The organism is Pseudomonas sp. AC112 (assembly GCF_979253545.1).
This window is the reverse complement of record NZ_CEEDCM010000001.1, coordinates 6,029,643-6,085,625: the sequence shown is the minus strand read 5'-3', so window position 1 is coordinate 6,085,625 and position 55,983 is coordinate 6,029,643. Positions and strand designations below refer to the sequence as shown.

52 protein-coding genes and 1 pseudogene (2 of these 53 running past the window's edge) are annotated in these 55,983 nt (G+C 61.0%); 25 read left to right on the top strand and 28 right to left on the bottom strand.

From position 1 onward, the window contains the following. Positions 1-4,162, bottom strand: partial view of a dermonecrotic toxin domain-containing protein gene (locus AC0IYN_RS28165; protein ID WP_471844327.1) — the 5' portion only. 590 nt of this gene lie to the left of the window's left edge; the window shows 4,162 of its 4,752 coding nt (coding positions 1-4,162); its start codon is at positions 4,160-4,162; the stop codon falls past the left edge of the window. 374 nt (positions 4,163-4,536) lie between these two features. Between AC0IYN_RS28165 and AC0IYN_RS28160 the strand changes: the two genes are divergently transcribed. The 3 genes from AC0IYN_RS28160 to AC0IYN_RS28150 all read left to right on the top strand — a co-directional run bounded on the left by AC0IYN_RS28160 (position 4,537) and on the right by AC0IYN_RS28150 (position 7,038). Further along, positions 4,537-4,941, top strand: a complete 405-nt coding sequence (locus AC0IYN_RS28160) for a TraR/DksA family transcriptional regulator (RefSeq protein WP_010564800.1) — start codon at positions 4,537-4,539, stop codon at positions 4,939-4,941. A 95-nt stretch (positions 4,942-5,036) separates the two neighbouring features. Next, positions 5,037-6,719 (top strand): methyl-accepting chemotaxis protein, encoded by a 1,683-nt coding sequence (locus tag AC0IYN_RS28155; RefSeq protein WP_457248904.1) that lies wholly within the window; start codon positions 5,037-5,039, stop codon positions 6,717-6,719. Positions 6,720-6,834: 115 nt separating this feature from the next. Next, positions 6,835-7,038: a hypothetical protein gene (locus AC0IYN_RS28150; RefSeq protein WP_406599674.1), complete on the top strand. Its 204-nt coding sequence runs from the start codon at positions 6,835-6,837 to the stop codon at positions 7,036-7,038. A gap of 7 nt (positions 7,039-7,045) precedes the next feature. Here AC0IYN_RS28150 and AC0IYN_RS28145 read toward each other — a convergent pair whose 3' ends face one another. The 3 genes from AC0IYN_RS28145 to AC0IYN_RS28135 form a co-directional block, all read right to left on the bottom strand. Continuing rightward, a complete protein-coding gene (locus AC0IYN_RS28145) occupies positions 7,046-7,282 on the bottom strand; it encodes a DUF2789 domain-containing protein (RefSeq protein WP_406599673.1) in 237 nt (78 codons plus the stop codon). A gap of 68 nt (positions 7,283-7,350) precedes the next feature. Next, positions 7,351-7,581, bottom strand: a complete 231-nt coding sequence (locus AC0IYN_RS28140; RefSeq protein ID WP_058425726.1) for a hypothetical protein — start codon at positions 7,579-7,581, stop codon at positions 7,351-7,353. A 110-nt stretch (positions 7,582-7,691) separates the two neighbouring features. Beyond that, complete coding sequence (locus AC0IYN_RS28135; protein WP_457240075.1) at positions 7,692-7,967, bottom strand: hypothetical protein; 276 nt, start codon at positions 7,965-7,967, stop codon at positions 7,692-7,694. A gap of 418 nt (positions 7,968-8,385) precedes the next feature. Here AC0IYN_RS28135 and AC0IYN_RS28130 point away from each other — a divergent pair, with 418 nt between their 5' ends. Beyond that, positions 8,386-8,835 (top strand): hypothetical protein, encoded by a 450-nt coding sequence (locus AC0IYN_RS28130; RefSeq protein ID WP_177409513.1) that lies wholly within the window; start codon positions 8,386-8,388, stop codon positions 8,833-8,835. Between the two features lie 133 nt (positions 8,836-8,968). Further along, complete coding sequence (locus tag AC0IYN_RS28125) at positions 8,969-9,985, top strand: ABC transporter substrate-binding protein (RefSeq protein ID WP_099493436.1); 1,017 nt, start codon at positions 8,969-8,971, stop codon at positions 9,983-9,985. A gap of 188 nt (positions 9,986-10,173) precedes the next feature. Here the strand turns inward: AC0IYN_RS28125 and AC0IYN_RS28120 are convergent, their stop codons facing one another. After that, a complete protein-coding gene (locus AC0IYN_RS28120; RefSeq protein ID WP_471844323.1) occupies positions 10,174-12,300 on the bottom strand; it encodes a TonB-dependent receptor in 2,127 nt (708 codons plus the stop codon). Between the two features lie 95 nt (positions 12,301-12,395). Next, on the bottom strand, positions 12,396-12,785 hold the full coding sequence (locus tag AC0IYN_RS28115) for a DUF2946 family protein (RefSeq protein WP_457240077.1): 390 nt from the start codon (positions 12,783-12,785) through the stop codon (positions 12,396-12,398). A gap of 93 nt (positions 12,786-12,878) precedes the next feature. On the opposite strand from AC0IYN_RS28115, the gene AC0IYN_RS28110 reads away from it, so the two are divergent. Beyond that, on the top strand, positions 12,879-13,316 hold the full coding sequence (locus AC0IYN_RS28110; protein WP_025858765.1) for a DUF3995 domain-containing protein: 438 nt from the start codon (positions 12,879-12,881) through the stop codon (positions 13,314-13,316). A gap of 37 nt (positions 13,317-13,353) precedes the next feature. Here the strand turns inward: AC0IYN_RS28110 and AC0IYN_RS28105 are convergent, their stop codons facing one another. Both AC0IYN_RS28105 and AC0IYN_RS28100 read right to left on the bottom strand, forming a co-directional pair. Beyond that, positions 13,354-13,764: a DUF6896 domain-containing protein gene (locus AC0IYN_RS28105; RefSeq protein WP_406599669.1), complete on the bottom strand. Its 411-nt coding sequence runs from the start codon at positions 13,762-13,764 to the stop codon at positions 13,354-13,356. Continuing rightward, complete coding sequence (locus tag AC0IYN_RS28100) at positions 13,761-18,386, bottom strand: RHS repeat-associated core domain-containing protein (protein WP_471844320.1); 4,626 nt, start codon at positions 18,384-18,386, stop codon at positions 13,761-13,763. Before AC0IYN_RS28100 ends, AC0IYN_RS28105 begins: the two co-directional genes overlap by 4 nt. Positions 18,387-18,639: 253 nt before the next feature. Between AC0IYN_RS28100 and AC0IYN_RS28095 the strand changes: the two genes are divergently transcribed. Further along, positions 18,640-21,144: a TonB-dependent siderophore receptor gene (locus tag AC0IYN_RS28095; RefSeq protein ID WP_471844318.1), complete on the top strand. Its 2,505-nt coding sequence runs from the start codon at positions 18,640-18,642 to the stop codon at positions 21,142-21,144. 58 nt (positions 21,145-21,202) lie between these two features. On the opposite strand, the gene AC0IYN_RS28090 is transcribed toward AC0IYN_RS28095, so the two are convergent. Both AC0IYN_RS28090 and pdxR read right to left on the bottom strand, forming a co-directional pair. Then, the gene (locus AC0IYN_RS28090) at positions 21,203-21,784 is read right to left on the bottom strand and encodes an LOG family protein (RefSeq protein WP_406597478.1); all 582 of its coding nucleotides are present in this window, start codon (positions 21,782-21,784) and stop codon (positions 21,203-21,205) included. Between the two features lie 80 nt (positions 21,785-21,864). Continuing rightward, on the bottom strand, positions 21,865-23,250 hold the full coding sequence (gene pdxR, locus AC0IYN_RS28085; RefSeq protein WP_471844316.1) for a MocR-like pyridoxine biosynthesis transcription factor PdxR: 1,386 nt from the start codon (positions 23,248-23,250) through the stop codon (positions 21,865-21,867). Between the two features lie 184 nt (positions 23,251-23,434). Between pdxR and AC0IYN_RS28080 the strand changes: the two genes are divergently transcribed. Both AC0IYN_RS28080 and AC0IYN_RS28075 read left to right on the top strand, forming a co-directional pair. Further along, positions 23,435-23,875, top strand: coding sequence for a carboxymuconolactone decarboxylase family protein (locus AC0IYN_RS28080; RefSeq protein WP_099493947.1), 441 nt, complete (start codon positions 23,435-23,437; stop codon positions 23,873-23,875). A gap of 91 nt (positions 23,876-23,966) precedes the next feature. Beyond that, positions 23,967-24,296 carry a hypothetical protein gene (locus AC0IYN_RS28075; RefSeq protein ID WP_078050907.1) on the top strand — a complete coding sequence of 110 codons (330 nt, stop codon included), beginning with the start codon at positions 23,967-23,969 and terminating at the stop codon, positions 24,294-24,296. Between the two features lie 3 nt (positions 24,297-24,299). Here AC0IYN_RS28075 and AC0IYN_RS28070 read toward each other — a convergent pair whose 3' ends face one another. After that, positions 24,300-25,199: a LysR family transcriptional regulator gene (locus tag AC0IYN_RS28070; RefSeq protein ID WP_406597476.1), complete on the bottom strand. Its 900-nt coding sequence runs from the start codon at positions 25,197-25,199 to the stop codon at positions 24,300-24,302. Positions 25,200-25,308: 109 nt separating this feature from the next. Between AC0IYN_RS28070 and AC0IYN_RS28065 the strand changes: the two genes are divergently transcribed. From AC0IYN_RS28065 to AC0IYN_RS28045, 5 genes are all read left to right on the top strand, one after another. Next, positions 25,309-26,352: an AbrB family transcriptional regulator gene (locus AC0IYN_RS28065; protein ID WP_471844313.1), complete on the top strand. Its 1,044-nt coding sequence runs from the start codon at positions 25,309-25,311 to the stop codon at positions 26,350-26,352. A 66-nt stretch (positions 26,353-26,418) separates the two neighbouring features. After that, the gene (locus AC0IYN_RS28060) at positions 26,419-27,114 is read left to right on the top strand and encodes a fumarylacetoacetate hydrolase family protein (RefSeq protein WP_471844311.1); all 696 of its coding nucleotides are present in this window, start codon (positions 26,419-26,421) and stop codon (positions 27,112-27,114) included. A gap of 36 nt (positions 27,115-27,150) precedes the next feature. Next, entirely contained in the window at positions 27,151-28,059 is a 909-nt protein-coding gene (locus tag AC0IYN_RS28055; protein WP_406597473.1) for a helix-turn-helix transcriptional regulator, read from the top strand. 74 nt (positions 28,060-28,133) lie between these two features. Further along, positions 28,134-28,580, top strand: a complete 447-nt coding sequence (locus AC0IYN_RS28050; RefSeq protein ID WP_471844308.1) for a GNAT family N-acetyltransferase — start codon at positions 28,134-28,136, stop codon at positions 28,578-28,580. A 4-nt stretch (positions 28,581-28,584) separates the two neighbouring features. Continuing rightward, complete coding sequence (locus AC0IYN_RS28045; protein ID WP_457238683.1) at positions 28,585-28,845, top strand: hypothetical protein; 261 nt, start codon at positions 28,585-28,587, stop codon at positions 28,843-28,845. Between the two features lie 258 nt (positions 28,846-29,103). Here AC0IYN_RS28045 and AC0IYN_RS28040 read toward each other — a convergent pair whose 3' ends face one another. Next, entirely contained in the window at positions 29,104-30,048 is a 945-nt protein-coding gene (locus tag AC0IYN_RS28040; protein WP_458375096.1) for a sensor domain-containing diguanylate cyclase, read from the bottom strand. A gap of 247 nt (positions 30,049-30,295) precedes the next feature. Between AC0IYN_RS28040 and AC0IYN_RS28035 the strand changes: the two genes are divergently transcribed. Next, positions 30,296-30,544, top strand: a complete 249-nt coding sequence (locus tag AC0IYN_RS28035) for a DUF1652 domain-containing protein (protein ID WP_078048059.1) — start codon at positions 30,296-30,298, stop codon at positions 30,542-30,544. Here AC0IYN_RS28035 and AC0IYN_RS28030 read toward each other — a convergent pair. Further along, entirely contained in the window at positions 30,541-30,681 is a 141-nt protein-coding gene (locus tag AC0IYN_RS28030; RefSeq protein ID WP_177409459.1) for a hypothetical protein, read from the bottom strand. The two genes, AC0IYN_RS28035 and AC0IYN_RS28030, sit on opposite strands and share 4 nt — an antisense overlap. 213 nt (positions 30,682-30,894) lie before the next feature. Between AC0IYN_RS28030 and AC0IYN_RS28025 the strand changes: the two genes are divergently transcribed. The 5 genes and pseudogenes from AC0IYN_RS28025 to AC0IYN_RS28005 form a co-directional block, all read left to right on the top strand. Beyond that, on the top strand, positions 30,895-31,206 hold the full coding sequence (locus AC0IYN_RS28025; protein ID WP_406597469.1) for a YXWGXW repeat-containing protein: 312 nt from the start codon (positions 30,895-30,897) through the stop codon (positions 31,204-31,206). Between the two features lie 15 nt (positions 31,207-31,221). Continuing rightward, entirely contained in the window at positions 31,222-31,800 is a 579-nt protein-coding gene (locus AC0IYN_RS28020; protein ID WP_099493940.1) for an RNA polymerase sigma factor, read from the top strand. Then, complete coding sequence (locus tag AC0IYN_RS28015; protein ID WP_406597468.1) at positions 31,797-32,228, top strand: hypothetical protein; 432 nt, start codon at positions 31,797-31,799, stop codon at positions 32,226-32,228. The genes AC0IYN_RS28020 and AC0IYN_RS28015 overlap by 4 nt, the downstream gene beginning before the upstream one ends. Next, positions 32,225-32,692, top strand: coding sequence for a periplasmic heavy metal sensor (locus AC0IYN_RS28010; protein WP_471844304.1), 468 nt, complete (start codon positions 32,225-32,227; stop codon positions 32,690-32,692). Before AC0IYN_RS28015 ends, AC0IYN_RS28010 begins: the two co-directional genes overlap by 4 nt. Before the next feature lie 9 nt (positions 32,693-32,701). Beyond that, positions 32,702-32,962, top strand: a pseudogene (locus tag AC0IYN_RS28005) (restriction endonuclease); the annotation flags it as partial. A gap of 112 nt (positions 32,963-33,074) precedes the next feature. Here the strand turns inward: AC0IYN_RS28005 and AC0IYN_RS28000 are convergent. Then, positions 33,075-33,437 carry an NUDIX hydrolase gene (locus AC0IYN_RS28000; RefSeq protein WP_078048065.1) on the bottom strand — a complete coding sequence of 121 codons (363 nt, stop codon included), beginning with the start codon at positions 33,435-33,437 and terminating at the stop codon, positions 33,075-33,077. A gap of 126 nt (positions 33,438-33,563) precedes the next feature. On the opposite strand from AC0IYN_RS28000, the gene AC0IYN_RS27995 reads away from it, so the two are divergent. Beyond that, a complete protein-coding gene (locus AC0IYN_RS27995) occupies positions 33,564-34,544 on the top strand; it encodes a Gfo/Idh/MocA family protein (RefSeq protein ID WP_406597466.1) in 981 nt (326 codons plus the stop codon). Positions 34,545-34,581: 37 nt separating this feature from the next. Beyond that, on the top strand, positions 34,582-35,211 hold the full coding sequence (locus AC0IYN_RS27990; RefSeq protein ID WP_458375098.1) for a ribonuclease T2 family protein: 630 nt from the start codon (positions 34,582-34,584) through the stop codon (positions 35,209-35,211). Here the strand turns inward: AC0IYN_RS27990 and AC0IYN_RS27985 are convergent. Continuing rightward, on the bottom strand, positions 35,208-35,645 hold the full coding sequence (locus AC0IYN_RS27985) for an Rrf2 family transcriptional regulator (RefSeq protein ID WP_471844301.1): 438 nt from the start codon (positions 35,643-35,645) through the stop codon (positions 35,208-35,210). The two genes, AC0IYN_RS27990 and AC0IYN_RS27985, sit on opposite strands and share 4 nt — an antisense overlap. Positions 35,646-35,789: 144 nt before the next feature. On the opposite strand from AC0IYN_RS27985, the gene AC0IYN_RS27980 reads away from it, so the two are divergent. Beyond that, positions 35,790-36,662, top strand: a complete 873-nt coding sequence (locus AC0IYN_RS27980; protein ID WP_471844299.1) for an NAD(P)/FAD-dependent oxidoreductase — start codon at positions 35,790-35,792, stop codon at positions 36,660-36,662. A 187-nt stretch (positions 36,663-36,849) separates the two neighbouring features. After that, a complete protein-coding gene (locus AC0IYN_RS27975) occupies positions 36,850-38,538 on the top strand; it encodes a phospholipase D-like domain-containing protein (protein ID WP_471844297.1) in 1,689 nt (562 codons plus the stop codon). Here the strand turns inward: AC0IYN_RS27975 and AC0IYN_RS27970 are convergent. Both AC0IYN_RS27970 and AC0IYN_RS27965 read right to left on the bottom strand, forming a co-directional pair. Beyond that, positions 38,531-39,124, bottom strand: a complete 594-nt coding sequence (locus AC0IYN_RS27970) for a TetR/AcrR family transcriptional regulator (RefSeq protein ID WP_471844295.1) — start codon at positions 39,122-39,124, stop codon at positions 38,531-38,533. The genes AC0IYN_RS27975 and AC0IYN_RS27970 overlap by 8 nt on opposite strands. A gap of 64 nt (positions 39,125-39,188) precedes the next feature. Beyond that, entirely contained in the window at positions 39,189-40,031 is an 843-nt protein-coding gene (locus tag AC0IYN_RS27965) for an alpha/beta fold hydrolase (protein ID WP_406597461.1), read from the bottom strand. Between the two features lie 330 nt (positions 40,032-40,361). Here AC0IYN_RS27965 and AC0IYN_RS27960 point away from each other — a divergent pair, with 330 nt between their 5' ends. Beyond that, positions 40,362-40,949, top strand: a complete 588-nt coding sequence (locus AC0IYN_RS27960; protein ID WP_406597460.1) for a LysE family translocator — start codon at positions 40,362-40,364, stop codon at positions 40,947-40,949. On the opposite strand, the gene AC0IYN_RS27955 is transcribed toward AC0IYN_RS27960, so the two are convergent. The 11 genes from AC0IYN_RS27955 to gloB form a co-directional block, all read right to left on the bottom strand. Next, a complete protein-coding gene (locus AC0IYN_RS27955; RefSeq protein ID WP_457238676.1) occupies positions 40,891-41,784 on the bottom strand; it encodes an AraC family transcriptional regulator in 894 nt (297 codons plus the stop codon). The genes AC0IYN_RS27960 and AC0IYN_RS27955 overlap by 59 nt on opposite strands. A gap of 133 nt (positions 41,785-41,917) precedes the next feature. Beyond that, positions 41,918-44,380: a TonB-dependent siderophore receptor gene (locus tag AC0IYN_RS27950; RefSeq protein ID WP_457238675.1), complete on the bottom strand. Its 2,463-nt coding sequence runs from the start codon at positions 44,378-44,380 to the stop codon at positions 41,918-41,920. Positions 44,381-44,477: 97 nt separating this feature from the next. Continuing rightward, the gene (locus tag AC0IYN_RS27945; RefSeq protein ID WP_458375104.1) at positions 44,478-45,428 is read right to left on the bottom strand and encodes a FecR domain-containing protein; all 951 of its coding nucleotides are present in this window, start codon (positions 45,426-45,428) and stop codon (positions 44,478-44,480) included. Then, positions 45,425-45,946: a sigma-70 family RNA polymerase sigma factor gene (locus AC0IYN_RS27940; RefSeq protein WP_471844291.1), complete on the bottom strand. Its 522-nt coding sequence runs from the start codon at positions 45,944-45,946 to the stop codon at positions 45,425-45,427. Before AC0IYN_RS27940 ends, AC0IYN_RS27945 begins: the two co-directional genes overlap by 4 nt. A 184-nt stretch (positions 45,947-46,130) precedes the next feature. Further along, complete coding sequence (locus tag AC0IYN_RS27935; protein WP_457247841.1) at positions 46,131-47,732, bottom strand: ABC transporter ATP-binding protein; 1,602 nt, start codon at positions 47,730-47,732, stop codon at positions 46,131-46,133. A 1-nt stretch (position 47,733) separates the two neighbouring features. Then, positions 47,734-48,753 carry an ABC transporter permease gene (locus AC0IYN_RS27930; RefSeq protein ID WP_012723835.1) on the bottom strand — a complete coding sequence of 340 codons (1,020 nt, stop codon included), beginning with the start codon at positions 48,751-48,753 and terminating at the stop codon, positions 47,734-47,736. Position 48,754: 1 nt separating this feature from the next. Then, positions 48,755-49,831, bottom strand: coding sequence for a microcin C ABC transporter permease YejB (locus tag AC0IYN_RS27925; protein ID WP_078048081.1), 1,077 nt, complete (start codon positions 49,829-49,831; stop codon positions 48,755-48,757). After that, positions 49,832-51,670 (bottom strand): extracellular solute-binding protein, encoded by a 1,839-nt coding sequence (locus tag AC0IYN_RS27920; RefSeq protein WP_471844287.1) that lies wholly within the window; start codon positions 51,668-51,670, stop codon positions 49,832-49,834. Further along, positions 51,667-53,496, bottom strand: a complete 1,830-nt coding sequence (locus AC0IYN_RS27915; protein WP_406597453.1) for an extracellular solute-binding protein — start codon at positions 53,494-53,496, stop codon at positions 51,667-51,669. Before AC0IYN_RS27915 ends, AC0IYN_RS27920 begins: the two co-directional genes overlap by 4 nt. Positions 53,497-53,790: 294 nt before the next feature. Then, entirely contained in the window at positions 53,791-55,206 is a 1,416-nt protein-coding gene (locus AC0IYN_RS27910) for a transglycosylase SLT domain-containing protein (protein WP_457238673.1), read from the bottom strand. Between the two features lie 98 nt (positions 55,207-55,304). After that, a protein-coding gene (gene gloB / locus AC0IYN_RS27905) for a hydroxyacylglutathione hydrolase (RefSeq protein ID WP_214497622.1) crosses the window boundary here: on the bottom strand, positions 55,305-55,983 show its 3' portion. The gene runs 89 nt beyond the window's last position; 679 of the gene's 768 nt are visible here — the last part of the coding sequence; the start codon falls outside the window, past its right edge; the stop codon is at positions 55,305-55,307.

Below are 55,983 nucleotides of genomic sequence, written 5' to 3'. Positions count from 1 at the left end.
TGGCTTCAAGTCCCTTGAGCTGCTTGCGGGCCTTGCCCTTGACCACCGGCAGGGCGCGAGTGTCCGGTGGCATTTCCGGGTGGGAAGGGCCACGCTCCTCACGCACCTCATCCCAGCGGTTCTCATGTTGTGAGTAAGTGGCAAGCAGGCGGTCATCCTCCTCGGCCCGCAGCTCTACCACATCAATGGGCAGGGTGGTGCCTGCCGGCTTCAGATCGCCGATCAGTACCCCTTGCCGGCGCGTCTTGATGACTTTCTTCTGGGGCCTGCCGGTCGCCGACATCGGTTTCTTCGGTGGCTGCTTGATCGGCGTTGCTTCGGGCTTTATCTCGGCGGCCAGCTTCAGCAGCACGTCCTGGTACAGCTCCTCAAGGATGGTGCGGGTCTGGGGGAAGTACGTCATGTCGAGGTCGTCAGCATGCACGATGGCCAGGCCCTGCACGGCATCCAACGCCTGGCCATAGTGCTGGAGCAAGCTGTCCAGCACGGCCAGGCGGTCTTCGGGTGTGAAGTTGAAGGTGTTGAGTTCGCTGTGGGTGTGCACCTGGCGGTTGAGTGGGGTGAAGAGCTCGTCGAGTTCCTTGACAAAGCTCCCCAGCTCGCGGTTTTTATGGCTCAGGTACTTCAAGTTCTGCAACTGGGAATACTTCGCCGCCAGCGCGGTGAGCTCCGAGGGACGACCTTGTGTCAGGCGGGTGTAGCGCTCGGCGCCCGAGGGGCCGAGGTTGAATAGTTCAAGCAGTGAGCGGTCCTTGAGTTCCAGTGCGAGGTTCTGTCGCGAGCCTATCTCGCTGACCGCTTGGACAAATTGATTGAACCGGGGCGGGTCAATCAAGGAGGCGGCGAATGCCTGTCTGGCTGTTCCGATGAAGTCAGGGTTGGCGCCGTAGAGGGCCTTACGGTCCATGTCTGCGATAACGACCACTTTGCGCGCACTGATCACGGTATTTTCCAGTAGATTGCCGGTAAGCTCCGCCGACAATGCAATGCCCAGTTCGGCGCGTTCCTGACGTGTCTCCAGCACTCGGGTGTAGCCCTGGAGCTGCGCCTGCAGCTCGGTGTTATAACGCTGGCGGCTGGACTGGGCTTTTTCGGCGTAGCGAGGGTCGTTACCCGCCAGGTTCATCACGCCTTCGGCCACATCGACTCGGTTTTGCAGCACTTGCTGTTCACTGGGAACCGTCACCATTGCGCCATCGCGCAATTCCTGCCGGGGCATGAGGTAGTGCTCCAATGCCTTGTTGAGGTGGGCTTTGCGCTGGTCCTTGCGCAGGCGCTCCGTAGCGATACGCCGGGGTGGCATGCCGCCGCACAGGCGCAAGGCCAGGTCCAGCGACCAACCGCCTTTGCCGTCCGACTTCAAGTAGGGACCGTTGCGGCTGGCGTCGAACGGATCGACGATAACCACGCCGCTCCCGCTTTCCAGGCGTACCCGATACCAGCGCGAGTCGATCACTGCGTACCAGTCGTCCATGAGCTTATACAAGCCCTTGCGTGACCCGGTCAGGATCTGCGAGGGCAACGTCTCTGGAGTGGGCAACTCAAATCGTTTCAGGCGTTGCTGTTGGCTTGGCGTCAAACGCTCGCGAGCACTGGAAAAGCTGAAGTCGAACACCGTGTTCGACGGCTCCGGCCATACGCCCTCCAGCAACACCGGACCTTGCTTGATCACGGGGGCGGGCGGCTCGGGCCATTGTTCGGCAATGCGCGGGGCCAACGAGCGTAGCGCCTGTTGTCGGGTACCGGATGGCAGCGGGTGCGGCGCAGGTGTCACCGACGGCACCAGTTGGAACATCAGCATCCCGACATTGAGCAGCAGGTCGGCGATTGCCAGCTCCCGCGCCACCGGGTCCGGGCTTTCCAGTGCAGGGATGTCCTTGGCGGCACTGGCCATCAAGCCCAGCAACCAGCCGGCGAGCATGAAGGGGCCGCGCGCCAGGGGCAGCAGCAACGTGTTGAAGAGCAAGCCGGCGCCCTCCAGGAATACCCGCCAACGGCTCTCGGCGTTGGATACCGAGTCGCGGTCAGCCTGGTCCACCAGCGCACGAGCATTGCTGCCGTACAGGTATTGCATCAGTTGGCCGTTGGATAGGAACTGCAGCAACTCATCACTCGCGCCATCCTGGGCCACTGCTGCCGGTGCAGGCACTTCGGGTAATTCGAATTCATCGCCCCTGCCGAAACGTACGTAGTGAGGCTGTTGGAAGCCGCCGTTGTCGTAGATGGGGCGTGCGCCATCGGACAGCCAGGTCAGCACGCTGTTCTGCAGCTCACCAGGGGTGGCGATGGCTTCGAGCAACTGCCGGCGGCTGGAAAATTGCTGCAGCGAATCTGCATACAGAGGCCGGTAGAGAATATGCGGGCCGCTCTCACCGCTTTGCGACTCGATGATGTACATGTTGGCAACGATATCCGCTAGGGCCTGTGGTTTTCGTACCAGCGCCAGATGTCGAATGACCACCGGTTGTGCGTCCACATGGCGCTCATCCACGTGGTCGGCTACCACTGCCGCTACGTAGGCTGCGCCTTGGGCGGTGAACCCGTTTTGCTGTTGAATGCTCTGCTCCAGTGCCTGCATAGGCAGTTGGACGATGGTCTGTTCGGCGAAGTGTTGTTGGCGTTGGTGCACCGCGTCGCTGTCGCCCAGCAGTTTGGACTTGAGCAGGTCAGGGTAGGCTTTGCCGATGTTCACTTGCTGGATCAACCCGCCGCTGCCAGTGATATAGCGGGGTGTCAGCCAGTCAGGCAGCGGCAGCGCGTTGCGGTGAGCGACGCTGAGTTCCCCGCGTGGCTGGCCTTGGAGGTTCTTGATGGCCAGCTCTGTCAGGCTCATGTGCACCTTTTCCACGAAACCGGCGCCGCCTGGGTAACCGGCCGCCACGCTAAATGTCAGCACCAAGTCGTCGGGCTGCAACTGCGTAGGGGTTGGTTGCTCGGGATTCGCCTCATTCAAGCGGATTCCATCCAATTGCAACTGTTCCAGCAGCGCTGTGCGGGCGAAGGTATGGATGTCCGGAATATCGCTGAGGAATGTCAGTCCCTGGCTGCGTTTTTTTGCGCTGGCCAATTTCAGGCTGTAGTTGCGGTAGCGCGTGCGATCCGCCGCCGAGGCATTCCTCAGCCATGCAGGCACCTTGGCGCGCAAGGTGGTCAGGGCTGCCGCCGAGGGGGTAAAGCTACTGCGTAACTCGGTGGTGAGGTCGGTGATGTCACGGTAGAGCGCTTGCAGGGTCCCGAGGTCTTGGTGGGCCGGCAGTTTGAGGCGGCCGAGACGGTCCAATTGCTGATTGAGCAGGGCGGCCGCCTGGGTGTCGAACAGGTTTCCGTCCGGTTCAATGCTCTGGAGGTTGATCTGCTCAACCACGATGTCCTGGGTCACCCGCTGAGACCATGCCTGCAGGGCTGCGTCCATCGATGTAAAACGCTCACAAGTGCCTGCCGGCCGGCACAGCAGCACGCGGGACTGGCCATTGATTGAATGCTGCAACAGCAGGTCAACGCCCAGCACGGCCTGTTCCTGGCCTGCTCCTTTTAAGATGGCTTGTGGGCAGTAGGCATGTACGGCGGCGTTGCCAAACCGGGTCTTTCGATGATCGCGGTCGGGGTAGCTGATAATTTGTTCCAGCATGCCTCGCTCGTTCTCGTCGAGGCTGGCCTGGCTGGTGGCGCTGATGCAGAGGGCGTCCCTCAGCACTTCGCCCAGCCAACCCCATCGGTTGATGCCGGTGTCGGTGAACTCGTCCCAGTAGTGCGCCAGTTTATTTTGCAGCGCGATGGGCAAGGTCCAGGCAAGGGAGCTGATGAAACCTGCGATCACCGACAAATCCAGCGGGTAACCGTGCGCCCGTCTGAGGGGGGCAGGAGGGAAATCGCTGAGAAAGCAGGCACGCCCATGGCGATTGCTGAAATCCGGTGGTGTTCCGTTTGCGAGGAAGGTCATCACCAGTTGCATCAGTGGGCGATAGGTCCAGCCGCCGTCGGCTGATGGCGTGGCAAGCAGTGTACGGCTCAGGCTGATAGATAATGATGGATAAGACCGGTTGATCAATCCTGCCAGTAGTAGCATGGCCACATGGGAGAGGTCAGGACGCGCGGCGAATTGAGCGCTGACGGCATCAATCAAGGGAGTGATGGTGGAAGGTGCAGGGTCAGAGAGGGTCATGGAGGGTCCTTTTCCAGTGCTCGAATAAAGAGGTCACTAGCTAAAACCCATCGGCCCGGTGCCTGGCGTTATGTATTGCTCAGGGGGCCGATTAACCGTTTGTCTCCTATAAGGCTCCACAACACTGAATTTCTTGCTATAAACGCACTCCGATAACCATTCGCCAAGCCCGTCCTGGTGCCTTTTGGGGTTATTTGGGAAAAAATGCCTGTCATTTCAGTTGCTGCGCCCTCAAGTCGGCCTTAGACTGCCGCCCCTCGTAAATTGAGTGCCGGGTGGCGCTTGGAATGGACGGCGCCTTTCCGAGACCTGCAGAGGTCGGCCGGAACGCTCCCTTATTCGCCTTAATGCACGTATTTTTTATAGAGAAATCAATGACAAAGGAAAAGTTGCTGGCCATGCCGGCGGATGACTACATGAATGCCGAACAGCACGCTTTTTTCGAGCAGTTGCTGCAAGACATGAAAGTGGAACACCACGAGCGCATTGAACAGAACCGTATCGCCATTGAAAGCCTGGACACCCCGGCCGACCCGGCTGACGCCGCTTCCGTTGAAGAAGAGCGTACCTGGCTGGTCAACGCAATCGACCGCGACCAGCGCATGCTGCCGCAGCTTGAGCGTGCACTGGAACGCATCAAGGAAGATTCCTTTGGCTGGTGCGACGACAGCGGCGAGCCTATCGGCCTCAAGCGCCTGCTGATCAGCCCGACCACCAAGTACTGCATCGAAGCGCAAGAGCGCCACGAGCAGATCGACAAGCACCAGCGCCAAGCCTGATGCGGTGAAGCTGGGGGATCGCCACGCGGTTCCCCAGGGAAAGACCCGTTACACCCCGTCTATTGATCTGCTGCAAGCTACCCCACTAAAGGCCCATGGATAATGGCCCGATAGTGGCGTTTAATGCAGGAACAATAATGACAAGCAGTGGGGTAACGACGATGGCTGGAGACGGATCTCTGATGGGCGCAGCAGTGCCACCGCAACCCGTGGTGCGCGGGTTGCCCGGCTGGCTCACGCCGTTCTTGCAGAGCACCGCCCTGGTGCTGGTACTGCTGGGCCTGGCGTTTGCCAGCCTGCCACTCTACCTCTGCTTGCCACTGGCGCTGCTGGTGATCTGGCTGCCTCGGTTGAAAAGTCGTACGCCGGTTACTGCCTCCTCCGAAGGCGTCGATGCGATTGGCGAGCTGACGCGCGATCTGTCCTACACCACCAGCCATAACGCATTGTCCGCCGCCGGCGTGGCCTATTCGGTCAAGCAGCTGGCTGCCCGGTTGCAATCACAGTTGAGCGCCGCCAAGCAGATTGTCAGCAGTGCCGAGGTGATGATCGGCACCGAAAAGATCACCTCTCAACTCAGCCGCGAAGCGCTAGGCGCTGCCAGCCAGGCCCACCGGCGCAGCACTGAAGGCCGTGAGGTGCTGGCCCAATCGATCACGCGTATGCACCAGCTCAGCCAGCGCGCCAATGCCAGCCGTGAACTGATCGAAGCCTTGAGTCAGCGCAGTGAGGAAATCCAGCGGGTGACCCTGGTGATCCAGTCCATTGCCAGCCAGACCAATTTGCTGGCGCTCAACGCGGCCATTGAAGCCGCACGGGCCGGTGAACACGGGCGCGGGTTCGCGGTGGTCGCCGATGAAGTGCGCGGGCTTGCCGGGCGAACGGCCACGGCCACTGATGAAGTGGGCGTGATGGTCGCGGATATCCAGCAACGCACTGCCCAGGTGGTGGAACAGATTCGCCAGCTCTCGGCCGACCTGCACACCGGCGTCGAGCAGGTTGAGCACGCTGGCGAGCACCTGCAAAATATCGCCAGCCTGGCGGCGGATGTGGAAGGCCAGGTCAATGAAATCGCCCAGGGCACCGACACCAATCGCACGCAACTCGACAGCCTGTTCCATGCCGTGGAGCAGATGCGCAGCGACCTGGCCGTGAGCGATCAGCAAACCCGTCAACTGGCTGACGCTGCCGTGCAGATGGAAGGCCAGGCCGAAACCATCAGCGAGCGCCTGGCCGAAGTCGGGCTGGATGACTACCACCAGCGTATCTATGACCTGGCGCGTGAAGGCGCAAGCCGGATTGCCGCGCAGTTCGAAGCCGATGTGCAGCAGAACCGCATCAGCCTGGACGACCTGTTCGACCGCAGTTACACACCGATTGCCAATACCAGCCCGAGCAAATACCACACCCGCTTTGACGGCTACACCGACCAGGTGCTGCCGGCGATCCAGGAGGCACTGTTGCCACGGCATGAAGGGTTGGTGTTTGCCATCGCCTGCACGCCCCAGGGCTATGTGCCGACGCACAACAAGGCGTTCTCCCACGCGCTGACCGGTGATGCGCAGGTGGATGCCGTGCAGAACCGCACCAAGCGCAAGTTCGAAGACCGCACCGGGATCCGCTGTGGCAGCCACCAACAGGCCGTACTGCTGCAAACCTATACCCGTGACACCGGCGAACTGATGCACGACCTGTCGGTGCCGATCATGGTCAACGGCCGGCATTGGGGCGGCTTGCGCCTGGGTTATAAACCCGAGGTAGCAAAAGGCGGGCGATAGGGATTATTGCTGTTTATGCAATGGAGCTATTCCGGGGATAGCTTTTTCCAACTGGAGGAAAACCGTAGCATGGCCAACATTGTTAGCCAGCTAACTAATGCTGCGGAGAAGCTCCATGCAAAACAAAGTCGATGTCGCCGTGATGATTGGCAGTGGCGTTCCCGAAACCTTGCGTGCGCTGGGTCAGAAGGTTTGCTGGGTGGTGTTGCTCAACGGTGAGCAGCGCGGCACAGCATTCGCCAGTCGCGATGAAGCGCAGGAGTGCAGGGCTGCCTGGCAGGCGCTGTTGCGCCTGGAACAGTCAGACAGCCTGCATTGACGCCGACTCAGTTCGCTTGATGCAGGCGTTGGTTCAGTTCATCCACGGCAATCGCCCATTCGGCATCGTCGCGAAGCTCTTCCTTGAGAAAACTCGCTTGTTGCGCCGACCAGAACGGTGCATCGATGAGCTTCACGTCTTCAGGCAATGGATGGGCAACGATAAACGCATCGATGGCCTCTGGGGTTGAATCCAGGCCCAATTGTTCAAACAAGGTTTCAAGGGTGGGGATTGGCGCGTCCATTTCGTTCTCCATGCAGGGTGGTCGTTATGCATGGGAGGGTTGCGGCGCAGCAGAGTTCTATCGGATTCTCAGGAATTCAGGGCTCCGGCGTCCACGGCAGTCTTTAACGCCCTGGCGGCGTCCTTGGCGGCGATGGCAGCCGCGTCGACAGTTTTGAACCAGCGGTCTTTTTCCACTTGGTGGGTGGTGACAGTGGTCAGCGGTGGCTTGGCCCGCATCACGATGACTGCTTGAAATTCGCCGTCTACTTCCCTTGCGTCGCCATGGATGAAAAATTCGCCGATATCAAATTCCGTCACGTAGAGCCTTCCCTTGGAGATAACTGCACTGGTGAAACCTGGCCCGGCGGGCACAAACTTCAGTGGACGGGCCAGTATGGCAGTTGTTGCGGGTCGGCGGCGCAGTTAAGTTAGCGGGCTGACGAAACGAATGCTCCGTGAGCGGTTTGCAACATCGTTTCAAGTTTCTTGGCCAACTCGCAGGCCTTGACATGGTCGCTGCGAAAGCCTTTGATCCTGCCGCTGAGCACTTCGCGGATGTGGAAGAAGTTTCTACCGGCCGGTACGACTTGGTAAAGAACCGAATCCGAGTACCCATCAACGCCATTCAGGCGGTAGTATTGAGCTTCGTCCTGACGGGATGAGCGGGTGTGCGAAGACATAGCGCTGTAGGTTGATCGTTGCATGGCCTGCTCCTTTCGGTCGATCCGGGTGATGTGATTGCAACGTTGTGGGTGGTTTTGCACGGTGCTGCTGTTTTAGTATTGTTGTCGGCGGCCAACGCGCAGTTCCAAGGCAGGTGTGTTTATTTGTGTTGGCATGTCGGAAAACTGCATTTTTAATTGGGTTTTTCTCTGAAGTTGGTCAGCCCGTATTCTCGGGCCGTGGAACCTGTGATCTCCTGTGATGCCTGATGACCTTGCACAAGGTCCATCGCGTACGTCTGTACTAGTCTTATGGCGCGACAGCGGGATTTTCTTCAGTTTTTTTCAAACAATGCGTTGTGTGATCGTGCCGTAACGGCCGTTTTTTTGTGCTGCCCGCTCTGGCGGGCTGCGCTCTTTTCGATGTGGGGGCGTTTCCTTGGCAGTCAGTAATCTGGATATGCACGCGTTATTCGTGCTGGGTGATTTGCGCGCAAAGTTGGTCAAACAGTTTCAATCCCGTTTTGTTTACATCACCGAACAGACGCCGGAAGGCATCTACATTGCCGAAATCGACACTGAAGCGGCGATGGTGGTGGATGACAAGCCTCGCCTTGAACTCAAAGTCGGCGACCATTTCCGCGCGGCGGTATTGCCCAGTCGTGAAGGCGGCAAGTTCGAGTTGAAGTTTCGCGACATCAAGTTGACCGTCTATGGCCTGGGCGACTATGCCTTTGTGTCCTCGACCGAAGGCCAGGGCATTGTGTTCAAGGAAGGCCACAGCGTGATGCTGGTGTTCGCCGCCAACGAGCAGTTGCAGGAAGGCCTGACCAAAACCCTGAAAGCCGTGACCGGCAAGGCCGCCAAATGGCGCAAGGGTGAGCTGGTAACGTTCAAGGCCAGCGAGTAATCAGCAAAAACCGTGAACACCCGCTATCTCCCGGAACCTCTACTACAGTTGAGTTGACTTAACTATTCAGAGGCTTCGCGCATACGCAGCAAAGCCGTCCGCCATTGGCTGCGATATCGCGAGGTGCGAAGGCATGAAAGGATTGAGAACACTGTTGGCTGCGTCCCTGACGACACTGGGGCTTTCAGTGGCAACGCTGCCGGTCAACGCCGCCCAGGCACCGATACATTTTGCCGACCTGAATTGGGAAAGCGGCAGCCTGATCACCGAAGTGCTGCGGGTGATTGTCGAGAAGGGCTACGAGCTGCCCACCGACACGCTGCCGGGTACCACTATCACCCTGGAAACCGCCCTGGCGAAGAACGACATCCAGGTGATCGGCGAAGAGTGGGCCGGCCGCAGTCCGGTGTGGGTCAAGGCTGAGGCCGAAGGCAAGGTGGTGGGCCTGGGTGATACGGTCAAGGGTGCAACCGAAGGCTGGTGGGTGCCGGAATACGTGGTCAAGGGTGACCCGGCCAAAGGCATCAAGCCCCTCGCACCCGAGCTCAAGAGCGTGAAGGACCTGGCGCGCTACAAAGACGTGTTCAAGGACCCGGAATCCCCAGGCAAGGGGCGCTTCCTCAACAGCCCGATCGGCTGGACCTCGGAAGTGGTGAACAAACAGAAGCTCAAGGCCTACGGCCTGGATGATAGCTACGTGAACTTCCGCAGCGGCTCGGGCGCGGCACTGGATGCCGAGATCGCCTCATCGATCCGCCGGGGCAAGCCGGTGTTGTTCTACTACTGGTCGCCGACGCCGCTGATGGGGCGCTACAAGTTGATCCAGCTGGAAGAGCCACCGTTTGATGCCGAGGCGTGGAAGACCCTCACGGATGCAGATAACCCTGATCCAAAACCAACACGGTCGCTGGCATCCAAGTTGAGCATCGGCGTTTCTACGCCGTTCCAGAAGGAACACCCGCAGATCGCCCAGTTCTTCGAGAAGGTCGAATTTCCGATTGACCCGCTGAATAAAGCCCTGGCGACCATGAGCGAAAATCACACCGCCCCTCGGGAAGTGGCCCAGGCGTTTCTCAAGGAACATCCCGAGGTGTGGAAGGCGTGGTTGACCGAGGATGTGGCGCAGAAGGTTGAGGCCAGCTTGAAATAAGCGCGAGCCTCACGGCCTGGTGAATGTGGGAGCTGGCGTTGCCTGCGAAAGCGGCCTGATTGGTTGGATCAAAGGCAGATACGTGTAGGAGCTGGCTCGCCGGCGATGCAGGCGACTCGGTACACCAGGCGTACCCAGGTGACGCCATCGCTGGCAAGCCAGCTCCTACATTGGTTTGTGTTTGAATGTCAGAACCGGGTTTGTACCGCCAACTCAAAGGTTCGTGGCGAGCCCAAGTAATAGGCGGGCGATACGTGCGCGAACTCGGCATACACTTCATTCGTCAAGTTGCGCACCCGGCCCGTCACCGAGGCGTGCGAGTCGACCTTATAGCGCAGGAACGTTCCGAACAGCGTGTAGGCCGGCACTGTCTGGGTGTTGGCATTATCTGCGTACACCTCGGCGACATACCGCGCGTCCACACCCCCTTGCCAGTCCTCGGCAAAGTCATACGTCAGCCACAGGTTGCCCACGCGCTTGGGCACGTTAGTGGGCGTGTTGCCCTTGCGCGAGACCACCGCGCCACTGGCGATTTTCTCGTTGAAGTCATCGTACTCGGCATCGACCCAGGCGAAGTTGCCCTCTGCCAGTAGCTTGGGCGTGATGCGCAGCGAGCTGGCCAACTCGATACCCTTGGATGATTGCGCGCCGACCGGAATGCTGTTGGTCGGATCCTGTGGATCGGTGACGGCAAAGTCCTTGCGCTCGATCTTGTACGCGGCAACGGTGGCCGAGCCACGGCCGTCCAGGTAATCGAACTTGCTGCCCACTTCCCACTGTTTGCCGGTCGAGACATCGAACACTTGCGTGGTGGTAGTCGGTTGCTCCGCCGCAGTGCTGTATTGCACATACACATTGGCCGATGGGATGAACTGATAGGTCAGGCCCACGCGGCCAGTCACCGGTTCCCAGCTGCGCTTGAAGTGGCGAGGGTTGGTGGCGGTTATCGCGCGGTGGTTGGTGACGTCCAGGTCAATGGCGTCATAACGCAGGCCGCTCAGCAGCGAGAGTTTGTCAGTGAGGCCCAGACGATTCTCCACGAACAGCGCCTTGGTGGTGACTTCGTTGGTCTTGTCCTTGCCGAACTTCTCTCGGGTTCGCGGGATGTCGTAGAAGTGGCCGGGGTCGAAGTTGTTTGGGTCTACCGTGCTGTTGCCCGGCACATTCAGCGGGGTGTTGGTGGTGCTGTTGACCTTGTACTCGAAACCGCCAGACCAGGTGGTCGACAGGCCAAAAATAGTGTCGTCGTGGCGCAACTCGAACTGGTTGCCGTTCTGCTCGCCCTGATGACGCACCTGGTAAGCCGTCGAGCGGTTCACCGCGCTGTTGTCGGCGTTGTACTGGTAGGTTTCCAGGTTGCGGTAATCGCGTTGGCTGCCCAGGTGGTAGAGGGTGTTTTTCAGCGTGGTGCTGTCGTTGAGCCGGTAGTCGATGATCGAGCGCGCCCAGATCGTGCGCTGTTCGTAGCGACCGTCAGCAACGTTGTAGTTGTTGAAGCGGTTGTGCTTGTCGATCTTCAGCTCGCCCACCTTGGGGTTGAGCACCGGCGTGCCCCAGTAGGGGCTGTCTTCATGCTCATCCTGGTATTCCAGCGCCAGGGTGTGAGACAGGTTGGGCGTGAGGTCGCTGAGCAGGGAAAACGCTAGGCTCCAGGCCTCGCGCTGGTCGCGGTCGATGTAGCTGTGATTGGTGTTGCGGCTTACATCCAGGCGCGCGTAGTGCTGCACATCGGCGCCGGGTTCGGTCAGGGCGTGATTGACGCCAAACGCCATGCCGGCGGTGTCATAGCTGCCATAGGTGAGCTGGCCTTCGGCTGCCTGTTCCTCGCGGGTGGCCAGCTTGGTCACGTAGTTGAGCGAACCGCCCACGGAGCCTGCACCGTTGATCAGCGAGGAGGGGCCGCCCACCAGTTCCACCCGGTCATAGATCCACGCATCCACGGGACGGGCCAGGCCGGTGGCGACGTTGATGCCGTTGAACATCTGGGTGATCTGGCTGCTGGTAAAACCACGGTAGGAGACAAACCCGCCAAACCCCGGTGGGGCGCTGGCGTTGACGCCGGGCAGGGTATTGGCCGCGTCGCGGAAGGTCTTGGCGCCATGGCGCTCGATATCATTGCGATTGGCGATGGCCACCGACGCCGGGGTTTCCCGCACGCTCAAGCCCAACCTTGAGGCCATGCCACTGGATTGGTCCAGGGCCAGGCCGGGTTCGGCGGCTTGTTCGCCATCAATGGTCGTTGGGGCCAACTCAAGGGCCCAGGCGCAGACAGGCAGGCAGCCGAACAGGCCTGCCAACAAAGGTAGATGTTTCATGGTTGAATCCTGAAAAACTTGGCTTGAAAACAACGCACAGCCGCCCGTACTTCCTTGCGGAAACGGTGCTCAGTGCAGGTCAAAACGCGAAGGAATCAGGCGAACGCAGGCGGCGCGCGCGGATTAGCCGCGGGCCAGGTGAAGCGGGCAGGGATGTCAGCAGCCAGGACAATGGCTGGTGGTGGGGCGTGGGGTTGTGGCAATACGGCCACATTCAGGCTGGAACTCAGCGCCGGGCCCATGCCACCGGTGGAACACAGCGGGCAACCAAACGCCTTGGACAGCGTAGGCAAATTCTTTTCAGTGGAGTTGGACGGCTGTGGCGCCTGGGTACGCGGGTCCACCGTACAAAACTGACCGCCGATGCCATTGAGCTGCATCCCGACCATCTGCCCATGACCAATACTGCAGGCGAACACATTGAACAGGACGCAGCTGTAGAGCATCCAGGCAATGAGCGAGCGGTCGGCACGGGCGATTTTCATGGGGCGGCACTTTACCATCAGCCGCCGACGAAATGCCTGCAAAAAATCTCAGGGCGACTATCCTGTTTCGCACCTTTTCAGGGAGAGCCAGCCATGAGCTTTGTTGTCGCACGATGGATTGTCGGGGTTTTTACCTGCATCAGCATGGTCCACCTGTACTGGGCCGCCGGCGGCAAACTCGGCAGCCTCGCCGCCATCCCCCAACTGCCCGGCGAATTCGCCAGCGGCCCAAAACCCGCGTTCAAGCCCTCGGCGCTGGGCACATTCCTGGTGGCAATGGGGCTAGTGGCCATTGCCCTGCTGGTGTGCCTGCGGGCCGGGTTGTACTTCTCGGCGGTCTCCCATGGAGCGTTGCAGTGGGGCATCAGCGCGATTGCGGTGCTGATGTTTGCCAGGGCGATTGGGGATTCGGAGTTGGTGGGGTTTTTCAAGAAGGTCGGTGGTTCGCGGTTTGCGAGGTTGGATACGTATTTTTACTCGCCGTTGTGTTTGGTGTTGGGGGTGGGGTTGTTGGTGGTGGCGTGGGGGTGAGAAGTTGAGGGCCTGATCACTGGATCAGGCCATGCAATCAAGGCTGTATGAAGTACAAGTTGGACATGGATCCAGAGATTTTCTGAGCTTTGCCCTTTTTCAGGTACTCGCTGAAATCACGCTCAAGCGAATCTTTATTGGTATATTTCTTGTATCTGCATGGTACTTCGCACGCGTACATATACAGTCTCCACGGGTCGAATCCATCGACTCTTTCATTCGGACCGTAATCAAAGTCGACACATAGTTCAGATAGATAAACGCTGCATCCAATGCCATGCAACTCGTAGGTTACACCGTCGGTGACAAATCCTCGTCGCGGGATTTTTTTGGAGTGCCACAGCCTGAGAATGTTCTTGGTTCCAAAAGCTTGTTCAAGCAAGTCAGTCGCTTTTTTAACTTGCGTCAAATACTCGGCTATCAAATTTTCTAGGGTCTGATTTTTCATCGTCTTGGCCTATCCAATCTATCGAGCCCAACCGCATTTGATGCTTCTATCACTTCTTCAATGCTGTTGAACGTGGTTTCGTGGCTATATATATCGGTGATTAACTTTAAGGTGACTGGCGTATGTGTTTGTCTTGCTGCCGAGGCACGATGATGCCCGTCTACAATATAGCGTCGTTCGTTGTGTTCGACTATTTCAATGGGTTCGTTGATTTTGTACCCATCGCTTCGCATGCTAAGGGCAATTTTCTCAACCCGTTTGGTTGAGCGTTTGCCCTCGATGGTGTGTGTTCGACTCAAGGTTTCCGCATTAACTCCGTGGATGAGGGGAGGCGATTGAACTCCATCCTCCACATGTGCTTTTTGGGTTGGATTGTCCGCGCCCGGGATTGTCTGTAGTTTGCAGCTGTCCTCCCCGGGACAGGCATTCAGTCCTGATGGATCTACCCAGCCCGTGGGATTGGTAGTGTATTGGTACGCATTGATCCCACCCGCCAACTTCACCGGGTCCGGCGTCAGATAGCGACCTACATCCGGATTGTAGTAGCGATGGCGGTTGTAATGCAGTCCGCTTTCTTGATCGAAATACTGTCCCTGGAAGCGCAGCGGGTTGTCGACTTTTCCTATGTCGAGACGGCTGATTTCGCCATACGCGCGATAATGCGCTGACCAGACGATTTCGCCATCTGGAGCGGTGAGTTCCTGTGGGGTGCCCAGGTGGTCAAGTTGGTAGTGGTAGGGCTTGGTTCCCTTTGGACCAAAACCCTCCAGCAAGGCCAGCGGGCGGAAGCTGTCCGGTTCGTAGAGATAGCTGCGGTGGCGGTCCGCGTGGTGTTCGGCGATGAGTTTGTCGCCTTGCCAGAAGAACTCAGTGGTTACACTGCCGACGGTTTTGCTGATGCGGCGGCCAAATGGGTCGTAGCGATAGCTAGCGGTCTGGCCATTGGGCGCTTTAATGCCGATCAGCCGATGCTGGCAGTCGTAACGGTATTCGGTGACGAGTTGATGGCCTTTGCCGCGTCGTTCGCGGATGAGGTTGCCGAAGGCGTCGTAGTCGTAGTGGTGGTCGCCTTGGATCATCAGGCGGTTGCCGGCGACGATGTCGGGGCCGGTGCGGTTTTGCATGAGCAGGTTGCCGGCGGGGTCGTGGCCGAAGCGCTCTTGCTCGTCTTGGGTGTGGTCGGCGCGGGTGAGGCGGCTTAGGGGGTCGTAGTGGTAGCGGTGATCGCCTTTGCGGGTGTCGAGCAGACGGGTGAGGTTGCCGGATTTGTCGTAGTCGTAGTGGCGGCGGTATAGCGGGCCTTCGGCGTTGTTGATGCTCTGGTTGAACAGGCGTCCTTGGTGGTCGTGTTGGTAGTGGCTGAGCAGTTGGCCTTGTTGGCGTTGCTGTTCGCGGCCGGCAGTAAAGAGGTGCGAGGTGAGTACTGCGCCGTTCAGTTCGACGGTGGCGAGGTGACCGCCTTTGTCGTGATTGAAGGTGAGGCGGTTGTTGTCCGGCAGGCGCAGGTTTTGCAGGTGGCCGCAGGCGTTGTAGCCGTAGCGGAGGGTGCCCCAGCCTTGGTGTTCGGCGGTAAGGCGGTTTTGAGCGTCGTATTCGTAGGCCAGGGCCCAATGACCATCTTCGACGCTTAGGAGATTGCCCTGGCGGTCGTAGGCGTAATCAACCTTGTTGCCGTCGGGCAGGGTTTTTCTTACGAGTCGCCCGGCATAGTCGCGTTCGTAGCGGGTGACCAGCTGACTGCCGTCATCGCCGTGTTCGGTCTTTTCCTGCAGGTTGCCATTGAGGTCGTAGACGTAAGCCGTGCGCTGTCCGTCAAACCCGATTTCCTGCTGGATCAGGCCGTTAGGGTGGTAAGCGAGCTTGTAGGTCTCGCCGACTTCATTCTTGATCTCGGTCAGCAGCAAACGCGCATTGTCGTAGCGGTATTTAACCTGGCTTCCATCAGCGTTGATGCGCCGGCTGATCAGGTGTAGGCCGTCGGCGTATTCGTAGCGCGTGACGTGCCCCAGTTCATCGCGTTCGGAGGTGATTTTTCCGTAGGGGTTGTAGATGTATTCCCTGAACTCGCCGCCTGGCTGCACAACGCGAATCAACCGACCTATGCTGTCCCACTGATACTGGGTCTGCGCGCCATGTTCATCTTCTCGCGCAATCTGTCGCCCCAGATCGTCATAGCGATAACGCTTGATCCCACCATTCGGCAACTGCTCCTCAAGCAACTGCCCACGCTCATTCCACACCAGCCGCTGACAGCTATGATCCGGGTACCAAACCCCAACCAGCTGCCCGTATTTGTTGTAGCTGTAGTCAGTCACATGACCGTCAGGATCGGTCTTGCGCGTTACATCGCCTTGATCATTGCGCTCATACTTCCAAACCGCCTGACCCCGCCGCACAACCCGTACGAACCCGTTGTCATGCTCGTAGGTCGTTGGCTCATCATCCCCCGGAAACAACGCCACCAAGCGCCCAGCTTCGTCGTACTGATACGCCGTGATCGCGCCCAGCGGATCCTGCTCAACCGTCAGCCGCCCGTTGTCATCGTAGGACTTGAAGTGCTCGGCCCCGTCCGGATCCACCCGTTGCACCAGCCGTGCGCGCTGGTCATGCACGTAGACTTCCTGGCTACCATCGGCGTTAAACACCGTGACCTGCCCGTCGTCGTCCCATGCATACCGCGTGTCCATCTGCGAAAAGCTCGCCCAATGCCGGACACACCGCGCCGCCTTGCCAGCCCGTTCCCACTCCCAGTAGAAACTCGCCCCACCGGCCAAGCCGCGTTCAAGAATGACGTGCTGATCGTCGTACCGATAAACCTCGCTTTCGCCGACAGCGTTAGTCGCTGAAATCAGTCGCCCAAGGTCGTCATAGGCGTAGGAAACAACCGTCTGTTCCGTCACCCAAACATACGGACCCTCGTCCACGATGCGTTGAACTTGGTAGTCCACCGCCACAATCCGGCCCGACGCGTAGCGCAACAACAGCGAGCGCCCCACACCGTTATCCAGCCGCTCAATGCGCCCCAGAAAATCCCGGGCAATACGCAGTCGGTTGTCATACGCATCGCTGATCGCTGTCAGCACACCGTCGCGGAAGTGGTAGAAACGTGACGCCTGAGCCAGCACCAGTTCATCGGGCAACGACCCTAAATAGATCGCCGCTTCAGCCAGGCTATTGGTGATTGCGGGGCGGGAAACCGTGGGCAAGGGCAGGGTGGTCGAGCGGTTTTCATGATCGGTCCACACCACCGAATTACCGGAAACACTCAGCCGATGGCCCAGCGAGTGACTCCAACCAAACCCCAGCCCGCAATCCATTTCCACCGCGCTGGTGCGGTACAACCGGGTCCACTCAAACGGCAACATCCCGTCCAGCGCGCCATCGGTGAGGGTCAGCAGTTCTTCGCCCGTGACCATCGACACCGGGCAGCCGTTGGTGGCGGTCTTGTCGGAAGAGGCGGCCGCATCCCCAGCCGGATTCTTCGCAACAGCCGGCACGTCATCCACAGGCTCCTTCTGCTTCAGCACCGCGTTCTGCCGCGCCTTCCAGCGCATCTGCATCGTGCCTTGCTTGAGCCCGCCGACCATCCCGCGTACCGCGACCGCCTTGTAGCGATCCACGGCCTGCATGAACTTCGTCAGGATTGCCAAGAGCCCCTTAACAAAGCCCACCGCCGCATCAAGAATCTGCGCCCCATACTTGACCAGCCGCAGACTCAAATACGCCACACCCGCCGCCGGCAAGGCGATGGTCAACACCACACCAATCACCAGGTCGATCAGCAGCGACACCACAAACCCAGCCGCCACTTTCGCTATTTCGCTGGGTGGCAATGCATCCAACCAGATCATCGCCGTGCGCAACATCAGGTACAGCGCGGCCTCGTCACTGGCCAGCAACATGGCCTGCTCCATGACCTTGGGTGCATCGGTCGCGAGCTGCGCCAATTTGGCTGCTTCGGTGCCCAACTGTTCGACGAACTTCAGCGGGTTTTCAAGAATCGCCTGCACCAGCTTGATGCTGTCCCACACATCGCGAATCGCCGCCCAACTGCCCGCCAACAGGCCGCTGCCAATTGCACTGGCGGTCGAGCGTTCCCACTGGGGTTTAAAGCCAGACCATTGCTCCCGAAGCCACCGCTCCAGGTCCCCGGTCAGACCGGTGTATGAGGCGAACAACGCCTCGACCTGTTCCTCGGACACGCCCCCCTGCACCCGCACTTGATAGCGCCCACCCGCCGCGCAGTGGTGCGAACCCTTACCCTGTTCATCCAGCATGATCACCTTGGAACTGCCGTCATCCAGCCCGATCACCTCGACCGGGATGTTGCCAATCGGCACGTCATACACCGACTCGAACAGGCTCTCGATCTTCAGCTCGCCGCCCACCGCGCACTGGGCCACGGTCGAAAAGTCAGCATCCGCAATGCTCACCGCCCGCTGCGAATTGCCCACCCGCAACACCCGGTCCATCCCCAGCAGCGACGGCATGTCCAGCCCATGGCTGACTGAATCCAGCGCGCGCGAATACCAAGCGTCCATTTGCTGGCGATAAATCACCAGGCTCTGGTGAAAGCCATTCAGTTCATGTTCGATCAGGGCAATGTGGGCAGCGTGGGTCATCCGTGACGTCCGGGCAGAGGGCAAGGCGTCGGAGCATGCCGCAGCAAAAGGCGTCTGGATGAGCGGTTGAGAAAATCAGAAAACGCCGACTACCCAGGGGGAAAAACCGCGAGAAACCCACCCAAAGGGCTACACGAAAAAGCGATAAACCTGATTGCGTCATCGCTTCTCAAATAAAAATCGCTCGCATCCTTGCCCGATTTCCCGACGTGGCCGTCATGGTTAATAGAACCTCCCTTACGCAGGATTTCCCATGTCGCGCCTTGCTCGTCCCTTGCATCCACTGGCTTTGTCAGTGGCGATGGCTTTTGCCGCTGTGCCGTTGCTGACCGTCCAGACCTCCTTTGCCGAAGAAAGCACCAGCAGCGCCGAGCGCAGTTTTTCCGTTCCCGCCGGAGATTTGAGCCAAGCGCTCAATAGCCTGGCCGAGCAGGCAGGCTTGGTGCTGGCCTTCGATGCAAGTCTGACCCGTGGCAAGCGCAGCAAGGGTTTAAAAGGACAATACGCCATCGACGTGGCACTGAATCAGTTGCTCGCCGGCAGCGGTTTGCAAGCCTTGAAGATTTCCGCCGACCGCTATCGCCTGGAAGCCATCCCGGACAACGGCGGTGCCATGGAGCTCCAAGCCACCACCATCAGCGGCGCGTACCAGAGCGAAAGCCCGACCGGGCCGGTGGCCGGCTATGTGGCCACGCGCAGTTTGTCGGGTACCAAGACCGATACCGCGCTGATCGAAACCCCGCAGTCGATTTCCATCGTCACCAAAGACCAGATGCGCGCGCAGAACGCCGAGAGCCTCAACCAGATCCTGCGCTACAGCGCCGCCGTCATCCCGGAAACCCGTGGCGCCACCGCGTCGCGCCTGGACCAGTTAACCATCCGTGGTTTCTCCCCGGCCACCTACCTCGACGGCCTGCGCATGCCATCGAGCCGTGACGCCTTGCCGCAGAAAGACGCCTTCGACCTGGAGCGCGTGGAAGTGCTGCGCGGCCCGGCATCGGTGCTGTACGGGCAGGGCACGCCGAGCGGGGTGATCAACATGGTCAGCAAACGCCCGCTGGACACACCGTTTCATGAAGTGGGCGTGGAATACGGCACCTTCAACAAGAAACGCACGACCTTCGACCTGAGTGGCCCATTGGATGATCAGGGCGTGTATTCCTACCGCGTGGCCGGGCTTTTCGACGATGCAGACGGCCAGGTGGAGCACACCGAGACGCGCCGTCAGTCGCTGTCCAGCGCGTTCACCTGGCGCCCGGACGACGCGACCTCGCTGACCCTGCTCGGGCATTTCCAGAAGGACCCCAAAGGCGCGTCCTACGGTTCGGTGCCGGCCTGGGGCTCGGTGCTGCACAGCCCGACCGGGCGCAGCATCGATGTGGATTTCTACGACGGCGAAAAGAACTTCGAGAAAAGTGACCGCGAGTACTACAGCATCGGCTGGGCATTCGAGCATCACTTCGATGACGTGTGGACCGTGCGCCAGAATGCGCGTTACCTGCGCAGCGAAGGCCAGTACCGCAGCCTCTACAGCAACTACCTGATGGCGGACTATCGCACCATTCGCCGCTCGACCATCGCCAGCGATGTCGACCTGGATGCCTACACCCTCGACAATCAGGTGCAGGCCAAATTCGATACTGGCCCGTTGCAGCACACCTTACTGATGGGGCTCGACTACCAGAACACCAGCACCGATACCCTGTCCGGCTCGGGCGTGTACACCGCCGGCCCGACCCTGGATATTTTCAATCCGGTCTACGGCGCGGCCGTTCCGGTGCCGGCCTACACCACCGACGGCACCTCGCGCAGCGAGCAGACCGGCGTGTACCTGCAAGAACAGATGAAATGGGACAAATGGGTCCTGTTGCTGGGCGGGCGTTATGACTGGGCCAGCACCGACAGCAGCACCAAGACGATTCGCACCGGCGCCAAATCCGAGTCGTCCCTGGACAGCAAGGCGTTTACCGGCCGTATCGGCCTGGTCTATCTGTTTGATAATGGCCTGGCACCGTATGCCAGCTACGCCGAGTCGTTCAACCCGCAGTCGGGTACGGGCTATGGTGGTTCGGTGTTCAAGCCCACCGAAGGCAAGCAGTATGAAATCGGTATCAAATACCAGCCGCCGGGCAGCAACAGCTTTATCACGGCGGCGATCTTCGACCTGCGCCAGACCAACGTGCTGACCACCGACCCGGACCCGACTCATCTGTGCGGCTCCGGACGCTGCCAGAGCCAGGACGGTGAAGTGCAATCCCGTGGCTTTGAGCTGGAAGGCAAGGCCAGCCTCAATGACAACCTGGACATCACCGCGGCCTACGCCTACTTGGACAACCGCATCAGCAAGTCCAACAACACCGTGCGGTATGCGCCCATCAGTGACATCGGCGTAGGCCCGGCCATCGCGGCCGAAGGCACCACCACCTACGGCGTGCCGCGTCACACCGCCTCGGCGTGGGCCGACTACACCTTCCACGATGGCAACCTCAAGGGCTTCGGTGTCGGTGCGGGGGCTCGGTATGTCGGCTCGTCCTGGGGTGATACGGCCAACACCCTCAAGGTCCCGGGCTACACCTTGTTCGATGCGGCGGTGCACTACGACATCCCGAACATCACCAGCCTGAAGGACAACCTGCGCCTGGCGCTCAATGCCACCAACCTGGCGAATAAAGAGTATGTCGCGTCCTGCTACTCCTATTCGTGGTGCTGGTATGGCTCGCAGCGCACCGTACAGGCAAGCGCCACGTACCAATGGTGAGGTAAAAAAAGGCCTTGGCGAAAGGATTCGGGAGCAGCATCGCCAAGGCCGAAACGGGCTAGCGCTTAGCGGGCTCAATCCATTTGTTGACCACCGGCGCCTGCCACTGCCCAAGGGCATCGAGCAGGGCGCCGGGGTTGTCTTCTACGATCAGCATTTGGCTGTGTTCGGCCTTGATGAAGCCTTCCTGCACGCCGTGCGCGAACAGGCCCTGCAACGGCACGAAAAACTGTGCGGTGTTCAGGCAGGCCACGCCTTTGTGGTGCTCGCCCAATTGCGTCAAGGTCATCGCTTCCAACACTTCTTCGAAGGTGCCGAGGCCACCGGGCAGGGCGATGAAACCATCGGCCAGTTCGCTCATGCGCGCTTTGCGGCTGCGCATGTCTTCGGTGATTTCATAGGCGCTGAGCCCAGGATGCATATGCCCGAGTTCATGCAGCAATCGGGTGATGACGCCGATCACTTCGCCACCCTCGGCCAGTGCGCTGTCGGCAATCACGCCCATCAGGCCCTTGGCACTGCCGCCGTAGACCAGGCGAATACCGCGCCGGGCGATTTCGCCGCCCAGGGCTTTGGCGTCTTCACTGTAGCGAGGGTGGATGCCGAAGTTGGAGCCGCAAAACACCGTGAGACTGCGCATCAGAAATCCTGGCTGGGGGAGGGTGTCGCAGTTTCACGGCTGTTGGCCGACAAGAACAGCGCCAAGAAATCACCTGCTGACTAGGCCACCAAGCATTCCAGGATGCGCCGGCCCAATGCTTCGGCGCTGGCCTGAGAGTCGATGTTGGCAAACCCCAACAGCAGACCGGGACCGGTGTGCTGCACGACAGTCCATTCGCTCAAGGCTTCCGCGAAGAGACCGACGCTTGTCAGTTTCTGCACCAGCAAGCGGTCCGATTGCGGGGTCTTGAACCGCAGGATCAGGTGCATCCCGCCAGGTTGTGCATCAATGGAAATATGCTCGCCCAATACCTTGCGCAACCCGTTGGCGGTGGCTTCGCGGCGCTCGCCGTACAGCTTGCGCATACGTTGGATATGCCGCGCGAAATGCCCTTCGGCGATAAAACTGGCGACGATGGCCTGGGTCAGTTCCGGGCAGTTGCCGAGGAAGCTCTGGCTGACCTGCTCGAAACGACTGACTTGGGAAACGGGCACCACGAGATACGCCAGGCGAATGCCGGGGAACAGCACTTTGCTGAAGGTACCCGCGTAAAGCACCCGGCCCTCGCGGTCCAGGCTCTTGAGGGCAGGTAATGGGCGGCTGACGTAACGGTACTCGCCGTCGTAGTCGTCCTCGATGATCCAGGCCTGTTCACGGCGGGCCCAGTCCAGCAGCTCCAGGCGGCGCGGCAGCGACAGCGACACACACAGCGGGCTTTGATGGGCCGGGGTGACGACCACGGCGCGGGCGGCGCTGAGGTGCTGTACGCAGAGGCCGTCCTGATCCACAGGCACGGGGATGGACTTGATCTGCAAGTGGTCCAGCAGTGGTCGTGTGGGCAGATAACCAGGGTCTTCGACCAGCACCGCGTCGCCGGGTGAGAGCAACGCATGGGTGACCAGGCTCAGCGTGTTGCGGTAGCCCGACGTGACGAAGATCTGCTCCGGCGTGCAGTGGATCCCCCGCGCCACCTGCAAGTAACTGGCGATAGCGGTGCGCAGCGAAGGCAGGCCGTAGACCGGCGGGTTGGACATGTCCGCCAGTTGTGTGGCGCGTACGCAGCGGGCGGCGATTTTCGACCAGATCTTGCGTGGGAAGGCGTCCAGCGCCGGCAGGCCCATCTGGAAGGGGCGCACCTGTGACTGTTGTCGCACCGCGTTGTAGGGCGTGATGACCACGGGCGTAGGTTGTGCGCTCTCGATGCCGTGCGCCACCACCGTGCCCGCCTGGCCGCGAGGTTCAAGGTAACCCTCTGCGGTCAGCAATGCGTAGGTGCTGTCGATCGTGCCGCGCGCCAGCCCCAGTTCCTTGGCCAGCGCCCGTGCTGCCGGGACACGTTGGCCAGGCTTGAGCAGGCCCTCCGCGATGGCGCTGCGAAAGCGCCAGTAAAGCTGGCGGTAGATCGGCTCGGCCGAGGTAGGGTCTGGGGGCGGTAGGGTGTGCATGGGGGTGGATCTCCAGGTCGCGGCTTTCTTCACTGTAGTCGAGCCATGACCTATACAGAAGTGCCATAACGGCACCCGTTGACTAGGCCATCATGGCCCGGTCACCGGGCCCATTCTTGGCTCTTCAGAGGTGAGCCATGGCGCGGCAACATGGTGCCTTCACTCAACCTCGACAGGATTCATCATGACCACTCGCCTCGACTACACCCAAGCATCCCCGGAAGGTTACAAGGCTTTCGGCGGCGTTTATGTCTACCTGCAAAACAGCGGCCTGCCCAAAGCGCTGATCGACCTGGTCTACCTGCGCGTGTCGCAGATAAACGGCTGCGCATTCTGCATCGACATGCACTCGCGTGACCTGCTCAAGCAAGGCCTGGCCGTGGACAAGCTGGTATTGGTGCCGGTGTGGCACGATGCTCGCAATGTGTTCACGCCCCGTGAGCGCATCGCCCTGGCCTTTGCTGAAGCCGTGACCCGCAGCGATGTGTCGGACGCGGATTACGCAGCGGCCGCCGCCGAGTTCAGCGCCAAGGAACTGGCCGACCTCACCTATGGCATCGCGTTGATGAATGCCTTCAACCGCTTGGGTGTCACCTTTCGCACCACGCCTGCTGCGGCCAACTGAAACTTGCGCAATAAGGCAATTTAATGGCCCCTTTGTAACCAAATCCTCGCCAGAATCGCTTTTATTTTCAGGTGGTTAGGTGAGGATGCAAATGCGCTCTGTTGGAATCATGCTGATCGCCTGTTCCCTGGCCGGCGGCGCGGCTGCCGTGCAGGCACGGGAGCTGCGCGAGGGTGACAAGTACATGTGCAGTTGGGGCGCCGGCACTGCCGCCAGGGCTCAGGAACTCAAGTTATCTGGAGTGTCGTTGTACGCGGCGCGGCAGAAGATCCAGACCATGAAATTCAACAAATCGTGGATGCGCATGATGGCCATGGGCATCACCGAACAAACCTACGACAGCCGCTCACGGCTCAAGCCCGAGGCGATTCGCCAGGGGTTCTATCAGGATTGCGTGCGCTACAAGGTCGCACGCAAATAACCCTTAGCGCGACAGCGGCGAGCTGGCATCCTCCTGGAAATACTGCTTTGCCGTTTCAATGAACCGCCGATTGGCCTGGGACAGGTATTCACTGGCGCGCCAGCACAGGTTGAAGTGCATGAACTGCGCCGGCTCGAATGACACCCCGACCAACCCCGGCTCCTGCTCCTGAACCGAACGCAGCAGGGTGGACACGCCCATCCCGCTGCGCGTCGCGGTAATCACCAGTGGCACAAAGTTGCTCTCCAGGGCAATGGTGAAACGCACGCGAGCGTTGCTGCAAAACGCATCCAGCAGATGGCGTTGCAGGAAGGTGTTGTCGAACACCAACATCGGTTCACCCTGCAGGCGTTGCGCCGAAATGGATGGCGCGCGCGCCAGCGGATGCTGTTCGGCCATACACAGCACCATCTCATCGCTGCCCAGCAACACCGATTCCCACTCCGGATCAACCCGGCGCGACTCCAGCAGCGCCACGTCGATGTCTCGCGTAGCCAGGCGTTCGCTGATGTCATCGGCACTGCCTTCCACCACATGCATGGCAATGCCTGGGTAACGCGTGCGAAATTGCATCAGCAGTTCGGGAATATGGCGGATGCCATACATGGGCGGCACGCCGACGCGGATCTCGCCGCTGTGCAGTTGGGTCAGGTCCTGCAATTCTCTTCGGGCGCCGGCCAGTCCTTCCAGGCATGCTTCGGCACGCGCCAGGAACAACTGGCCTTCGGCGGTCACGCTGATCTGCCGTGTGGCGCGGTTGAACAGCGCTACTCCCAATTCGTCTTCCAAGCGGCTCACCGCCATGCTCAGCGCCGGCTGTGCCACGTGCAACGCGTGGGCGGCCTTGGTAAAGCTGCCTTGGCGGGCGATCTCGACGCAGTACTCCAACGCTTTCAGGTTCATACGGGCTCGCATAACAAACTGTGATGACTGGTTTCACAAATGGATATTTTCTGTGATGAAGGCGAGTCTATAACCTGTCGGCATTCTTCTCCACGCCGAGTGCCACACCATGCACAGCTTTCGACCTTATTGGCTTGTCACCCTGATCGTCGGTGCTTTGGGCGGCAGCCTTGCCAGTTGGGCGGGGTGGCCGTTGCCCTGGGTGATCGGCTCGCTGGTGGCGGTGATGCTGACGCGCTGCGCCGGCAGCCTGGTGCCGGAAGTTCCCCATGGTCGCCAAGCCGGGCAACTGATCGTGGCGGTCGCCATTGGCTGTCATTTCACCTTGCCGGTAATGCAGCAGGTGGCGGCCCACCTCGGGCTGATCGTCACGGCCGTGTTGCTGACGCTGGTGCTAGCGCTGTGTTCGGTGCTGGCCCTGCATCGCTGGGGTGTGGCGTTCGGCACGGCGTTTTTTGCCCTGATGCCCGCCAACTCCAGCGAAATGGTACACCTGGGCCGCCAACGCCAGGCAGACACCAGCTTTATCGCCGCCGCCCACAGCATCCGGCTGCTGCTGATCCTTATGACAGTTCCTGCCGTCGCCACCTTTGGCATGCCCGCCGTGGCTGCCCCTGTGCCCTTGCCGGTGATCTGGCCGTGGCTGATCTTCATCCTGGCGATGGGCTGGCTGGCGGCCCTGGGTTTCAAGCAGTGCAAGCTGCCCAACCCGTGGACGTTCGGGCCGTTCCTGATCTGCGCGGTGGGGGTGGGCTGCAATCATCTGTCGATGAGCATGCCGGGCTGGCTCAGTGGCAGCGGGCAGTTGTTGATCGGCTGTGCATTGGGCGTCGCGTTTGACCGAAGTTTCTTTCGCCGCGCACCAGGGCTGCTGGCCAAGGTGATGCTGTTATTGGTTGTGTCGGTGGTCACCACCGCCGTGGTTGCCTGGGCGCTTGGCGCCGGGTTGGGCATGCCCTGGCTGTCGCTGGCCCTGGGCATGATGCCTGGCAGTGCGCCGGAAATGAGCCTGACCGCCGAGGCCCTGGGCCTGGCGGTGACGGCGATGCAAGTGATCCGCATGCTGCTGATCCAGGCGGCCTGCCTGCCACTCTATCGCCTGCTCAACCCGCAGCCGCAGGTGCAAGCACCGGTCAGTGCAAAATCTGCGTAAGCCTGTCCAACTTTGCCCCGGCCACCCTGGCCATACTGGCGCCAGGTAAACGAAGAGGCACAGGCCATGACTGATTACGTATTCACCCCCGCGCCAATCCCATCCCTCGCGGTAGAAGGCAGCGAGGTGCGCTTCCCGCTGCGCCGCGTGTTCTGCGTGGGCCGTAACTACAGCGAACATGCACGCGAGATGGGGCATGACCCGGACCGCGAGCCGCCATTCTTCTTCATGAAACCTGCGGATGCGGTGGTGCCGGCGCAAGGGGTGATTGCCTACCCGCCGTTGACCGCCGACCTGCATCACGAAGTGGAACTGGTGGTGGCCATCGGCAAGGACGGCGTGGATATCAGCCCGGAACAGGCGCTTTCACACGTCTGGGGGTATGGCCTCGGCATCGACCTGACCCGCCGCGACCTGCAAGCCCAGGCGAAAAAACACGCGCGTCCCTGGGAGTGGGCCAAGGCCTTTGACGAATCTGCGCCCACCACGGCACTGCGTCCGGTTAGCGCGGTCGGGCACCCGTCCAGCGGCAAGATCTGGCTCAAGGTCAATGGCGAACAGCGCCAGGTGGGCGACCTGGCCGACCTGATCTGGTCTGTCAGTGACGTGATCAGCCATGCCTCGCGATCCGTCGCGCTCAAGGCCGGTGACCTGATCTTCACCGGTACGCCTGCAGGCGTTGGCGCGTTGCAGCCGGGCGATGGGGTCACCGCCGGCATCGATGGCATCGGCGAGTTGCGTTTCACCCTCGGCCAGGGTTGAGGCTACAGTGGTGCCCAGGCCACCCGAGAGACCGTTATGCCAGGCACCCGCGTCACCACCTATGGCATGGAACAGCGCAGCGACCGCCCCGACTTCTACATCCGCGACAAACGCGGCAGGGCGGCGCTGACCCATCCCCATCGCCATGAATACTTTCAGATCCAGATCAACCTCGGCGGCGACACCGTGCAGCATATCGGTGGCGCAGTGCGGCCGTTTCCGCGCAAGGCCCTGGCGTTTATCCTGCCTCATCGCTTGCATGTGATTCCCCATCCCGAGGATGGCGAGTTCATGTTGATCAACTTCAGCCAGGCGTTTTTCCTGCCGCAGTTGACCTGCGACCCCTTGGACCTGGAAGACATCCCCATCGGCCAGGCGCCTGAGCTGTCGCCGTTTCGTTTCCAGGAACAGTTGGATTTCATCCTCGATGACACGGCGTTCGAGCAGGTGCAAACCTGGCTCACCCACATGCGTCAACTGGATGCCCAGCGTACCTTCGGTGCCCGTGAGCGCCTCAAGGGCTACCTGTTTCAACTGGTTGGCCTGGTCTGCGAACAGTACGCCGAGCCCCTGCAAGCCTTCGCCGCCAACAATGCCACCCGGCGTGGGCGCAAGGATGCACTGGCGCGCGTGCAGGGGTATATCCGCGAGCACCTGCATGAGCCGACGCTCAACCTGACGGACGCGGCCGCCGCCGCATTCCTGTCCCCCAATTACCTTACCCACCTGCTGCGCAAGGAAACCGGCAAACCCTTCTCGCAACTGGTGCTCGACCGTCGCATGCAGTTGGCGCGCACCTTGTTGCTCAACAGTGCGCAGCTGATTGGCGCCATCGCGCACCGCTGCGGTTTTACCGATGAGGCGTACTTTTCCCGGTGTTTCCGCAAGGCCCATGGGGTGGCACCGGGGCAGTTCCGTCGCCAGCAGCATGGCGAGGCGCCGTAGGGCGTTTTACAAATCCACGACATTCACTGTGTTTCTATTTGCATACAATTGCGTCCTTCATCCGGGAGGCCAGTATGCAAACCCTGATCCGCACAGCGACACAGGACGACGTCGACACGCTCTTCGCCATTCGCACCTCGGTGGTGCAAAACCATCTGAATGTCGAGCAAATGGCCGACCTGGGCATCACGCCACAGGTGCTGGCCGACAGCATCCGCGCGGCGCCTTGCGTATGGATCGCAGAAGTGGATGGCCAGCCCGCGGGGTTCAGCATGGTCGACCTGGCCGGGGGCGAGGTGTTCGCGATGTTTGTGTTGCCGACCCACGAGAACCTGGGCCTGGGCCGTCAATTGATGGCGGTGGCCGAGGCCGCGCTGTTTGCGCACCATGAGCGGCTGTTCCTGATCACTGACGGACGCGACGGCATACGGGCCAACGGGTTCTATCAGCGGCTGGGCTGGGCGGTGGTCGGCCAGGTCGAGGGTGGCGACGTGCGTTACGAGAAGAGCAGGGCGCCGTAACGTCATGAACGCGCCCGAGTCGCCGTCCTCCAACAGCTTTCGCTACTTCGTCGTCGGCGTGCTGTGCGTTGCGGTGTTGCTGGGTGTTTATTTTGTCCGGCTCAATGCCGAGGTCGACCGCGAGCGGGACGCGGCCAATGAGCGCCTGGCACTGTGCAGGCAGGTGGAAAGTGTGGCGCGTTCGGTACTGCCGCAAGGCATTGAAGCCGAAGACACGTGCACGCATTTAAAGGGGCGTGTATCAAGAAGTGCGACAACGCAATAACCCTTTTTAATACGTGGAAATATCACCGGTAGTTGCACCAAAAAGTGGCACTTATATACCCGGCTACCTTAAAAAAGGTGTGGTTATTGAATGACTTACGGCGCTTTTAATCCGACGAAAGGATTAAATTAATCTTGTGACGGCTTTTATCACTCGATACTATAGCCGGGCGTTCACCTCCCACGGTTTATGCATTTTTAAATCCCAAGTTTCCATCAGCTACTTGGGATTTTTTTTGCCTGCGATTTGACCTCCGCGTCACACTTCGCCGTCGGCGAATGCTGCACGCATTCGTCCATTGCGTTTGGCCTGGTACAGCAATTTGTCGACCTCTTCGACAAACTCCAGCATCGGCGTATCAGGTTTGACGATGCGCGTGCCGACGCCGAGGCTCAGGGTCAGCCAGTTCGACACCGCCGAATAGCCGTGCTCGATCTGTTGCTGACGGACCAGATGCAGACAGCGTTGCGCCACTTGCCTGGCTGATTGCGCATCGGTTTCCGGCAATAACCACACAAATTCCTCACCGCCGATACGTGCAATGAAATCCCGTGGCCGGTTGGCCGCCTGGGACAGGGTGTTCGCCACGTGCCGCAAGCATTCGTCGCCCTTGATATGGCCGTAGTGGTCGTTGTACTGCTTGAAAAAATCGATATCCAGAATGATCAACGACAGCGGCAACTGGCTGCGCTGGGCGCTGGCCCATTCGCGTTCCAGTACGGTGTCGAACATGCGCCGGTTGGCGATGCCGGTCAGGCCATCCTGGTAGGAGTATTCCTCAAGTTGTTTTTGCAGGCGCACCAGGTGTTCTTCGGTCTTCTTGCGCTCGCTGATATCGAACATGAAGCCGACCAAGGCCTCGACCTCACCGTCGTTGCGCACCACGTGCACCACATCGCGAATCCATACGTAGTCGCCATTCACCGTCAGCGCCCGGTAGTCCGCCTCATGGTCCACCCCGGCGCGCGATTGCGACACGCAGAAGTTCACCACATAGTCGCGGTCGTCGGGGTGCATGCGCTCGACCCAATCGTCCACGCTGACCCAGCTTTGCGGCGTCCAGCCGAGCAGCGTCTCGATCTGCGGGCCGATGTAGCTGAAGGTCATGGTCGGCCAATCGATGCGCCAGGGGATGGCCTTGGTCGATTCCAGCAAGGTCTTGTACACATCGCTGTCGGGCTGGCTCGGAGGGTCGATGCTCATGGTGGGCTGCTCAGGATGATGGCGAAAAGCCAAGAGCCTCTTTCGATCCCGGCGTGGAGTCAAGTGCTCGCGGCAACAGCAGACGAGAGGTTTAAAGGCGGGTTTTCTGGCGTCAGCGATTCGACGTTTCCAGGACGAAATGAGGCCTGGCTAACACTTTTGCATGAATCGCTACATGCCCCGTAAAACCTCATCTACTCTGTCTCCATCACAACTACCGGGTGAGGCCCAGGGAAGGGGACTTATCATGATTTCAATCGTTGAATTCAACCGCATCATGGCCTCGGGTTTCCTGCCGCTGACGTGCGACTGCACGCTCAACAGCGACGGCTCGTTGCGCATCAATATCTTCGAACCAGTGTCTGGCCGGGTCGAGTTGTTACTGACGGGTGTGTCCCCCAACGGTTTGGACAGCATCCGTTCCATCTCAAACCTGATTGGCGAGTTGCGCACCGAGATCAAGGCTGGGCGCCGTGGGTTTGCGGCGGTGGGCTAGCCGTTGACGGTGTGGCTCGGCGCATCGAGGGCGCCGTAGTACCGCCAGCAGCAATGGCGGTGTTCCGGCACGATCACGCAGCCGCTCAGGCTGACAATCAGCAGTGCGGCAACCAGCATGTAAAGTCGGCGGTACATGGTGTTTCCTCTTGGGTTGATCAGCGTTAATCCTTCAACGCCGCCACGTGGGTAAATCCGTCGCCAAGCTTTCAAACATTTCATCAAGCCCCGCCATCCCCTGGGCAATACTGCTCCCGTAAATAATCCGCGCGTTCTGCGACGGATTTTTCGCCACCCGCCGTTCAACCCATCAGCAACCTGCACTGTCGCCTGTTGCATGAAGGAGTTGCCATGAGACCCCTGGCCAAATTGCGTTTTGCCTTGCTTGCTCCGCTGGCCCTCGCCGCGTTTGTCAGCGCCCCTGTGTTTGCCCAGACCGAAATCATCATCCGCCAGGCGCCACCGCCGCAACGCGTGGAAGTGATCCCTGTGGAGCGCCCCGGTTACGCCTGGGACCGCGGGCACTGGCGCTGGGAAGGGCGTGGCTACGCCTGGGAGCCTGGTCATTGGCAACCGGTGATGCGCAACGCGCGCTGGGAGCCCGGCCATTGGGAGGCCCATGGCCCCAATTGGTACTGGCGTGAAGGGCATTGGATCCGCTGACCGAGAATTGCCCGATTGAAAGACACTGATCCGGACGTTGAGCTGCTTGCACGTATCAGCAACAACGAGCCTGCGGCCGTCAACGAAATGGTGACGCGCAAACTGCCGCGTCTGCTGGCGCTCGCCAGCCGGATCCTGGGGGATGCCGATGAGGCCAAGGACGTGGCCCAGGAAAGCTTCCTGCGCATCTGGCGCCACGCGGCCAGTTGGCGCAGTGGCGAGGCGCGCTTCGACACCTGGCTGCACCGGGTTGCGCTCAACCTGTGCCATGACCGCTTGCGCCGACGCAAGGAGCGCCCGTTGAGCGACGACGATACGGCGGCGTTGGTCGACACCACGCCGTCCCTGGACGAACAGTTGGAAGCCGCCGACCGCAGCGCTCGCATGGCCGCCGCGTTGGCGGCGTTGCCCGAGCGCCAGCGTGAAGCGATTGTGTTGCAGTACTACCAGGAGCTGTCGAACATCGACGCCGCGGCCCTGATGAATATCAGCGTCGAGGCACTGGAGAGCCTGCTGTCGCGGGCCCGACGCCAGTTGCGCAGTCAACTTGCCGACACACCCGGGCTTGCCCGCCCAGGAAGGGGAACATCATGACACCTGAACGATTTGCTTATCTGGCCGACGCCTACGGGGCCGATCTACAGCGCTGGCCATTGGCAGAGCAAGGCGCCGCACAGGCGCTGCTCGACAGTGGTAATGCCAGTGCGCGCGAAGCATTGCACGCCGCTGGCTGGCTGGATGCCCAACTGGACAGCCATCAACTGGCCTTTCTCGACCCGGCACTGGCCCGGCAGATTCGCCAGTCTGCGCCGCGTCGCGCGTCGTTCTGGTCGCGTTATGCCGGATGGTTGTCGCCTGCGGGGTTGGTGGGGGTGGGCATTGCCGGCGTCGCCACAGGCATGTTGGTGGCGTCCATGAGCGTGCCGCTGCCGATGGTGTCCGCCGAGGTGTTGCCCAGTGTGTTTGATCAGGGCGATGCGCAGGTCATCTTTTCCGTCAATGCCGAGGACACCGAGCAATGAGCGCTCAATCCCTGAAACCGTGGTTGCTTGTCTCGGTGCTGCTCAATGTGTTTTTGATCGGCGGGGTGGGCGGTGGGTGGTACCACTGGGTGGCGAGTGCCAAGCCGGTGGAGGCGTTGGTCAACCAGCATGGGTTGCGGCAGGCGATGGTCAAGTTGCCCCCGGAACGGCGCAAGGAGTTGCGCACATTGCTGCGGCAGAACCGTGCGGACAGTCAGCCGTTGGTGATGGCGGGGCGGGAAGCGCGGTTGGGGGTAATCAAGCAACTGGAGGCGCCGACGTTGGACCGGGATGTGCTGGTGACGGAGTTGGCCAAGGCGCGGGAGGCGGATATGGCGTTGCGGGCGTTGGTGGATTCAACGTTGGCGCAGTTTGCCGCGACGTTGCCTCGGGAAGAACGGCAGAGGTTGGTGGAGGCGTTGTATTTGCGGGGGCAGGAGGGAGGGAAGAAGCCTCGGTCTTGAGTACAGGCGATGATTGATCCCGCTGTACTGCAACAACTGGCCCCCGATGGCGTGCTGCGTGCCGCCATCAACTTCGGCAACCCGGTGCTGGCGCAACGCGGCGCGGGCGGCGAACCACGGGGGGTCTCCGTGGCGTTGGCCAAGGCCTTGGCTGAAGGGCTGGGTGTCGAGTTGGCGCTGATCACCTTCGAGGCGGCGGGCAAGGTCTTTGCTGCGCTGGCCGAGGATGCCTGGCGCGTGGCGTTCCTGGTCATCGAGCCGGTACCTGAGCCGTACGGTGGCACATGCAGCCGCTGCCGCGTTCGTCAGATCCTTTGTCGAACGGCAGAAAGAGAATGGTGGGGTAAAACGAGGTCTCGAGGCCAGCGGGCAGAGCGCTGAATTACAGGCGACGTAGAAAGGATTTGACGATGTGCCGGGTGGCGTCGGTAGTGTCCAGGTCGTCCATGGCGCCATAGGGATGCCACTGGCAATCGATTATTTCATTGCAAGGTTTTGCATCGGCGAGGTTTACCACCGAGGCTTCGAACACATGGTGCACGGTGTCGCGCGCCTTGAGCTCCTGCAGGTACAGCAAGCCGTCCACGTTCAACCCGGTCTCTTCTTCCAGCTCGCGGGCCGCCGCGCCGACCGGACGCTCGTTGCGTTCGACCTTGCCCCCCGGCAGCGCCCATTTTGATCTGGCCTTGCGCACGAAGAGGATATGCCCTTCGTGTTCGCAAATGACCGTGGCCCTGATTTTCATCGTCTGTGCCCCGCAGCGGGATGAGTGTCATAAAAGTGTAATGCAATTGTCATGCTAAGTGGTTATGGCGCTGACGTGTGGGGATGTGGATACTGCCCGATTGATCAAAACGGACGAGGAGAGCAGATGAGCACCGTACGCTGGGGCATGATCGGCTGTGGCAGTGTCACTGAATTGAAGAGTGGACCCGCTTTCTACAAAGCGCCAGGTTCGGCGTTGGTGGCCGTGATGGGGCGCCGTGAAGAGGCGGTGCGCGATTATGCGGCACGCCACGGCATTGCGCGCTTCTACACCGACGCCCAGGCACTGATCAACGACCCCGAGGTGGACGCGGTGTACATCGCTACGCCGCCGGACAGTCACCTCGAATACAGCCTGATGGTCGCGGCGGCCGGCAAGCATTGCTGCGTCGAGAAGCCCATGTCCCTCAATGCCGAGCAAAGCGCGTTGATGCAGCGCACCTTCGAACGCGCCGGGTTGCATCTGTTTGTCTCCTACTACCGGCGTTCGCTGCCGCGCTTCCAGCAAGTGCGTGATTGGCTGCGGGACGGGCGGATTGGTGAGCTGCGTCATCTGACCTGGACCTTGTGCAAACCACCGGGCGTCGACGATGCCAGCGCCGCCAACTGGCGCACCGACCCGGCCATTGCCGGCGGAGGCTACTTTGCCGATCTGGCCAGCCATGGGTTCGACCTGTTCCAGTACCTGGCCGGCGACATCATCGAAGTCTCGGGCTTTACTGCGCGACAAGCCGGGCGCTATGCGGCCGAGGACGCCGTGACGGCGTGCTGGACCTTCAGTTCGGGCGCACTCGGCATGGGCTGCTGGAATTTCGTCGCAGACCGCCGTGAGGACCGGGTGGAACTGATCGGCAGCCGTGGGCGCATCTGCTTCTCGGTCTTCGAAGACCAGCCCCTGCACCTTGAAGGCGATACCAACGAGGTGCTGGAAGTGCCGTGCCACGCGCACATCCAGTGGCACCACGTGCTGGCGATGAACGCGCATATCCGCGGCGACGCCGAGCACCCGTCACTGGGCATCGAGGCGCTGAAGACCGATCGCATCCTCGACAAGGTGCTACAACGTAACCCCCATCATCCTGGGTAAACGCGATAGGTTTGTTGTCTTTGGAAGGAATGGACGGATGAAATACTGGATGGCGTTGTGGCTGGTACTGGCCGCAAGTGCAGGGGCGGCCCCGCGTACCCAGGGTACGCCGGGGGAGTTTGATTTTTATGTGTTGTCGCTGTCGTGGTCGCCGACCTTTTGCCTGACGCACCCGGACAATGAACAGTGCTCGGGCAAGGGCTACGGTTTTGTGTTGCACGGTTTGTGGCCGCAGTACGCACGGGGAGGGTGGCCGGCCTCATGCGTACCCCAAGCGCAGTTGACTCACGAAGCGATCGAGAAGGGCGCGGCCCTGTTCCCGACCCGGTCGCTGCTCAAGCACGAATGGGCCAAGCACGGCACGTGCACGGGGCTGGAGCCGTTGGCCTACCTGGGAAAAACCGACCAGGCACTGGGCGTGGTGACTATCCCGCAGACGTTGCAGCCATTCAATACGCCGCCGTCGCTGCAGGCCAGTGAGATCGAGGCGTTGTTTCGCGAGAGCAACCCGCGCATGGGCAACCATGGGCTGGCAGTGATCTGCAAAGGCAAGGTGTTGTCGGAGGTGCGGGTGTGCCTGACCAAGGACCTGGCGTTCGCCGGTTGCCCGCGTAGCGTAAAAACCCAGTGCCCCGACGGCGATATCCGCATCCCCGCCCAGCGCTAAGGCAGCATCGCCACGCGATAGCGCTCGTCAAAATCTTCAGCCAATTGCGCCAACGTGACCTCGCCCAGGCGCTTCAACAGCAGCGCCTGGGCTTGCTTGAAGGCGTCCGTCAGCGCGGCGTTCACCGCTTGTTCCACCAGGCATTCCGGGTGGTCAGTGGACAGGCCGATAGCAAATATCGACGGCGTGCCCAAGGCGTTGTGAATCTCCAGCAAGGTGATTTCACTCAACGGCTTGCCCAGGCTCCAGCCACCTTGATGGCCTTTTTCCGAGCGGACGTAGCCCTTTTCCTTGAGCAGCCCGAGCGTGCGCCGGACCACCACCGGGTTGGTGCCCAGCATCTGCGCGATGGTTTCCGACGTGGCGCGCTCTTCATGGCGACCCATATGGATCAGCACATGCAGCATGCGCGAAAGACGGGTGTCGTTTCTCATCAAAGGACCTCGGGTCAATTCAGTACACAGTATCCTTCGCAACCTGAAAAGTTGCGAGACGCTTGACGGCCTATTTTTACGTAACTTATGGTGTGTCGTGAAAGCGTCCGGATAACCGGGTGCACACAGCATGGGGTCATTTTCATGATGTACGACGTAATCATCGTGGGCGGCAGCTACGCCGGCCTGTCCGCTGGCCTGCAATTGGCACGGGCGCGGCGCCAGGTGCTGGTGATCGATGCCGGGCAGCGGCGCAACCGCTTTGCAGGCACATCCCACGGGTTTCTCGGCCAGGACGGGCAGGCGCCAGCGATCATCGCCGCCGAAGGTCGTAGCCAGTTGATGGAATACGCAACGGTCACGTGGGTGCAGGACCGCGTGGTTGAGGCCGACGGCTTCAGCGTGCGCACCGAGCATAACGGTACCTTTGAAGGCAAGCGCTTGATCCTCGCCACGGGTGTAGTCGACGTGCTGCCCGACATCGAAGGCCTGGAAGAACGCTGGGGCAAGCACGTATTCCACTGCCCTTACTGCCATGGTTATGAGCTGGACCAAGGCCGCATCGGGGTACTCGCGACCTCACCGCTGGCCATGCACCACGCGCTGATGCTGCCGGACTGGGGCACCACCACGTTGTTTACCAATGGCGTGTTTACCCCGGATGCCGAACAGCAGGCGCAGTTGGACCGTCGTGGGGTGCGTGTGGAAAGCGGAGTGGTACGGAGGATCTGCGGTGCGCGTGCCGACCTGGAATTGGACGATGGCCGGGTGTTCAGCCTCGACGGTCTCTTCACAATGTCTCGCACGCAGATCAGCCCATTGGCCGCACAACTGGGGTGTGAGTTGGCCGACGGCCCTACTGGCCCTTATCTGTTCACCAATGACATGCGCCAGACCTCCGTGCCCGGTGTGTTTGCCTGTGGTGATGCCTCCCTCGCCGCCGGTTCCGTGGCGCTGGCCGTGGCCGAGGGCGTGCGCGCCGGGGTGGGCGCACATTTTTCCTTGATCAACGGTTGAGCTTGGCCAGGATCGGCACAGAGGCACAGCTGACGCGCAGGGTGCCAACGGCCGCTGTGTTAATCGAGATCGTTGCCAAGGATGGGCGGGTGTTGGGCATTGACGATATCGTCACGCAAGCGCCACTGGCTTGATGCCGCGCAGGCGCTAGACTCTAAGGACCGTCTCCCATTGGAAGGGACATCACTTGAGCGCCGATTTCGAGAGCAAGACAACGTTCCAAGGGTTGACCTTCAAGCTGTACCGAGGAGAGGGCGCTGCACTGCTGGCATTCGACCTGGCCCCCGACCTCGCCACCGTCGATTTTGTCGGCTTCAGCATCGAAGTGCGTTACCCCGGCAGCACGCACTGGGGCGTGCTGCACAACCGGTTGCACTTTGACTACCCGCCCACGCCCGAGCGACCGCGTACTTTTCCGTCCACCGAGGCACCGTTCCAGAAATTCCGCTGGGTCCATGTGCCCAGCGAGATCCTTCCGGGCTATTACCGCTACCGGGTCACCGCCTGCTACATGGGCGCCGACGGCGTGCTGAGCAAGGGTGTGGGCGTAGAGGGGCAGGTCAGCCTCGAAGCGCAAACCCTCAACCAGTTCGTGAATATCGGTTTCACCCGAGGTTTTGCGTCGTCGCAGGCGTACGGCGACCGTTTCGACAATGAAACACGCATCCTGCCGCCGGCTCGCTCTGCGCCCAGCGCCTACCTGGAGTTGGACATGGCGCCGTTCGAACGCAATTACCAATGGCTGGGGTTCGAGGCGCGGCAGTTGATTCTGCAGGTGCTTGATCAAGTGGCCAACGACTCCGAGCTGACCCTTGATGCACTGATCTACGAAAGCAAGGAGCCCGACCTCCTGCGCCGCCTGGAACAGCTCGGCCCACGCCTGCGCGCAATCATCGACGACCATGGCGACCAAGGCGCCGCCGACAGCTGTGAAAGCCTCAGCGCCACGCGCTTGAGCGCAGCAGGGGCACAGGTCAAGCGCTTGCATTTTTCCAGCCAGCAGCACAATAAAGTGCTGATAGTGCGCCGCGCCGGCAAGGCGATCCGCGTGCTGGGCGGCTCCACCAACTTTGCCCTGCGCGGCCTGTATATCCAGGCCAATAACGTGCTGTTGTTCGACGATGAAAGGGTCGCGGGCAAGTTTGCAGAGGCATTCGATGTTTACTGGCAATCGCCCGCGACGTTCCGCCAGCACCCGCTCGCGCAACAGTGGTGGGTGGTGCGCGACGAGCCGGGCTCCAAGGTTTCGTTGTGCTTTGCACCCCATGCCGACAGCGCACTGTCCTTGGACCCCATCGCCACCAGCATCGAAAACGCCACCAGCTCGGTGCTGTATTCCATCGTGTTTCTCAGCCTGATCAACGGCAAAGTGCGCACCGCGCTGGATGAGTTGATGCAGCGCGCGCTGTTCTCCTATGGTGTGGCCCAGCGCACCGGTAAGCTGGCGGTGCGCAAGCCGGACGGCTCGGTGGGGCTGCTGCCGTTCGCTTACCTGGCGAGTAACGCGCCGGCGCCGTTCAGGTCGGAATGGTCGGGCAATGCGGGGAACATGGTGCACAACAAGTTTGTGGTCACCGACTTCAATGGCGCCAACCCCACGGTGTACACCGGGTCATCCAACCTGGCCGGAGGCGGGGAGAAGAACAACGGCGATCACCTGATCCGCATTGAAGACCGCAAGGTCGCCGTGGTGTATGCCATCGAGGCGTTGCGCCTGTTTGACCACTTCCACTTTCGCGTCAATGCCAGCCAGCCCGGTGCGCTGCAGACCCTGCGCCTGGCCAAGCCACCGGCAGCGGGGCAAAAACCCTGGTTTGACGCCTACTACCGACCCGGCCATGTGAAGGCGCGGGACCGCGAGTTGTTTGTCAAATAGGTTGGGGTTGGCCATCCACCAACTGCTGGAACAGTGGCGTCAGCAGGTCGACCAACACCTGGGGATCGGCCTTGGCCAGTGCCGACAGTTCGAGCATCTGGCGCATCACCTGGAACCCGGAAACCAACGCCATCACCAGCGCCGCGCGCTCCTCGTGGTGAGCGCCCTCGAGGGCGGCGGCCATGGTCGCCTGGTGACCTTTTTCCACCTGTTCGCGGCCGATGATGGCGGCGCGTTTGCTGGAAGCCGAGTGCAGCATGATCAGGAAACCTTCCAGCGGCGTGCTGCCGGCTTCGGTAATGCTGACCAATGCGGTGGCGAGGGTGCGTCCGAGGTTTTGCGAATGGAGGTTGCCTTCGGTGAGGATGATCGGGCTGGCCATGGTGTCGGCGATCACTTCGGCAAACAGCTGCTCCTTGGAGCCGAAGTAGCGGTTGACCAGCATCGCGGTCACCCCCGCGCCGGCAGCGATTTCACCTACGCCGGCGCCGTCATAGCCCGACTGGGCGAACGCTTTGCGCGCGGAGAGCAAGATGGCTTCGCGGGTGACGGCGGCGTTGCGCCTTCGTGGAATGGGGTTGGGCATTGGCGTCCTGACGTGGCTGGAAACGGTGGGCGCGCAGGTGATGCGCGCCGACAGGGTACAGGGTCTATTTGCCGTCGAGGAAGCCCAGCAATGCCGCATTGAACAAAGCCGGGTCCTGCAGGAAGGCAAAGTGGCTGGTATTGGGCAGGATCAACAGGCCCGCACCGGGAATGGTCGCGGCCATGTACTCGGTGTGTTCGCGCTTGATCGCCTCATCATGGTCGCCATCGGCAATCAGAATCGGCGTCTTGATGCTTTGCAGTTGTGCGTCGGTCCAGTTCGGTTGGCTGGCCCACATATGGCTGATCTGTTCGACAAACGCGTCGTACTCTTTCGGCGTTGGCGACAGCTTGCCGTACTCCTTGCCCGCGCGTTCGATGAAGGCCGCGAAGGTCGGGTTCTTCTCGACGCCATCCTTCACCCCGGCAGTCTGGGTGTTGGCGGCGAAGGCGAACACTTTGCCGATACGGTCCGGGTGACGCAGGGCCAGGTCGATGCCGATGATGGCGCCGTCGCTCCAGCCGACGATATCGGCGCGGGGGATTTTCAGGCTGTCGAGCACGGCGACCACGTCGTCGGCCATCAGGTCGTAGCCGTAGGGTTTGTCGTCCCGTGAGCTGCGCCCGTGGCCACGGCTGTCGAGACTGATCACCGTGTGCTTGGCGGCCAGCGCCTTGACCTGGTTGCCCCAGTAATCGGAGTTGGACAAGCCACCGTGCAGCAGCACCACCGGTGAGCCATGGCCGGTGCGGGTGTAATAGACCTTGATGCCGTTGACGGCGGCATAGCCGCTCTTGGCGCCGGCCACGGGGGCGGGCGTTGGCGGCAGGGTTTCCCAGCGTTGAGCGGCTTGGGCCGCAGAAAAACACAGCATCAGGCAGGCGGCTGCCAACAGGCGACGTGACATAGCGGTTCCTTTTTTTGTGTTGAGGAGGGGCTGAACTCTAGCATCGGCCGCGGTTCGACAAATACGCATTTTTGCCTATCAAAACCTGCCATTCGAAAGAAAAAAATGCAGTTATATCAATGGAATAAAAGCGTCTAAAGCACCTTGTGGGCACCTGGCTGGCCGCTTCGTCTAGAGGGTCACGCTGCAGGTGTGAGATGTCGGCCATCCACGGGAATTGCGGGGATCGTCTACAAAATAATTCGACGAGGGTTATTTTGTTCAATACCCCGCTATTGATGCGCTTTACCGTGGGCCCATCGTCACTCGTTCGAATAAAAAGGAATTGCAATGAGCTTGATCGTTTCCATGGCTGCGTTTGCGTTGGCCACTTCCATCACACCGGGGCCTGTGAATGTGGTTGCGCTGAGTTCAGGGGCACGCTTCGGTTTTTTGGCCAGCCAGAAACACGTGTTCGGCGCCGCGGCGGGCTTCACCTTGTTGCTGGTATTAATCGGCCTGGGCTTGCATGAAGTGCTGCTGCGCTGGCCGATCCTGACTCAATTGATCCAGTGGGGCGGGGTGGTCTTCCTGCTGTACATGGCCTGGAAGCTGGCGGTGGACGATGGCCGGCTGGATGCCGATGGCACCGCCACCGCGCCGTCGATGCTGTATGGCGCGGTCATGCAATGGCTCAACCCCAAGGCATGGCTGGCCTGCGTTGCGGGGATGGGGCTGTTTGTGGCCGACGGTGATGCGCAGCAAGTGTGGCTGTTCGCGAGCCTCTACCTGGTGATCTGCTACCTGTCGGTGGCGTGCTGGGCCTATGCCGGGACGTTTCTGCGCCGCTACCTGGGCAACCCCCAGGGCGTGCGTGTGTTCAACCGCTCAATGGCCGCGTTGCTGGTGGCCAGTGTGGGTTATTTGCTGATGGCTTGAGCCGGTCGCGGTACTGCCCGGGTGTGGCGGCGAAGTGCAGCTTGAACGCGCGCTGGAAATGCGCCTGGTCGGCAAAGCCGGCGGCCAGGGCGACCTCGGCGATCAGCTCGCCGTTACGCAACTGGGCGCGGGCAAACTGGATACGCTGGTTCACTAGGAACGCATGGGGCGTCAGTCCGTAATACTGCTTGAACGCGCGGATCAGGTAGGACGGCGATAACTCGGCAGCCAGGCAAATATCTTCGAGCTTCAACGCCTGGGTGCAATGGGCGCGGATAAACTCGGCGGCCCGTTCCAGCTTGTGGTTGACCTCACGCGGCGGCGTGTCGGAGGGGTTGAGGCGCTGTTGCACTTCACTGAAATAACTCACCAGCGCACTTTGCTTTTGCAGGTGTTCGGCTTGCGTGTCCACCAGTGTGCGGTAGAGCGCCAACAGCCCGCGATACAACACGGGGTCGCACGTGTAAGGGGTGTTGAACGCGCGATAGCCCTGGTCGGTGCTGAACCCCAGTTGGTATTGCAGGTCGGTCAGCCAGGGCGTATCGAGGTACAGCATCTGATACGACCAGTGCTCGTTGTCGATGGGGTTGCACGCGTGCACATCGCCCGGGTTCATCAACACCACGGTGCCGGCGCTGATCTGGAAGGTCTGCGCGCCGTAGTGGTAATAGCTGCGCCCCAGGGTCACCGCACCGATGGAGAAGTGCTCGTGGGCGTGCCGACCGTAGGTGACCTTGCGTCCGTCGGCAATGGTGCGCGCTTCGATGAAAGGCAGGCGCTCGTCGCGCCAGAACTGCGGCGCGTGCGCGGGGTGCATGGGTGTGTTCGGCGGCATGGTGGCGGTTCCATCCCTTGAGAGATCGAAGGAGGATCATTGCACAGGCTGCCACAAATTTCAGGTGCTTAAGCGCGGCGGCTGCGCGTTTGGCAAGGGAGCAAGCTCCCTTGCCACAGGTTAGCGTTTGGGCCTAGAAGTCCCATTTGGTCGCCAATTGCAGGCTACGCGGTTCGCCGTAGAAACCGGTGCCGAAGTTGCCCAGGCCCGTGTAGTACGTTTTGTCGAACAGGTTCTTCACGTTGAGCGTGGTGCTCAGGTGGTCGTTGAAGCGGTAGCGCGCCATCAGGTCCACCAGGTAGTAGCTGTCCTGGGTGATGCGCGAGTTGTGGCCGAAGTTGACCGTGTCATTCGGGTCCGGCTGGAACACATTGCCGAAGAATTCGCTTTGCCAGTTTACGCCGCCGCCGACGGTGACGTTCTCGAGGGCGCCGGGCAGGCGGTAAGTGCTGAACAGGCGCACCACTTGCTGTGGCGTGGTGGTTTGCAGCACCGAGCTGTAGACGTAGCCGTCATTGGCGTCGCGGGTGTGTTGGTAGGTGTAGCCGGCGGACACGTTCCAGCCGTCGAGCACTTCACCCGACAACTCCGCTTCGAAGCCCTTGGTGGTGGCGCCGGCGATGGCGCGGTACACCGAGTCGGTCTCGAAGCCCGAGACGTACTCGGCAACATTGTCCTGCTCAATGCGAAACGCTGCAAAGCTGGCGTTGAGGCGGCCATCGTAGAACGCGGCCTTGATCCCGGCTTCGTAGGTATCGCCTTCGATCGGATCAAGCAGTTTGCGGTCGGCGTCCTTGCTGGTTTGCGGGCGGTAGATCTGGGTGTAGCTGGTGTACACCGACCAGGTGTCGTTGAGGTCATAGACGATGCCGGCGTACGGCGTGACCACGCCGCTCTGGTGGTAAGTGGTGCGGTTGTCGGCCTTGGTCGGGTCGTAGAAGTCGGTCGTGTCGGTGCCGCTGAACGTGCTCACGCGGGTGCCGAGGATCACCGACAGGTCATCGGTGGGTTTCAGGCGCGTGGCCAGGTACGCCCCGGTCTGGCGCTGCACGATATCGTTCTGGCCGCTGCGCGGGATGTCTGGCTTGGCGTATTCGCCGTGCCAGTCGAAGATGCTGCCGCCCACCGGTGGGTAGATCGAGCCGTACACCGGCACGTCCTGTTTAGAGCGCGTGGCCATGAAGCCCATGATCAACTCGTGCTCGCGGCCAAACAGGCTGAACGGCCCGCTGAGGTTGACGTCCAGGGTGTTCTGCACCTGGTCGCCCTTGTACTTGCCCATGAACATGTACATGTTCTCGCCGCTGACCGGGTCCGGGTTGCCACCGCTGGCGGACGCAAGCAGGGTATCGTGCTGGCTGCGCTTGCGGTCGAGGCTGACCTTGAGCGACCAGTCATTCGCCAGCTTCTGCTGTACCGAGGCGAAGAGCGTCTGGTTGGTGAAATCGCGGCGGCTCCAGTCGGCAGCCGGGTTGAACGAGCGCGAGAAGTGGGTGCGCGAACCGTCGCTGAAATACATCGGGAAACCGGTCCAACTGGCGCCGCGTGAGCGCGTGTCCTGCTGGTCGATGCCGAAGGTCAGCAGGGTGTCGGGCGTCAAGTCGGCTTCGAGGATGCCGTAGGCGATGTCCTTGGTGTGCTGGTAGTGGTCCAGGTACGACTGGCGGTCCTGGTACACGCCGACAAAACGCCCGCGCACATTGCCGGACTCGGTCAGCGGGCCGGAGAGGTCGCCTTCGGTGCGGTAGTTGTCCCAGGAACCGAAGGTCTGGGTCACCGAGGCCTTGAACGCCGCCGTGGGTTTCTTGCGGATCAGGTTGACGGTGGCCGACGGGTCGCCGGAGCCGCTCAGCAGGCCGGCCGAGCCCTTGATGATTTCCAGGTGGTCATACACCGCCATGTCGGTGCTGGTGGTGCCGTAGTCATACACGCCGTCGTAGGTGGAGTTGACGCCGTCATACTGGAAATTGGTGATCGGCAAGCCCCGGCTGGAGAACTCCCAGCGCTCGCTGTCGTAGTTCTGCACGCTGACGCCAGGGGCGCGGCGCAGGGTGTCGGCGATGTTGTTGGAACCCTGGTCGTCCATCTGCTGGCGGGTGATCACCGTGACCGATTGCGGGGTTTCGCGCATCGATAGCGGCAGGCCGGTGGCCGAGGCCATGGAACCGGTGGTGTACGAATGCGTGTCTTCGGTGGTCGCGCCCAGGCCCTGGCCGGAGATCGTGGTGGCGCCCAGTTCCAGGGCGCCGCTGTTGGCCGGAATCGGCTCCAGCACGTAGCCGTTGTTGCCTTGGGCGGCGGCCTGCAAGCCACTGCCCTGCAACAGGCGCTGCAAACCGCTGGCTGGGGTGTAGCTGCCATTCAGGCCAGGGCTGGTTTTACCGGCGGCGAGGTTGTTGTGGCCTGCGATGAAAATGCCGGACTGCTCGGCAAAGCTGTTCAACACACTGACCAGGGAGCCGGCGGCGATCCGGTAGTTGCGAGTGGTTTCCTGGGTGGCGGGCGATTCGGCGGCGTAGGCCGCCGGCGCGCCGAGGCAAAACAGCGACGTGGCCAGCGCCAATGGGCGCAGCGCAAAACGAGCAGGTTGCGACATGAAGGGTTCCCTTTGAATCAAATCGATCGGCGAAATAGAGCGTCTGCAGGGTTAACCGAACGAGTGTGGGAAAAGGGAACTGACATTTAGCGTTTTTTTACTTTGGCCCGACAGTGACCCACCAGGGCATCGGCCTATCGACGCGAATCGGCAGCGCCGCTTGCAACAGGTGCAGGGCGTGATCGCTGTCGATCAGCGGGAATGAACCCATCACCGGCAGTTGCGCCACAGCCGGGTCGCAGCCCAGGTGGCCGGGGCGATAGCGGTTGAGTTCGGCGATCAGTTGGCCCAGCGGGAGGTTATCCGCCAACAGCACGCCACGGCTCCAGGCTTCACGGGCCGGGGAGGCCGGAGCAGTAGGGGCGAAGCCGTCGCGCGTGAAGGACACCTGTTGGCCGGCTTCGAGGGTGCGCACCTGCGCGTCGTGCGTGGTGACCTGCACCCGCCCCTCAAAGACGTTGAGCTGGGTGTGATGCTCGCCGTGCAGCACACTGAAACGTGTCCCCAGCGCCTGCATACGCCCGTGCTCGGTGTCCACCAGGAATGGCCGGCTGGCGTCCTTGGCCGTGTCGATCAGCACTTCGCCAAAGCGCAACTGCAACAACCGCTGCAGCCCATCAAAACGCACATCCAACGCACTCAAGGCGTTCAGCCACACATGGCTGCCGTCGGCCAGCAGCGCGTCGCGCGTCTCGCCGCTGCCGGTGGCGTAGTCCGCACGCCAGCCGCCGACCAGGCGAGGCAGGGCGGTCGTGCGCCAGGTGCCCCAGGCCAGTGTGGAACCGGCACACAGCACCAACAGCGTCTTGAGGGCCTGGCGCCGCGAACTGCGCAACGCCCGGCTGGCGCCTTGGGGTTGTTCCATCAAGGGCGCAAAGCGTTGGCTGACCCGCTCGACATACTGCCAGGCCGCCAGGTGCTCGGGGTTCTGTGCCACCCAGGCTTGCCAACGCTGGTGCTCCTGGTTTTCGGCCGGGTCCTGCAGGCGCACGTACCAGTGCGCCGCCTGCTCCAGGCTGGCATGGCTGAGCGTGCCGGAAGTATTCATTGCACCAGCATCCCGTCGAGTTCGGCTTCAAGGATGGCGCAGTGCAGCAGGGCCTGGGCCATGTATTTCTTGACCATGCGTTCACCCACACCCAGGTGCTCGGCGATCTGTTTATAGGGCTGGCCGTGCAACTGGGCGAGCAGGAAGGCTTCGCTGACTTTCTTCGGCAGGCGCGCGAGCATGGCGTCTACTTCGTAGAGGGTCTCGACGATGATTGCGCGTTGTTCCGGTGACGGTTGGGTGGCTTCCGGGCACAGGGCCAGGGTCTCCAGCCAGGCTTTTTCGAGCTGGCGGCGGCGCCAGTGGTCGATGCACAAGCCACGGGCGATGGTGGCCAGGTAGGAGCGCTGGCGCAGGTGATCGGTCTCGACCGGGGGCCGGTTGAGGATACGGATAAACGTGTCGTGGGCCAGGTCGGCGGCATCCCAGCGGTCGTTCAGGCGGCGCCGTAACAGGCCGAGCAGCCAGCGGTGGTGGGTGCCGTAGAGGTGGGTGAAAGAGGTCGACACGATTTCCATCCAGCGCAAAAGGATTGGCGTAAATAAGAATTGGTCGCGATTAAAGCAAAGGGGGCGCGTGCGCGCAAATGATATTGAATGCTGTTATGGGGGAGCGGGCCTGCCCGCGATGGCGGCGCATCAGTCGGCGAATGTATACGCTGGCCCGCCGCTACTGCAGGCGAGCCAGCTCCCGCATTTTGGGTCAGGCGGGTACGAGGAACGCGGCTTCCAGCAGCTGACGGGTGTAGGCATGCTGCGGATCGGCGAAAATCGCCTGGGCATCGCCTTGCTCCACCACCTGCCCATGCTTGACCACCATCAACTGGTGACTCAAGGCTTTGACCACCGCCAAGTCATGGCTGATAAACAGGTACGTCAGGTTGTACTTGGCCTGCAGGCTGCGTAGCAGTTCCACCACCTGGCGTTGTACCGTGCGGTCGAGGGCCGAGGTGGGTTCGTCGAGCAGGATCAGGCGTGGCTTGAGCACCAGTGCGCGGGCGATGGCGATGCGTTGGCGCTGGCCCCCGGAGAATTCGTGGGGGTAGCGGTGCCGGGATTCCGGGTCCAGGCCCACCTCCTTGAGTGCTGCGATAATCGCGGCTTCCTGCTCGGCCGGTGTACCCATCTTGTGGATGCGCAGGCCTTCACCGACGATCTCGCTGACGCACATGCGCGGGCTCAGGCTGCCGAACGGGTCCTGGAACACCACCTGCATTTCCCGGCGCAGCGGGCGCACTTGTTGCTGGCTGAGCTTGTCCAGTTGCTGGCCTTCGAAGCGGATCCCGCCCTTGCTGGCGATCAACCGCAAAATCGCCAGGCCCAGGGTGGATTTGCCCGAGCCGCTTTCGCCAACGATGCCCAGGGTCTGCCCCTGGGGCAGGCTGAAGTTGATACCGTCCACCGCTTTGACGTAGTCGACGGTATTGCGCAAAAAGCCTTTCTTGATCGGGAACCACACCTTGAGGTCATCGACTTCCAAAAGCGGCGCGCCCACCGCGTTGTTGGCGGGCCCGCCACTGGGCTCGGCCGCAAGCAGTTCCTGGGTGTAGGGATGCTGGGGCGACTGGAACAGCGTCTCGCAGTCCGCCTGTTCGACGATGCAACCCTTTTGCATCACGCACACGCGGTGGGCGATGCGCCGCACCAGGTTAAGGTCATGGCTGATCAACAGCAGCGCCATGCCCAAGCGCGCCTGCAACTCCTTGAGCAGTTCCAGGATCTTCAGTTGCACCGTCACATCCAGCGCCGTGGTCGGCTCATCGGCAATCAGCAGTTCTGGCTCATTGGCCAATGCCATGGCGATCATCACCCGCTGGCGCTGGCCGCCGGACAGTTCATGGGGCAGGGCCTTGAGGCGCTTGTGCGGTTCGGGAATGCCCACCAGTTCCAGCAACTCCAGGGTGCGCTGGGTGGCGACTTTACCTTGCAGCCCCTTGTGCAGGCCGAGTACTTCGTTGATCTGCTTCTCGATGGAATGCAGCGGATTCAACGAGGTCATCGGCTCCTGGAAGATCATCGCAATGCGGTTGCCGCGAATGTGGCGGATGGTTTTTTCTTTCAGCGTGAGCAGGTCCTGCCCGGCATAGTTGATGGTGCCGGAGGGGTGCCGCGCCAGCGGGTAGGGCAGCAAGCGCAGGATAGAGTGGGCGGTCACCGATTTGCCTGAGCCGCTTTCACCCACCAGCGCGATGGTTTCGCCGCGCTTGATGTCGAAGCTGACGTTGTTCACCACACGGTGGTGATGGTCGCCCGTGACGAACTCGACGGAGAGGTCGCGGATTTCGATCAGATTGTCCTGATTCATCTCATTTCCTCGGGTCGAAGGCATCGCGAGCGGACTCGCCGATAAACACCAGCAAACTCAACATGATCGCCAGCACGGCAAAGGCACTCATGCCCAGCCACGGCGCTTGCAGATTGGATTTGCCTTGGGCCACCAGTTCACCCAGCGATGGCGAGCCAGCCGGCAAGCCAAAGCCGAGGAAGTCCAGGGCGGTGAGGGTGCCGATGGCGCCGGTGAGGATGAACGGCATGAAGGTCATGGTCGACACCATCGCGTTGGGCAAAATGTGGCGGAACATGATCGCGCCATTCTGCATGCCCAAGGCCCTGGCGGCGCGCACGTATTCCAGGTTGCGCCCGCGCAGAAACTCGGCGCGCACTACGTCCACCAGGCTCATCCACGAAAACAGCAGCATGATCCCCAGCAGCCACCAGAAGTTGGGCTGCACGAAACTGGCGAGGATGATCAGCAAGTACAGCACCGGCAAGCCGGACCAGATCTCCAGGAAGCGCTGCCCGGCCAAATCCACCCAGCCGCCGTAGAAGCCCTGCAAGGCCCCGGCGATCACGCCGATGATCGAGCTGAGCACTGTCAGCGTCAGGGCAAACAGCACCGACACACGGAAGCCGTAGATGACCCGCGCCAGTACGTCGCGGCCTTGGTCATCGGTGCCCAGCAGGTTGACGCTGGAAGGCGGCGCAGGCGCCGGCACTTTCAGGTCGTAGTTGATGCTTTGGTAGCTGAACGGAATAGGCGCCCACAACGTCCAGGCATCCTTGGCCTTGAGCAGTTCCTGGATGTAGGGGCTCTTGTAGTTGGCCTCCAGCGGGAATTCGCCGCCAAAGGTGGTCTCCGGGTAGCGCTTGAGCGCCGGGAAGTACCAGCCACCGTCGTAGTGCACGGCCAGTGGCTTGTCATTGGCGATCAGCTCGGCGCCCAGGCTCAGCACGAACAGGATCAGAAACAGCCACAGCGACCACCAGCCACGTTTGTTGGCCTTGAACCGTTCGAACCGGCGGCGATTGAGGGGGGATAGATTCATCTCAATGCTCCCGGCTGGCAAAGTCGATACGCGGATCGACCAAGGTGTAGGTGAGGTCGCCGATCAGTTTCACAATCAGCCCCAGCAGGGTGAAGATGAACAGCGTGCCGAACACCACCGGGTAGTCGCGGTTGATCGCCGCTTCAAAGCTCATCAGGCCCAGGCCATCGAGGGAAAAGATCACCTCCACCAGCAACGAACCGGTGAAGAAAATGCCGATAAACGCCGAAGGGAAGCCGGCGATCACCAGCAACATCGCATTGCGGAACACATGGCCGTACAGCACGCGGTGGTTGGTCAGGCCCTTGGCCTTGGCGGTGATCACGTACTGCTTGTTGATCTCGTCGAGAAAGCTGTTCTTGGTCAGCAGGGTCATGGTGGCAAAGTTGCCGATCACCAAGGCCGTGATGGGCAGCGCCAGGTGCCAGAAGTAATCGAGGACCTTGCCGCCCCAGCTCAGCTCGTCGAAGTTGTTCGACGTGAGCCCGCGCAGGGGGAACCAGTCCAGGTAACTGCCACCGGCAAACACCACGATCAACAGGATCGCAAACAGGAACGCCGGGATCGCGTAGCCGACGATGATCGCCGAACTGGTCCACACATCGAAATGGCTGCCGTGCCGCGTGGCCTTGGCGATCCCCAGGGGGATGGACACCAGGTACATGATCAGCGTGCTCCATAACCCGAGGGAGATGGACACCGGCATCTTTTCCTTGATCAGGTCGATGACCTTGGCGTCACGGAAGAAGCTGTCGCCGAAATCCAGCTGGGCGTAGTTCTTGACCATGATCCACAGGCGTTCCGGCGCCGATTTGTCGAAGCCGTACATCTTCTCGATTTCCTTGATCAGCGCCGGGTCCAAGCCCTGGGCGCCACGGTAGCTGCTGGAACCGGCCACCGACACTTCGGCACCGCCGCCGGCAATCCGGCTGGTGGCGCCTTCAAAGCCTTCGAGCTTGGCGATCATCTGTTCCACCGGCCCCCCGGGAGCGGCCTGGATGATGACGAAGTTGATCAGCAGGATCCCGAACAGCGTGGGGATGATCAGTAACAGGCGGCGAAAGATATAGGCCAGCATTTAATCGCCTCCGCTCGCCGGATCGGCGTGGGTGCTCGTGTCTAGGGGGATGGCAGGCTTGGCGTCGGGTTTGGCCCACCAGGTGGCCGTGCCGACGTCATAGCGCGGCGGGACGTTGGGGTGGCCCAAGTGATCCCAGTACGCGACGCGGAAGGTCTTGATGTGCCAGTTCGGGATCACGTAGTAGCCGAACTGCAACACGCGGTCCAGGGCCTTGGCATGCGCCACCAGGCTTTTGCGCGAATCGGCGTCGATCAGCTCTTCCACCAACTGGTCGATGGCCGGGTCCTTGAGGCCCATGTAGTTGCGGCTGCCAGGTTTGTCGGCGCTGGAAGACTTCCAGAACTCCCGTTGTTCATTACCCGGCGAGGTGGACTGCGGGAAGCTGCCCACCAGCATGTCGAAGTCCCGCGAACGAATGCGGTTGACGAACTGCGAGACGTCTACCCGGCGGATCACCAGGTCGATCCCCAGGTCAGCCAGGTTGCGCTTGAACGGCAGCAGGATGCGTTCGAACTCGGTCTGGGCCAGCAGGAACTCGATTTTCACCGGCTTGCCCGTGGTGTCGACCATCTTGTCGTCGACGATGCGCCAGCCGGCTTCCTGCAGCAGTTGGTAGGCTTCGCGTTGCTGGGTGCGGATCATGCCGCTGCCGTCGGTCTTGGCCGGTTCGAACGCCTGGGTGAAGACTTCGGGCGGGATCTTGTCGCGCAGGGGCTCGAGGATTTTCAGCTCATCTGGACCTGGCAGGCCGGTGGCGGCCATCTCCGAGTTTTCGAAGTAACTGCGGGTGCGGGTGTAGGCACCGTTGAACAGCTGCTTGTTGCTCCACTCGAAATCCAGCAATAGGCTGATAGCCTTGCGCACCCGCACGTCCTGGAACATCGGCTTGCGCATGTTGAACACAAAGCCCTGCATCCCGGTGGGGTTGCCGTTGGGGATTTCTTCCTTGATCAAGCGGCCTTCGGTCACGGCCGGAATGTTGTAGGCATTGGCCCAGTTCTTGGCGCTGAATTCCAGCCAATAGTCGAACTGTCCAGCCTTCAAGGCTTCCAGGGACACGGTGCTGTCGCGGTAATAGTCGGTGATGCGGTTATCGAAGTTGTAGAAACCCTTGGCCACCGGCAGGTCCTTGGCCCAGTAGTCCTTGACCCGCTCGTAGCGGATCATGCGCCCGGCCTTGACCTCAGCGACCTTGTACGGCCCGCTGCCCAGCGGCACTTCGAGGTTGCCCTTGGCGAAGTCGCGGGTCGCCCACCAATGCTTGGGCAATACCGGCAGTTGACCGAGGATCAGCGGCAATTCGCGGTTATTGGTGCGCTTGAACTTGAACAGCACCTTCAGCGGGTCTTCGGCGACCACCTCGTCGACGTCGGCGTAATAGGTGCGGTAGATCGGCGAGCCCTCCTTGATCAGTTCCTGGAAGGTAAACACCACATCCTCGGCGCGGATCGGGTGGCCGTCGTGGAAGCGCGCTTCGGGGCGCAGGTAGAAGCGCACCCAGCTGTTGTCCGGGGCTTTTTCGATCTTGCCGGCGACCAGGCCGTACTCGGTGATGGGTTCATCCAGGCTTTGCATGGCCAGGGTGTCGTAGATCAGGCCGAGGTTGTCGGCCGGCACGCCCTTGCTGATGTAGGGGTTGAGGCTGTCGAAACCGCCCATGGCCGACTCGCGGAAGGTGCCGCCCTTGGGCGCATCCGGGTTGACGTAGTCGAAGTGCTTGAAGTCGGCCGGGTATTTCGGCGGTTCGTTGTAGAGCGTCAACGCATGTTGCGGGGCGGCTTGGGCCGCGGTGCACAGCAGCAGGCCGCCGAGCAGGGCAGTACGCAAATACATCATTGGGCTTTCTCCGAAGCTTTCAGCCACCATGCGCTCAGGCCCAGGCTGTAGGGCGGCGTGGTGACAAAGGCGAACCGGTTGCGGTACGCCAAGCGATGATAGTTGAGGTACCAGTTGGGAATGCTGTAGTGCTGCCACAGCAGCACCCGGTCCAGGGCACGGCCGGCGGCCAGTTGCTCCTCGCGGGTCTTGGCGGCCAGTAGTTGTTCCAGCAGGTGATCGACAATCGGGTTGGCAATGCCTGCGTAGTTCTTGCTGCCCTTGATCGCGGCCTGGCTGGAGTGGAAGTACTGCCACTGCTCAAGGCCCGGGCTCAGGGTCTGGTTGAGGGTGATCAGGATCATGTCGAAATCGAATTGATCCAGGCGCTGCTTGTATTGGGCGCGGTCGACGGTACGCAGGCGCGCGTCGATGCCGATGCTGATCAGGTTCTCGACGTAGGGCTGCAGGATGCGTTCCAGGTTCGGGTTGACCAGCAGGATCTCGAAGCGCAGCGGTTGGCCGTCCTTGTTGAGCAGGCGCTGGCCGGAAAGCTTCCAGCCGGCGTCGCTGAGCAGCGCCAGCGCACGGCGCAGGGTTTCACGGGGGATGCCACGCCCGTCGGTCTGGGGCAGGCTGAACGGCTGGGTAAACAGGTTGGCCGGCAATTGCTCGCGGTAGGGCGAGAGCATCAGCCATTCATGGCCGGTGGGTACGCCGGTGGCAGAGAATTCGCTGTTGGGGTAATAGCTTAAGGTGCGTTTGTAGGCGCTGCTGAACAGGGTGCGGTTGGTCCATTCGAAGTCGAACATCAGCCCCAGGGCTTCGCGCACCTTGGTTTGGCTGAAGGTCGGCCGCCGGCTGTTCATGAACAAGCCCTGGCTCTGGGTCGGGATCTGGTGGGCAATCTGCGCCTTGATCACGTCGCCACGGTTCACCGCCGGGAAGTTGTAGCCATTTGCCCAGTTCTTGGCCTGATGCTCGATATAGATATCGAATTCGCCGGCCTTGAAGGCTTCGAAGGCCACGTCGCTGTCGCGATAGAACTCCACCTCGACCTTGTCGTAGTTATAGAAACCCTGGTTGACCGGCAGGTCCTTGCCCCAATAGTCCTTGACCCGTTCGAACACCAGTTGCCGGCCAGGCGTGACCTTGCTGATGCGGTACGGCCCGCTGCCCAAAGGCGGTTCGAAGGTGGTGGCCTTGAAATCGCGGTTTTTCCAATAGTGCTGGGGCAATACTGGCAACTCGCCCAGGCGCAGGATCAACAACGGGTTGCCGGCACGCTTGAACACAAAGCGGATGCGGTGCCGGTTGAGGATATCCACCCGTGCCACTTCCTGCAGGTTGGTGCGGTACTGCGGGTGGCCTTCGGTCAGCAGGGTGCGATAAGAAAACGCCACGTCATAGGCGGTGATCGGCTTGCCATCGTGGAAGCGCGCTTCCGGGCGCAGGTTGAACACCACCCAGCTGCGGTCCTCGCTGTATTCCACCGACTGGGCGATCAACCCATAGCTGGAGGTGGGTTCATCGCCGGAAGGCGCGTACAGGCCGGTACCGACCATCAACGGCTCGTTCAGCTCATTGACGCCGTATTGCAGGAAGTTGGGCGTGGAAACCGGGCTGGAGCCCTTGAAAGTGTAGGGGTTGAGGGTGTCGAAGGTGCCAAACGCCATGACCCGCAATGTCCCGCCTTTCGGCGCTGCAGGGTTTACCCAATCGAAGTGGGTGAATTTGGCCGGGTACTTGAGGCTGCCGAACTGTGCATAACCGTGGCTCTCGGTAATCGTTGCGTTCGCAGCAAAGCTCAAGGCCAGACTTATTAGTAGAAGGAGGGGACGCTTCAAGTCAGGGATCCGATCCAGGCGGCTTGGGCTTTATGATCGGTACAGTAACAGCTTGTTCCGGTTGGAAAAAGCCGGTCGGCTGACGGAGATTCCATGTGGCGCTGGCTTGCGTGGTGAGCGGGCTTGCTGTGGTGAGCGGGCTTGCCCCGCGCAGGGCTGCGCAGCAGCCCCGTTGGCTATACGCATTGTTCCAGACAAAATGCATTGCATGGTTTTAGGGCTGCTGCGCAGCCCAGCGCGGGGCAAGCCCGCTCACCACAAAGCCCGCTCACACAAACAAGCTTTGTTTGTCAGTCAGCGTGGCCCGGAAACCACCAGCATCTGCCCAGGCTTGAGCGCCTGGCCAGTACGCGGGTTCCAGCGCTTGAGATGTTGCATCTCAACGTTGAAGCGCTTGGCGACGATGTACAGCGAGTCGCCTTTCTTGACCTTGTATTGCACCGGCTTCTTGCTATCAGCCTTGGCCACCAGCTTGCGCGTGTCCTGCATCACCAGGGTCTGGCCGACCTTGAGCGCCTGGCCGTTGAGCTTGTTCCAGCGCTGCAGGTCATGCACATCGACCTTGTTGGCCTTGGCGATCAGCGTGAGGTTGTCGCCACTGCGCACCTTGTAGCTGCGGGTACGCCCGGCCACACGCGCGGTTTCGACTTCGTCGAACACCTGCTTTTTAGGGCGCATCGCCAGCAATTCTTCCGGCTTCATCGTCGAAAGGGTGCTAGTGAGCAACTGCGCCTTGGAGCTTGGCACCAGCAAATGCTGAGGGCCGTCCAGGGTGGTGCGTTGCTTCAGGGCCGGGTTGAGCTGGAACAGTTCGTCTTCGTCGATCTCGGCCAGCGCGGCAACCCGGGACAGGTCCATGCTTTGCTTGACTTCAACCACTTCGAAGTACGGTGTGTTGGCAATCGGGTTCAGGTTGACGCCATAGGCCTCGGGCGCCAGCACCACCTGGGACAGCGCCAGGAACTTGGGCACATAGTCCTTGGTTTCCTGGGGCAGGGGCAGGTTCCAGTAGTCGGTCGGCAGGCCGAGCTTCTCGTTGCGCTCGATCGCCCGGCTCACCGTGCCTTCGCCAGCGTTGTAGGCGGCCAGGGCCAGCAGCCAGTCACCGTTGAACATGTCGTGCAGGCGGGTCAGGTAGTCGAGGGCGGCGGTGGTGGAGGCGGTGATGTCACGGCGGCCATCGTAGGCGCGGGTCTGGCGCAGGTTGAAGTAGCGCCCGGTGGAGGGAATGAATTGCCACAAGCCGACCGCATCGCTGCGCGAATAGGCCATCGGGTTGTAGGCACTTTCAATCACCGGCAGGAGTGCCAGCTCCAGGGGCATGTTGCGTTCTTCAAGGCGTTCGACGATGTAATGAATGTAGAGACTGCCGCGTTCCCCGGCATTCTCCAGGAAGGACGGGTTGCTGGCGAACCACAGGCGCTGTTGCTCGATGCGCGGGTTGACGCCTACGCCGTCCTGCAGTTGAAAGCCACGTCGCATGCGTTCCCAGACGTCCTGGGGGGGCTCGGGAGTTGGCTTTTCCGACAGCCAGATGACGGGTTTCTGTTTGATTTTGGCGCTGAGGTTAGGCTTGGGTTGCACGGTGGATTGTGCGGTGAAATTGCTTGATTGGCAGCCCGCCAGTGTGGCGGACACAGCCACCGCCACAGCTTGAGCCAGGCGGGTCAATGCGTCTGAATGGTTGGATTTACGAATAGATGACGACATTGGCTGGAAGTAAGTTCCGGGCAAAAATGTCGGGCGATTCTAGAAACCCGTTTGGTTCCGGTCAACCATTCAGAAATTACGTATCAGATTGCATCCCGTTAGAACTTATCTTTCCATGCCCTCAAGCTAGCAAACACCTCGGCCCCAGAGCGGTTGTCGCGGCCATTCCGTTCGTCCGCTTTTTGTTTAACGGATGTTTCAGCGGTGCGCAAAAAAGGGTTGGTACGTTTTTCCAGGGCCAGATTGGAAGGCAGCGTGATCTCGCCACGGGCCCGAAGTTGGCGGACAGTTTCCACCCGTTCGGCGATATCGGCATTGTCCGGTTCCACCGCCTGGGCGAATTTGAGGTTACTTTGGGTGTATTCGTGGGTGCAGTACACCCGCGTGTCGGCGGGCAGGGCGGCCAGACGCTCAAGGGAGGTGTACATCTGTTCCGGCGTGCCTTCGAACAAGCGCCCGCAACCGGCGGCGAACAGGGTATCGCCACACAACAGTACGCCTGGGTGGTAAAAGGCGATATGACCCAGGGTGTGGCCGGGCACTGTATAGATGTCAAAGTCCCAGCCGAGCACGGTGATGCGGTCGTTGTCGTTGAGCGCCACGTCCCGTGCCGGGATCTTCTCGTTGGCCGGGCCGTAGACCTTGGCGTCGGTTGCACCTTTGAGTTGTTCGACGCCGCCGACATGATCATGGTGGTGGTGGGTGATCAGGATGTCGCTGAGGCTCCAGCCAGGGTTCTGCTCGAGCCAGGCCAGCACGGGGGCGGCGTCGCCAGGG

What these genes read in the sequence shown, in the direction of transcription:
- AC0IYN_RS28160 (WP_010564800.1), top strand. Translation starts at nt 4,537, where the DNA reads ATGACAAAGGAAAAGTTGCTGGCCATGCCGGCGGATGACTACATGAAT.
- AC0IYN_RS28155 (WP_457248904.1), top strand. Translation starts at nt 5,037, where the DNA reads ATGGATAATGGCCCGATAGTGGCGTTTAATGCAGGAACAATAATGACA.
- AC0IYN_RS28150 (WP_406599674.1), top strand. Translation starts at nt 6,835, where the DNA reads ATGCAAAACAAAGTCGATGTCGCCGTGATGATTGGCAGTGGCGTTCCC.
- AC0IYN_RS28145 (WP_406599673.1), bottom strand. Translation starts at nt 7,282, where the DNA reads ATGGACGCGCCAATCCCCACCCTTGAAACCTTGTTTGAACAATTGGGC.
- AC0IYN_RS28135 (WP_457240075.1), bottom strand. Translation starts at nt 7,967, where the DNA reads ATGCAACGATCAACCTACAGCGCTATGTCTTCGCACACCCGCTCATCC.
- AC0IYN_RS28130 (WP_177409513.1), top strand. Translation starts at nt 8,386, where the DNA reads ATGCACGCGTTATTCGTGCTGGGTGATTTGCGCGCAAAGTTGGTCAAA.
- AC0IYN_RS28125 (WP_099493436.1), top strand. Translation starts at nt 8,969, where the DNA reads ATGAAAGGATTGAGAACACTGTTGGCTGCGTCCCTGACGACACTGGGG.
- AC0IYN_RS28120 (WP_471844323.1), bottom strand. Translation starts at nt 12,300, where the DNA reads ATGAAACATCTACCTTTGTTGGCAGGCCTGTTCGGCTGCCTGCCTGTC.
- AC0IYN_RS28115 (WP_457240077.1), bottom strand. Translation starts at nt 12,785, where the DNA reads ATGAAAATCGCCCGTGCCGACCGCTCGCTCATTGCCTGGATGCTCTAC.
- AC0IYN_RS28110 (WP_025858765.1), top strand. Translation starts at nt 12,879, where the DNA reads ATGAGCTTTGTTGTCGCACGATGGATTGTCGGGGTTTTTACCTGCATC.
- AC0IYN_RS28105 (WP_406599669.1), bottom strand. Translation starts at nt 13,764, where the DNA reads ATGAAAAATCAGACCCTAGAAAATTTGATAGCCGAGTATTTGACGCAA.
- AC0IYN_RS28100 (WP_471844320.1), bottom strand. Translation starts at nt 18,386, where the DNA reads ATGACCCACGCTGCCCACATTGCCCTGATCGAACATGAACTGAATGGC.
- AC0IYN_RS28095 (WP_471844318.1), top strand. Translation starts at nt 18,640, where the DNA reads ATGTCGCGCCTTGCTCGTCCCTTGCATCCACTGGCTTTGTCAGTGGCG.
- AC0IYN_RS28090 (WP_406597478.1), bottom strand. Translation starts at nt 21,784, where the DNA reads ATGCGCAGTCTCACGGTGTTTTGCGGCTCCAACTTCGGCATCCACCCT.
- pdxR (WP_471844316.1), bottom strand. Translation starts at nt 23,250, where the DNA reads ATGCACACCCTACCGCCCCCAGACCCTACCTCGGCCGAGCCGATCTAC.
- AC0IYN_RS28080 (WP_099493947.1), top strand. Translation starts at nt 23,435, where the DNA reads ATGACCACTCGCCTCGACTACACCCAAGCATCCCCGGAAGGTTACAAG.
- AC0IYN_RS28075 (WP_078050907.1), top strand. Translation starts at nt 23,967, where the DNA reads ATGCGCTCTGTTGGAATCATGCTGATCGCCTGTTCCCTGGCCGGCGGC.
- AC0IYN_RS28070 (WP_406597476.1), bottom strand. Translation starts at nt 25,199, where the DNA reads ATGAACCTGAAAGCGTTGGAGTACTGCGTCGAGATCGCCCGCCAAGGC.
- AC0IYN_RS28065 (WP_471844313.1), top strand. Translation starts at nt 25,309, where the DNA reads ATGCACAGCTTTCGACCTTATTGGCTTGTCACCCTGATCGTCGGTGCT.
- AC0IYN_RS28060 (WP_471844311.1), top strand. Translation starts at nt 26,419, where the DNA reads ATGACTGATTACGTATTCACCCCCGCGCCAATCCCATCCCTCGCGGTA.
- AC0IYN_RS28055 (WP_406597473.1), top strand. Translation starts at nt 27,151, where the DNA reads ATGCCAGGCACCCGCGTCACCACCTATGGCATGGAACAGCGCAGCGAC.
- AC0IYN_RS28050 (WP_471844308.1), top strand. Translation starts at nt 28,134, where the DNA reads ATGCAAACCCTGATCCGCACAGCGACACAGGACGACGTCGACACGCTC.
- AC0IYN_RS28045 (WP_457238683.1), top strand. Translation starts at nt 28,585, where the DNA reads ATGAACGCGCCCGAGTCGCCGTCCTCCAACAGCTTTCGCTACTTCGTC.
- AC0IYN_RS28040 (WP_458375096.1), bottom strand. Translation starts at nt 30,048, where the DNA reads ATGAGCATCGACCCTCCGAGCCAGCCCGACAGCGATGTGTACAAGACC.
- AC0IYN_RS28035 (WP_078048059.1), top strand. Translation starts at nt 30,296, where the DNA reads ATGATTTCAATCGTTGAATTCAACCGCATCATGGCCTCGGGTTTCCTG.
- AC0IYN_RS28030 (WP_177409459.1), bottom strand. Translation starts at nt 30,681, where the DNA reads ATGTACCGCCGACTTTACATGCTGGTTGCCGCACTGCTGATTGTCAGC.
- AC0IYN_RS28025 (WP_406597469.1), top strand. Translation starts at nt 30,895, where the DNA reads ATGAGACCCCTGGCCAAATTGCGTTTTGCCTTGCTTGCTCCGCTGGCC.
- AC0IYN_RS28015 (WP_406597468.1), top strand. Translation starts at nt 31,797, where the DNA reads ATGACACCTGAACGATTTGCTTATCTGGCCGACGCCTACGGGGCCGAT.
- AC0IYN_RS28010 (WP_471844304.1), top strand. Translation starts at nt 32,225, where the DNA reads ATGAGCGCTCAATCCCTGAAACCGTGGTTGCTTGTCTCGGTGCTGCTC.
- AC0IYN_RS28000 (WP_078048065.1), bottom strand. Translation starts at nt 33,437, where the DNA reads ATGAAAATCAGGGCCACGGTCATTTGCGAACACGAAGGGCATATCCTC.
- AC0IYN_RS27995 (WP_406597466.1), top strand. Translation starts at nt 33,564, where the DNA reads ATGAGCACCGTACGCTGGGGCATGATCGGCTGTGGCAGTGTCACTGAA.
- AC0IYN_RS27990 (WP_458375098.1), top strand. Translation starts at nt 34,582, where the DNA reads ATGAAATACTGGATGGCGTTGTGGCTGGTACTGGCCGCAAGTGCAGGG.
- AC0IYN_RS27985 (WP_471844301.1), bottom strand. Translation starts at nt 35,645, where the DNA reads ATGAGAAACGACACCCGTCTTTCGCGCATGCTGCATGTGCTGATCCAT.
- AC0IYN_RS27980 (WP_471844299.1), top strand. Translation starts at nt 35,790, where the DNA reads ATGATGTACGACGTAATCATCGTGGGCGGCAGCTACGCCGGCCTGTCC.
- AC0IYN_RS27970 (WP_471844295.1), bottom strand. Translation starts at nt 39,124, where the DNA reads ATGCCCAACCCCATTCCACGAAGGCGCAACGCCGCCGTCACCCGCGAA.
- AC0IYN_RS27965 (WP_406597461.1), bottom strand. Translation starts at nt 40,031, where the DNA reads ATGTCACGTCGCCTGTTGGCAGCCGCCTGCCTGATGCTGTGTTTTTCT.
- AC0IYN_RS27960 (WP_406597460.1), top strand. Translation starts at nt 40,362, where the DNA reads ATGAGCTTGATCGTTTCCATGGCTGCGTTTGCGTTGGCCACTTCCATC.
- AC0IYN_RS27955 (WP_457238676.1), bottom strand. Translation starts at nt 41,784, where the DNA reads ATGCCGCCGAACACACCCATGCACCCCGCGCACGCGCCGCAGTTCTGG.
- AC0IYN_RS27950 (WP_457238675.1), bottom strand. Translation starts at nt 44,380, where the DNA reads ATGTCGCAACCTGCTCGTTTTGCGCTGCGCCCATTGGCGCTGGCCACG.
- AC0IYN_RS27945 (WP_458375104.1), bottom strand. Translation starts at nt 45,428, where the DNA reads ATGAATACTTCCGGCACGCTCAGCCATGCCAGCCTGGAGCAGGCGGCG.
- AC0IYN_RS27940 (WP_471844291.1), bottom strand. Translation starts at nt 45,946, where the DNA reads ATGGAAATCGTGTCGACCTCTTTCACCCACCTCTACGGCACCCACCAC.
- AC0IYN_RS27935 (WP_457247841.1), bottom strand. Translation starts at nt 47,732, where the DNA reads ATGAATCAGGACAATCTGATCGAAATCCGCGACCTCTCCGTCGAGTTC.
- AC0IYN_RS27930 (WP_012723835.1), bottom strand. Translation starts at nt 48,753, where the DNA reads ATGAATCTATCCCCCCTCAATCGCCGCCGGTTCGAACGGTTCAAGGCC.
- AC0IYN_RS27925 (WP_078048081.1), bottom strand. Translation starts at nt 49,831, where the DNA reads ATGCTGGCCTATATCTTTCGCCGCCTGTTACTGATCATCCCCACGCTG.
- AC0IYN_RS27920 (WP_471844287.1), bottom strand. Translation starts at nt 51,670, where the DNA reads ATGATGTATTTGCGTACTGCCCTGCTCGGCGGCCTGCTGCTGTGCACC.
- AC0IYN_RS27910 (WP_457238673.1), bottom strand. Translation starts at nt 55,206, where the DNA reads ATGTCGTCATCTATTCGTAAATCCAACCATTCAGACGCATTGACCCGC.